At 70.7% G+C, this 57113-nt stretch carries 49 protein-coding genes and 1 riboswitch (2 of these 50 only partly in view); of the genes, 23 read left to right on the top strand and 26 right to left on the bottom strand.

All coding sequences use genetic code 11. The annotated features are described in order from the left end of the window. Both ACFW3L_RS15370 and ACFW3L_RS15375 read right to left on the bottom strand, forming a co-directional pair. Positions 1-362, bottom strand: partial view of an endonuclease V gene (locus ACFW3L_RS15370; protein WP_378740702.1) — the 5' end (the start) only. The gene continues 418 nt to the left of window position 1, outside the view; only the first 362 of its 780 coding nucleotides appear in the window; the start codon lies at positions 360-362; the stop codon falls past the left edge of the window. A gap of 41 nt (positions 363-403) precedes the next feature. Further along, complete coding sequence (locus ACFW3L_RS15375) at positions 404-1207, bottom strand: M23 family metallopeptidase (protein WP_378740705.1); 804 nt, start codon at positions 1205-1207, stop codon at positions 404-406. Positions 1208-1422: 215 nt separating this feature from the next. Between ACFW3L_RS15375 and ACFW3L_RS15380 the strand changes: the two genes are divergently transcribed. The 4 genes from ACFW3L_RS15380 to ACFW3L_RS15395 all read left to right on the top strand — a co-directional run bounded on the left by ACFW3L_RS15380 (position 1423) and on the right by ACFW3L_RS15395 (position 5952). Then, positions 1423-2217 carry an ATP-binding cassette domain-containing protein gene (locus ACFW3L_RS15380; RefSeq protein ID WP_378740707.1) on the top strand — a complete coding sequence of 265 codons (795 nt, stop codon included), beginning with the start codon at positions 1423-1425 and terminating at the stop codon, positions 2215-2217. 43 nt (positions 2218-2260) lie between these two features. Then, entirely contained in the window at positions 2261-4333 is a 2073-nt protein-coding gene (locus ACFW3L_RS15385; RefSeq protein WP_378741035.1) for a YhgE/Pip family protein, read from the top strand. Positions 4334-4883: 550 nt separating this feature from the next. After that, positions 4884-5513 (top strand): TetR/AcrR family transcriptional regulator, encoded by a 630-nt coding sequence (locus ACFW3L_RS15390; protein ID WP_378740709.1) that lies wholly within the window; start codon positions 4884-4886, stop codon positions 5511-5513. A gap of 37 nt (positions 5514-5550) precedes the next feature. After that, complete coding sequence (locus ACFW3L_RS15395) at positions 5551-5952, top strand: DUF3592 domain-containing protein (protein ID WP_378740711.1); 402 nt, start codon at positions 5551-5553, stop codon at positions 5950-5952. A gap of 3 nt (positions 5953-5955) precedes the next feature. On the opposite strand, the gene ACFW3L_RS15400 is transcribed toward ACFW3L_RS15395, so the two are convergent. Continuing rightward, positions 5956-7035 carry an antibiotic resistance protein VanZ gene (locus tag ACFW3L_RS15400; protein ID WP_378740713.1) on the bottom strand — a complete coding sequence of 360 codons (1080 nt, stop codon included), beginning with the start codon at positions 7033-7035 and terminating at the stop codon, positions 5956-5958. Positions 7036-7502: 467 nt separating this feature from the next. On the opposite strand from ACFW3L_RS15400, the gene ACFW3L_RS15405 reads away from it, so the two are divergent. From ACFW3L_RS15405 to ACFW3L_RS15425, 5 genes are all read left to right on the top strand, one after another. Next, positions 7503-10061 carry a nitrate- and nitrite sensing domain-containing protein gene (locus ACFW3L_RS15405; RefSeq protein ID WP_378740716.1) on the top strand — a complete coding sequence of 853 codons (2559 nt, stop codon included), beginning with the start codon at positions 7503-7505 and terminating at the stop codon, positions 10059-10061. A 2-nt stretch (positions 10062-10063) separates the two neighbouring features. After that, the gene (locus tag ACFW3L_RS15410) at positions 10064-10525 is read left to right on the top strand and encodes a roadblock/LC7 domain-containing protein (RefSeq protein WP_378740719.1); all 462 of its coding nucleotides are present in this window, start codon (positions 10064-10066) and stop codon (positions 10523-10525) included. 8 nt (positions 10526-10533) lie between these two features. Then, positions 10534-10974, top strand: coding sequence for a DUF742 domain-containing protein (locus tag ACFW3L_RS15415; RefSeq protein WP_378740722.1), 441 nt, complete (start codon positions 10534-10536; stop codon positions 10972-10974). Further along, entirely contained in the window at positions 10955-11539 is a 585-nt protein-coding gene (locus ACFW3L_RS15420; protein WP_378740725.1) for an ATP/GTP-binding protein, read from the top strand. Before ACFW3L_RS15415 ends, ACFW3L_RS15420 begins: the two co-directional genes overlap by 20 nt. 233 nt (positions 11540-11772) lie before the next feature. Beyond that, positions 11773-12834 (top strand): oxygenase MpaB family protein, encoded by a 1062-nt coding sequence (locus ACFW3L_RS15425; protein ID WP_378740727.1) that lies wholly within the window; start codon positions 11773-11775, stop codon positions 12832-12834. A 42-nt stretch (positions 12835-12876) separates the two neighbouring features. Here ACFW3L_RS15425 and ACFW3L_RS15430 read toward each other — a convergent pair whose 3' ends face one another. Next, positions 12877-13533 carry a TetR/AcrR family transcriptional regulator gene (locus ACFW3L_RS15430; protein ID WP_378740729.1) on the bottom strand — a complete coding sequence of 219 codons (657 nt, stop codon included), beginning with the start codon at positions 13531-13533 and terminating at the stop codon, positions 12877-12879. Positions 13534-13615: 82 nt separating this feature from the next. Between ACFW3L_RS15430 and ACFW3L_RS15435 the strand changes: the two genes are divergently transcribed. Beyond that, positions 13616-15106 (top strand): DHA2 family efflux MFS transporter permease subunit, encoded by a 1491-nt coding sequence (locus ACFW3L_RS15435; RefSeq protein ID WP_378740732.1) that lies wholly within the window; start codon positions 13616-13618, stop codon positions 15104-15106. Here ACFW3L_RS15435 and ACFW3L_RS15440 read toward each other — a convergent pair. Further along, a complete protein-coding gene (locus ACFW3L_RS15440; RefSeq protein WP_378740734.1) occupies positions 15103-16281 on the bottom strand; it encodes a DUF418 domain-containing protein in 1179 nt (392 codons plus the stop codon). The two genes, ACFW3L_RS15435 and ACFW3L_RS15440, sit on opposite strands and share 4 nt — an antisense overlap. A 97-nt stretch (positions 16282-16378) precedes the next feature. On the opposite strand from ACFW3L_RS15440, the gene ACFW3L_RS15445 reads away from it, so the two are divergent. Then, on the top strand, positions 16379-16981 hold the full coding sequence (locus ACFW3L_RS15445; protein ID WP_378740736.1) for a TetR/AcrR family transcriptional regulator: 603 nt from the start codon (positions 16379-16381) through the stop codon (positions 16979-16981). Between the two features lie 27 nt (positions 16982-17008). Here ACFW3L_RS15445 and ACFW3L_RS15450 read toward each other — a convergent pair whose 3' ends face one another. The 4 genes from ACFW3L_RS15450 to ACFW3L_RS15465 form a co-directional block, all read right to left on the bottom strand. After that, positions 17009-17761: an SDR family NAD(P)-dependent oxidoreductase gene (locus tag ACFW3L_RS15450; RefSeq protein WP_378740738.1), complete on the bottom strand. Its 753-nt coding sequence runs from the start codon at positions 17759-17761 to the stop codon at positions 17009-17011. A 45-nt stretch (positions 17762-17806) separates the two neighbouring features. Continuing rightward, positions 17807-19165, bottom strand: a complete 1359-nt coding sequence (locus ACFW3L_RS15455; RefSeq protein WP_378740740.1) for an FAD-binding protein — start codon at positions 19163-19165, stop codon at positions 17807-17809. Next, positions 19162-20070, bottom strand: a complete 909-nt coding sequence (locus ACFW3L_RS15460) for a decaprenyl-phosphate phosphoribosyltransferase (RefSeq protein ID WP_378740742.1) — start codon at positions 20068-20070, stop codon at positions 19162-19164. Before ACFW3L_RS15460 ends, ACFW3L_RS15455 begins: the two co-directional genes overlap by 4 nt. Before the next feature lie 196 nt (positions 20071-20266). Beyond that, positions 20267-21187: a DUF3068 domain-containing protein gene (locus tag ACFW3L_RS15465; protein WP_378740745.1), complete on the bottom strand. Its 921-nt coding sequence runs from the start codon at positions 21185-21187 to the stop codon at positions 20267-20269. Between the two features lie 157 nt (positions 21188-21344). On the opposite strand from ACFW3L_RS15465, the gene ACFW3L_RS15470 reads away from it, so the two are divergent. Continuing rightward, positions 21345-22652: an acyltransferase family protein gene (locus tag ACFW3L_RS15470; RefSeq protein WP_378740747.1), complete on the top strand. Its 1308-nt coding sequence runs from the start codon at positions 21345-21347 to the stop codon at positions 22650-22652. Between the two features lie 6 nt (positions 22653-22658). Here the strand turns inward: ACFW3L_RS15470 and ACFW3L_RS15475 are convergent, their stop codons facing one another. Continuing rightward, entirely contained in the window at positions 22659-24665 is a 2007-nt protein-coding gene (locus tag ACFW3L_RS15475) for a hypothetical protein (RefSeq protein ID WP_378740749.1), read from the bottom strand. 137 nt (positions 24666-24802) lie between these two features. Between ACFW3L_RS15475 and ACFW3L_RS15480 the strand changes: the two genes are divergently transcribed. Both ACFW3L_RS15480 and ACFW3L_RS15485 read left to right on the top strand, forming a co-directional pair. Beyond that, positions 24803-25558 carry a class I SAM-dependent methyltransferase gene (locus ACFW3L_RS15480; protein ID WP_378740751.1) on the top strand — a complete coding sequence of 252 codons (756 nt, stop codon included), beginning with the start codon at positions 24803-24805 and terminating at the stop codon, positions 25556-25558. Beyond that, the gene (locus ACFW3L_RS15485) at positions 25555-26289 is read left to right on the top strand and encodes a class I SAM-dependent methyltransferase (protein ID WP_378740753.1); all 735 of its coding nucleotides are present in this window, start codon (positions 25555-25557) and stop codon (positions 26287-26289) included. The genes ACFW3L_RS15480 and ACFW3L_RS15485 overlap by 4 nt, the downstream gene beginning before the upstream one ends. Here ACFW3L_RS15485 and ACFW3L_RS15490 read toward each other — a convergent pair. Next, positions 26252-26476: a DUF397 domain-containing protein gene (locus tag ACFW3L_RS15490; protein WP_378740755.1), complete on the bottom strand. Its 225-nt coding sequence runs from the start codon at positions 26474-26476 to the stop codon at positions 26252-26254. The two genes, ACFW3L_RS15485 and ACFW3L_RS15490, sit on opposite strands and share 38 nt — an antisense overlap. A gap of 453 nt (positions 26477-26929) precedes the next feature. Here ACFW3L_RS15490 and ACFW3L_RS15495 point away from each other — a divergent pair, with 453 nt between their 5' ends. The 3 genes from ACFW3L_RS15495 to ACFW3L_RS15505 are packed head-to-tail and all read left to right on the top strand — an operon-like array spanning position 26930 to position 29416. Then, positions 26930-27256 carry a hypothetical protein gene (locus ACFW3L_RS15495; RefSeq protein WP_378740757.1) on the top strand — a complete coding sequence of 109 codons (327 nt, stop codon included), beginning with the start codon at positions 26930-26932 and terminating at the stop codon, positions 27254-27256. Between the two features lie 22 nt (positions 27257-27278). After that, the gene (locus ACFW3L_RS15500; RefSeq protein WP_378740760.1) at positions 27279-28928 is read left to right on the top strand and encodes an alpha/beta hydrolase; all 1650 of its coding nucleotides are present in this window, start codon (positions 27279-27281) and stop codon (positions 28926-28928) included. Continuing rightward, positions 28925-29416 carry a hypothetical protein gene (locus ACFW3L_RS15505; protein ID WP_378740762.1) on the top strand — a complete coding sequence of 164 codons (492 nt, stop codon included), beginning with the start codon at positions 28925-28927 and terminating at the stop codon, positions 29414-29416. The genes ACFW3L_RS15500 and ACFW3L_RS15505 overlap by 4 nt, the downstream gene beginning before the upstream one ends. A 6-nt stretch (positions 29417-29422) precedes the next feature. Here ACFW3L_RS15505 and ligD read toward each other — a convergent pair whose 3' ends face one another. Further along, positions 29423-30340 (bottom strand): non-homologous end-joining DNA ligase, encoded by a 918-nt coding sequence (ligD, locus tag ACFW3L_RS15510; RefSeq protein WP_378740764.1) that lies wholly within the window; start codon positions 30338-30340, stop codon positions 29423-29425. 124 nt (positions 30341-30464) lie between these two features. On the opposite strand from ligD, the gene ACFW3L_RS15515 reads away from it, so the two are divergent. Further along, positions 30465-30740, top strand: coding sequence for a hypothetical protein (locus tag ACFW3L_RS15515; protein ID WP_378740766.1), 276 nt, complete (start codon positions 30465-30467; stop codon positions 30738-30740). 67 nt (positions 30741-30807) lie between these two features. Here ACFW3L_RS15515 and ACFW3L_RS15520 read toward each other — a convergent pair whose 3' ends face one another. The 9 genes from ACFW3L_RS15520 to ACFW3L_RS15560 form a co-directional block, all read right to left on the bottom strand. Next, a complete protein-coding gene (locus tag ACFW3L_RS15520) occupies positions 30808-31752 on the bottom strand; it encodes an electron transfer flavoprotein subunit alpha/FixB family protein (RefSeq protein ID WP_378740768.1) in 945 nt (314 codons plus the stop codon). Between the two features lie 33 nt (positions 31753-31785). Beyond that, positions 31786-32565 (bottom strand): electron transfer flavoprotein subunit beta/FixA family protein, encoded by a 780-nt coding sequence (locus tag ACFW3L_RS15525; RefSeq protein WP_378740771.1) that lies wholly within the window; start codon positions 32563-32565, stop codon positions 31786-31788. Positions 32566-32975: 410 nt separating this feature from the next. Continuing rightward, positions 32976-35408 carry a protein kinase gene (locus tag ACFW3L_RS15530; protein WP_378740774.1) on the bottom strand — a complete coding sequence of 811 codons (2433 nt, stop codon included), beginning with the start codon at positions 35406-35408 and terminating at the stop codon, positions 32976-32978. A 438-nt stretch (positions 35409-35846) separates the two neighbouring features. Further along, complete coding sequence (locus ACFW3L_RS15535; protein ID WP_378740776.1) at positions 35847-36638, bottom strand: enoyl-CoA hydratase/isomerase family protein; 792 nt, start codon at positions 36636-36638, stop codon at positions 35847-35849. A gap of 56 nt (positions 36639-36694) precedes the next feature. Then, positions 36695-37459 (bottom strand): energy-coupling factor transporter transmembrane component T family protein, encoded by a 765-nt coding sequence (locus tag ACFW3L_RS15540; RefSeq protein WP_378741037.1) that lies wholly within the window; start codon positions 37457-37459, stop codon positions 36695-36697. 38 nt (positions 37460-37497) lie between these two features. Next, positions 37498-39048, bottom strand: coding sequence for an ABC transporter ATP-binding protein (locus ACFW3L_RS15545; RefSeq protein WP_378740778.1), 1551 nt, complete (start codon positions 39046-39048; stop codon positions 37498-37500). 3 nt (positions 39049-39051) lie between these two features. Beyond that, entirely contained in the window at positions 39052-39690 is a 639-nt protein-coding gene (locus ACFW3L_RS15550) for an ECF transporter S component (protein ID WP_378740780.1), read from the bottom strand. Between the two features lie 82 nt (positions 39691-39772). Beyond that, positions 39773-39880: riboswitch (TPP riboswitch) on the bottom strand. A gap of 134 nt (positions 39881-40014) precedes the next feature. Next, entirely contained in the window at positions 40015-40905 is an 891-nt protein-coding gene (locus ACFW3L_RS15555; protein WP_378740782.1) for a glycoside hydrolase family 19 protein, read from the bottom strand. Positions 40906-41129: 224 nt separating this feature from the next. Beyond that, positions 41130-43376, bottom strand: a complete 2247-nt coding sequence (locus ACFW3L_RS15560; RefSeq protein WP_378740784.1) for a transglycosylase domain-containing protein — start codon at positions 43374-43376, stop codon at positions 41130-41132. A 741-nt stretch (positions 43377-44117) separates the two neighbouring features. Between ACFW3L_RS15560 and ACFW3L_RS15565 the strand changes: the two genes are divergently transcribed. From ACFW3L_RS15565 to ACFW3L_RS15575, 3 genes are all read left to right on the top strand, one after another. Then, positions 44118-46085, top strand: a complete 1968-nt coding sequence (locus tag ACFW3L_RS15565) for a maltotransferase domain-containing protein (protein ID WP_378740786.1) — start codon at positions 44118-44120, stop codon at positions 46083-46085. A 103-nt stretch (positions 46086-46188) separates the two neighbouring features. After that, positions 46189-48105 carry a maltose alpha-D-glucosyltransferase gene (gene treS, locus ACFW3L_RS15570; RefSeq protein ID WP_378740788.1) on the top strand — a complete coding sequence of 639 codons (1917 nt, stop codon included), beginning with the start codon at positions 46189-46191 and terminating at the stop codon, positions 48103-48105. Between the two features lies 1 nt (position 48106). Then, complete coding sequence (locus tag ACFW3L_RS15575; protein WP_378740790.1) at positions 48107-49486, top strand: phosphotransferase; 1380 nt, start codon at positions 48107-48109, stop codon at positions 49484-49486. A gap of 99 nt (positions 49487-49585) precedes the next feature. Here ACFW3L_RS15575 and ACFW3L_RS15580 read toward each other — a convergent pair whose 3' ends face one another. Then, entirely contained in the window at positions 49586-49939 is a 354-nt protein-coding gene (locus ACFW3L_RS15580; protein ID WP_378740792.1) for a hypothetical protein, read from the bottom strand. A gap of 22 nt (positions 49940-49961) precedes the next feature. Between ACFW3L_RS15580 and glgB the strand changes: the two genes are divergently transcribed. Further along, complete coding sequence (glgB, locus tag ACFW3L_RS15585) at positions 49962-52106, top strand: 1,4-alpha-glucan branching protein GlgB (protein ID WP_378741039.1); 2145 nt, start codon at positions 49962-49964, stop codon at positions 52104-52106. Positions 52107-52359: 253 nt separating this feature from the next. Next, positions 52360-53790: an APC family permease gene (locus ACFW3L_RS15590; protein ID WP_378740794.1), complete on the top strand. Its 1431-nt coding sequence runs from the start codon at positions 52360-52362 to the stop codon at positions 53788-53790. Positions 53791-53863: 73 nt separating this feature from the next. On the opposite strand, the gene ACFW3L_RS15595 is transcribed toward ACFW3L_RS15590, so the two are convergent. The 4 genes from ACFW3L_RS15595 to pyrH form a co-directional block, all read right to left on the bottom strand. Continuing rightward, the gene (locus ACFW3L_RS15595; protein WP_378740796.1) at positions 53864-55045 is read right to left on the bottom strand and encodes a pyridoxal phosphate-dependent aminotransferase; all 1182 of its coding nucleotides are present in this window, start codon (positions 55043-55045) and stop codon (positions 53864-53866) included. A gap of 116 nt (positions 55046-55161) precedes the next feature. Then, positions 55162-56115, bottom strand: coding sequence for a phosphatidate cytidylyltransferase (locus ACFW3L_RS15600; RefSeq protein ID WP_378740798.1), 954 nt, complete (start codon positions 56113-56115; stop codon positions 55162-55164). A 3-nt stretch (positions 56116-56118) separates the two neighbouring features. Continuing rightward, complete coding sequence (gene frr / locus ACFW3L_RS15605) at positions 56119-56676, bottom strand: ribosome recycling factor (protein ID WP_352388485.1); 558 nt, start codon at positions 56674-56676, stop codon at positions 56119-56121. A 61-nt stretch (positions 56677-56737) separates the two neighbouring features. Next, positions 56738-57113: the 3' portion of a UMP kinase gene (gene pyrH / locus ACFW3L_RS15610; RefSeq protein ID WP_040694415.1), read on the bottom strand. 368 nt of this gene lie beyond the right edge of the window; 376 of the gene's 744 nt are visible here — the last part of the coding sequence; its start codon lies beyond the right edge, outside the window; its stop codon occupies positions 56738-56740.

Genomic DNA, 57113 nt, shown 5'->3' on the forward strand with positions numbered 1-57113 from the left:
TCGCACACGAACACGTCCGGGGTGACGGACAGCCCCTCGATGGCGCGGAGGACCGGGGGCAGCTCCCGGAACGCGAACAGTCCGGAGATGTAGGGGAAGGACGGGGTGTCCGCGACCAGGGAGGTGTCCACGACCTCCAGGGTGCGGGCGTCCAGGACCACGGCGGCCGCCGCCAGCTCCTTGTCTCCGACGCCGTAACTGACGTCGAGACCGGCCACGTAGCGCACGGAGTCCGGGTCGAGGGGCTCGGTGCGGACCCGGTCGGCCAGCAGGCGCTGTCGGGCCACCGCCTCCTTGGGGTCTCTCGGCCAGTTCTCCGGGTCGTCCAGCGCCTGGGCGGCCCGCCGCGCGACGTCGCTCACGTGTGTTCCTCGGTTCCCTCGTCCGCTCCCCGTCCGGGCTCTCAGGCGCAGTCTAGGGCGGTGAAGGTCTGCCCGGCCGCGGGGACACCGACCCCCTCCCACCGGAAGGGAAGACCCATGGCCCGGCTGAAGTCGGGGTGGTCCATCAGCTGGAAGTGCAGGTGGGGTTCGCTGGAGTTGCCGGAGTTGCCGCACCGGCCGATCCGCTGCCCGGCGGTGACCCGGTCGCCCTCGCGGACCTCGGCCGATCCCTTGCGCAGGTGGGCGTACGCGGCGTACACGCCGTCGCCCAGGTCCAGGACGACGTGGTTGCCGACCACGCGGCGGGCGCCGCCGAGGCCGCGGACGACGCTCTCGGCGAGGAGGTAGAGCAGGCCCGGCCAGGTGTCGCGGCTGCGGTGGTCGCGCTGGCCGTCGCGCACACGCACGACGGTGGCGTCGGCGACGGCCAGGAGCGGTCGGTCGAAGGCGGGGTACCCGTCGTCGGGTCGGCGGGAGAGGGGCCACCAGTAGCTGCGGCCCGGAGGGCGGCCCTCGTCCACATAGACGTCGATCGCGTAGGTCTGCCCGTACTGGTGGGTGCCGTGGCTGGGCACCTTGTCCGCCGGGCTGTTGAGCCCCACCCACGCGCCCGCGACCGGTGGAGCCACCGTGACGGTCGCGGCCTCCCTGTCCTGGTCGGAGAGCTTGCGGGTCCACAGGCGCGGACCGACCAGGAACACCCCCGCCAGCAGGAGCAACGGCAGCAGCGGGTCCTTCGGAAGGTCGAGGGCGACGGCCGCGGCGACGTAGGCGAAGTACACCACCAGCAGGGGCCCGCCGAGGTTCGTGAGGACGCCGCGCATCTGGTCTCCCTGGTTCGATATTCCTACGTAATTACGTATCAACGTACCCCACTCCGCCCCCAGGAAAAGAACCGTCCAATTCCGGACACCCCGTGGAGCGTCGCGTTGTGCCGGAGGCCACAGACCCGAACCCTCGGGAGCACCGCCCCGGAGCAGTACCGTGGAGCCGTGAATTTGCACTGACTGGTCAGTTCAAAAATAGGGAGGTCGCAAGAATGCGTCGGGCCACCGGAGCTCGAGTGCACGCCGAGGGCGTGTCACTCACCACCCGAGAGGGCCCCGTCTACACGGGGGTCGACCTCACCGCCCGGCCGGGAACGCTCACCGTCTTCCAGGCCGATTCCGGAGGCGGGCGCAGCGCACTGCTGCTCACCCTGTCCGGCCGGATGCGGCCCACCGGGGGCAGCCTGCACGTCGACGGGTACGCGCTGCCCAAGCAGGCACGGAGGGTACGCCGGATCAGCTCGCTCGGGCTGATGGACGACGTCAACGCCCTCGACGACCGTCTGCGGGTGAGCGAGCACCTCTCCGAGGCCCGCCTGCTGCGTATGCGCCCCGCCGCGCGGTCCGTGACCGACCAGGCGATGGAGGCGGCGGACCTGGCCGACCTGGACCGCCGGACCATGATCAAGGAACTCTCCATGCTGGAGCGGCGCCGTCTCGGCGTCGCCCTCGCGCTGGTCTACGAACCGCGTCTGCTCGTGGTGGACAACGTGGACGGCGGGCTCAGCCGCGAACACCAGGCCGACATGTGGCGGACCCTGCGGAACCTCACCGACGAGGGACTGACCGTCATCGCGACCTGCGCCGACGCCCAGGAGTTCGACTCCGTGGCCGGGCCCGACACCCAGGGCCCCCTCCGGATCAGGCAGGGCGACACGAACACCGGAGGGGAACCGGCCGAGGAAGTGATCGGGATCGACGAACTGCTCCACGAGGGAGACGAGACGGAACCGCCGCCCGAGGACGGGCCCGCCCGGAAGGGAGGCGGACACCGTGGGCTCGCGTGACAGAAGGAGGGGAAGCGCCGGGGACGCGCCGGTCTACCGGTTCATGTCCGTCCCCCGGCTGGGGCTGCTCACCATGCGGTCCTTCCTGCGGTCGCCGCTCCCGACCGCCGCGCTCGCCGCGCTCATGCTCATCCCCCTGCTGTACTCCGGCATGTACCTGTGGTCGTTCTGGGACCCCTTCGACCGGATGGAGAACCTCCCGGTCGCCCTGGTGAACGAGGACGTGGGCGCCGAGGTCGATGACGAGGAGGTCAACGCGGGTGACGAACTCGCGGACACCCTCCTCGACCGGGGCGACCTCGACTGGCGCCTGGTCGACGCCGACGACGCCGCCCAGGGCCTGGACGACGGCACGTACTACGTCACCCTGACCATCCCCACCTACTTCAGCGAGGCCCTCACCTCGCCCTCCCGGGACCGCGAGGACCCGGTCCCCGCGCTGTTGATCGCCAACTACAACGACTCCAACAGCTACGTCGTACGCCAGCTCGCGGGCAGCGCCTTCAACGAGATCCGCTCGGCCGCGGCCTCCTCGGCCATCAGCGACTACCTCGACCAGATCTTCCTGGGCTTCAACGAGATCCACGGCAAGACCGAGGAGGCGGCCGACGGCGCCGGGCAGATCGCCACCGGAGCCGGGGACGCCGAGAGCGGGTCCGGCGAGCTCTCCGAGGGCATCGACGGCGCCCACGAGGGCGCGGGCACTCTCAGCGGCGGCATCGGGGAACTCCACGAGGGCTCCAAGTCCCTCGCCTCCGGTGCGAACTCCGCGTCCACACAGGTCTCCGACCAGGTCGACAAGCTCGACGACCTGGCCGACGAGTGGCTGCCGCAGCTTGAGGAGGACATCCCCGACATCCAGAAGCGCGCGGGTGAGGCCGCCAAGGTCTCCGCCGGAGTGTCCGAGGCCCTGGAGGACCTGCCTCAGGAGATCGACGTCACCGCCCTGAACGAGGTCGACGGACGTCTGTCCACCTACCTCCGGGACCACCCGGAGCTGGAGCAGGAGCAGCCCGACCTGCACGCGCTGCTGACCGACCTCCAGGGGGCCATGGACACCGCCCTGTCGGTGGCCGGTTACGTCAACGACAACCGCGAGGACATCAACGCGACCGCCGCCGAGGCCGCCGCGCTCAGTGAGAAGGCCGCGACCCTCTCCGAGGACCTGCCCACCATGGTCGAGGACGCCAAGGACGCGCGGGCCAGGGCCGACGAGCTCGCCGAGGGTCTGGAGGCCCTGGCCGAGGGGTCCCGTACGCTCCGCGACGGCCTCTCCGAGGCCTCCTCGGGAGCCGGCGAGCTGGACAGCGGACTGGGCGAGCTCAGCGGCGGCGCCGGAGACCTCCACGAGGGGCTGGGCGACCTGGCCTCGGGCACGGACGAGCTCGCGGAGGGGCTGTCCGACGGCGCGGGCGAGATCCCCACCTACTCCGACGACGGCCGGGTCAGCGCCGCCGACATGATGAGCGAGCCGGTCCGGCTGGACAGCGAGGTGGACAACGAGGCACCCAACTACGGCACCGGGTTCGCGCCGTTCTTCGTGCCCCTGTCCCTGTGGGTGGGCGCCATGGTGGTGTTCATGGTGCTGCCCGCGCTGTCCACGCGGGCCCTGGCCTCCTCGGCACCGTCCTGGCGGGTGGCGCTGTCCGGTCGCGTCGTGCCGCTGCTGCTCGGCTGGGCGCAGGTGGCGGTCATGATGACCGTCCTGCACCTGGGGCTGGGGTTGCAGTCGCAGAACTGGGCGCTGATGCTCGCCTTCCTGGCGCTCACCTCGGCCGCCTTCACCACGACGGTCCAGTACCTGAACGTGAGGTTCAACGCGGCGGGCCGGGTGGTGGCCCTCGCGCTGCTGGTCCTCCAGCTGACGTCGGCGGGCGGCACCTACCCGATCGAGACGAGCCCGACGTTCTTCCAGGCGATCGGCCCGTACCTGCCCCTGCACTGGGGGGTGACCGCCATGCGGCACCTGATCGGCGGCGGCGACATGATGCTGGTCGCCCAGGCGTTCGGTGTGATGGGCCTGTGGCTGGTGGTTCCCCTCCTGCTCACCTGGAGGGCGGTCGACAGCAAGCGGGTGTGGACGATGTCCACGCTCTATCCCGCCCTGAAGATCTGACGCCCGGGCCCGACCAAGTGGCCACCTGCGAAGCTTGACCACAAGGGGGTGCTTGTTCGGGCGCCGGGGGCTCGGGAGGAGCCGGGCCGCCAGCCACAGCCATGAGTCCCGCCCGCACACCTCCACCACAGGGGGGGTGCTCGTTCGGGCGCCGCCAGGGTTCTGCAAGACGAGTCAAGCCGCCAGCGAGGAACGAGCCAGGCGTAGACGAGGATGAAGAATCCCTGGCTCCTTGGGCGCCCGAACACGGGCCGAAGCGAAGCGGAGGCCCCAAGCAAACACGTCTGAACCCCAACCACAACCAAGAGCCCCACCCACACACCCCCACCACAAGGGGGTGCCCCGTTCGGGCGCCGCCAGGGTTCTGCAAGACGAGTCAAGCCGCCAGCGAGGAACGAGCCAGGCACAGACGAGGATGCTGTGCTTGCCTCAACCCGAATCCCTGGCTCCTTGGGCGCCCGAACACGGGCCGAAGCGAAGCGGAGGCCCCAAGCAAGTACAACCGAACACCGGCCGAAGCGAGGCGGAGGCCCCAATAGATAGGAATCCGATGAACACCGCAGACAGGCCCCGCGGCGGGCGCCGTGAGGCGACCCGGCAGAAGCTGTTCGAGGCGGCGGTCACGCTGATCTCCGAGCAGGGGTACGGGGCCACCACGGTGGACGAGATCGCGGAGCGGGCCGGTGTCGCGAAGGGCACCGTCTACTACAACTTCGGGGGCAAGGACGAGCTGTACGCGGCCCTGATGGAGTGGGGCGTCACCCGGCTGGCCGAGACCCTCCGGAGCTCGGTCCCCGACCCGGTTGAGCAGCTCGAACCCCGGGAGGCGCTGGCCACGGTGCTGCGTGCGGGCGTGGTCTTCATCAGCACCCACGAGGCGATGGCTCGGCTGCTGATGGCGGAGGCCTGGCGTACGAACCGGGCCTGGTACGCGACCGTCCGGCAGATCCGCACCGAGGCGATCGGGGTCATCACCGAGCAGCTGGACGCCATGGTGGAACGCGGCCTGGCCCGACCGGACCTGGACACGCCCCTCGCGGGGTCGGCGCTGTTCGGCATGGTGGTGACGGTGGCCCTCGACTGGCGTACGCTCCAGCCGGAGCGTCCCGTCGAGGAGATCCACACCACCCTGGCGCATCTGGCCGACGGACTCATCGGCTCCCCCGCCTCCCCGCGCTGACACCCGAAGAAGAACTCCGGAGAGGAATCCCCCAGCCATGGCCGATCTGTATCCTCTGCTGCCCGTGATCGTCGGTGCCGTCCTGTTGTGGATGGTCACCCGCGACACCCGTACCGAGCTGCTGCTGGTGCGCAACGGCGTGCGTGCCAAGGGGAGGGTGATCGGCTACCACGAGACGTCGGTGGCCTCCCGGATGATCGTGCAGTTCCAGACCGAGGACGGCAGGGAGGTCCACGCCGAGCACGAGAACACCGGGTGGATGGCCTCCCGTGCCGGGGAGATCGTGACCGTGTCCTACGACCCGGACGTCCCCGAGCGGGCCCGGATCGTCTCGGCGCCGTGGTTGAGCCACTGGGTGCGCGCGATGTTCGGGGGGCTCGGTCTGGTGCTGGTGCTCACCGGCGGCTTCCTGGGCTATCTGCACTGGTGGGAGCAGTAGTCCTCACACCGGGACGGGGGCGTCCTCCCGTGGTGGGGCGTAGCGGACGAGGCGTCGCGGCAGGTCGCCGTTGAGGCTGGACCGGGTGCGGACCCGCACGCGGCAGACGAGGTCGGCCAGGCCCGCGCCGTCCGGGCGGACCACGGCGGTGCTGGCGTGCAGCGCGAGGACCGCGAGGGAGAACCAGGGCAGGCCGAGGGCGACCAGCACGGTGACCGGCGTGTACAGCAGCCCGGTGCGGGCCAGGACCCGCAGCCGTGAAGCCGGGCGGGGTCGGTGCCACTCGGTGAGGGCCAGCCGGACCGCGGCCGCGCCCGGGGTGCACCGGTCGCGGCGGAGCAGGGGCAGGACCAGGCCGAGGAGAGCGGCCAGGCCCAGGAGGGTCGCGGTGAGGAGCTGCTCCCGCGTGCCGGGACCGAACGTCCCGTAGGCGGCGGCCAGGGCGACGACCGTGGCCGAGCCGAACCACCACAGCCCCAGGTCGACGAGGGTTCCGAGCATCCGCCGACCGAGGTCGGGTGCGACCCGGTCGGGGACGGCGGAGGGCCAGGAGCGGTGCGGCCCGTACGGCCACACCGTCGGCACCCAGCGGGCGAGCAGCCAGCCCAGGAGGGTCCCGGCGACGCCGACCCCCGCGGCCTCGAACGCGACCGCGTCGTAGGCGCAGGGGTACAGGCCGAGCACCCCGGTGGCGCGGACCACCACCACGGCGAGGGCCAGCGCGGCGCCGAGGGCGACGGTGGTGAGCACCCCCCGGCGGAACCGGGAGCGGGCCAGCAGGCCGACCGGGAGGAAGACGCCCAGGACCAGGGCGGCGTCGCGCACGGTCAGGGACGGCGCGGGCGCGGGTTCGACGGCGCACAGTCCGTCGGCGGAGGCGGGCAGGGGCCAGACGGCGTAGGCGGCCAGACCCAGCCCGGCGAGGAGGGCGGCGAGGGTGAGTCGTCCGGGCCAGCCCACCAGGCGCCCGTACCTCTGGTGCTGTCCACGCAGGTAGAGGGCGGATGCGGTGACCATCAACAGCGGTATGGCGGCGACCGCCACATCGATGGCGGCCTGACCTCCGCCGAACGGTTGGCCCATGGCGTGTGCGTTCCCCTTGCTCGTGACCCGGTGCGCCAGGCTAGTACGGGCCGCGCGTGTGTGGGGAGGGAACCGTGAGATCACTCGGCGGGTGTCCCTCTCCGGGCCCGGGCTCACGCCTCCCCGTCACCGCCGAAACCCCCTGTGACGTTGGTCCCACGGCGGGCGCGCGGCTCCCCACGTGGTGGTTCGCAGACGTCATACCTGGCCTTGTGTGAACAATTCACTACTTCATGGCAGACTGCCTGCACCACCCGGATAATCCGCCGTTTCTCGGGCGAGATACGATCCCCAACGCCGAAAACCCCCGCATGTGGTGACTCTCCGGCGAGCCCCGACCCCCTGGAGGGACGAGCGCGGACCACACGTCGGGAGGTCCGCGCGCGCCGGCCCGCAGGAAGCGGCCAGGCGACCGCTCGGCTCCGACAGTGCCTGAGAAGACTTTGACGCGGATCGACAGGAGAACCGTGCAGGCAGTACCGAAGAAACGTGGGCGGACCATCGCCGCCCGTATTCGCGCCATGGTCATGATCCCCACCACCGCGCTGTTCGCACTGTGGTTGATCCTCACCATCGTCCTCGGCGGCGACGCCGTCTACCAGCTGATCCGGTCGAAGGCCACCGACGACCTCGTCACCCCCGCCGCCGTCGGCCTCGTCTCCGCCATGTCCGAGCGCTCCGCCACCATCGCCTACATCGAGGACCCCGACGACGCCGAGCTGGCGCAGCGGCTGGAGCAGAGCCGCCAGGCCACCGACGAGTCCCTGGGCGTCGTCCTGGACGACCTCATGGGCTTCGCGGACCTCGCACCCGGCGAGGGCGGCATGCACATCGAGATGCTGTACGACATGTTCCAGGAGATCGGCGGCGTCCGTACGTCGGTCGACGAGGGTGACGCCACCCGCGCCGACGTCCTGGACTTCTACAACGAGCTCATCCTGCACGGAGCCGACAGCTTCGACAGCCAGGGCCGTGAGGGCAACGAGGGGAACGCGGTCAGCCCCGGTTTCACTGCCATCTACCTCTTCCGCACCGTGGACATGGGCGCCCGGGCCGACGCCCAGCTCGCCCGCGCCTTCGCCACCGGTGAGCTCACCGTCGAGGACCAGCGCGAGTTCACCAGGATGATGGGTGCCTTCGAGGCGCTCCTGGACGCCAACGCCCCCTATCTCGAGGGCGACGGCCTCCTGGAGCGGTACGAGGCGGTCCGGGAGAGCCCCGAGTACGCCACCCTCACCGAGCTCTCCGACCGGATCACGGACCGGCAGGTGGAGAGCACCACGGTCACCGACCCCGTCACCCTGCTCCCGGAGACGGTCGACGACCTCTCCATGCCGGTCTCCCAGGCCGAGTGGGACGCGGCGTACGAGCACGTCCTCACCGAGCTCACCGACCTGGGCGCGCAGGAGTCGCTGTACGCCGCCGAGGTGACCCGCGACGACGCGCACGGCGCCGTGATCCTCGCCGTCAGCGGCAGCCTCGGCGTCGCGGCCGTCCTCCTCATCGCCTTCACCCTGGCCCGCCGGTCCTCCCAGAACCTCACCTCGCGTCTGCTCACCCTGCGCGAGGAGTCCCAGGACCTGGCCGAGCACAAGCTGCCCGAGATCATGGACCGCCTGCACCGGGGCGAGCGGGTGGACGCCGCGACCTCCCTGCCCGAGCTGCGGACCGAGGAGGACGAGATCGGTGACGTGGCCAAGGCGTTCAACTCCGCCCAGCGGGCCGCCGTCGAGGAGGCCGTCCAGCAGACGGAGCTGCGCCACGGCGTCAACCGCGTCTTCCTCAACATCGCCCACCGCAGCCAGACGCTGGTGCACCGCCAGCTCCGTCTCCTGGACAAGATGGAGCGCGAGCAGGAGGACCCGGACCAGCTCGCCCAGCTGTTCAAGCTGGACCACCTGGCCACCCGTTCCCGCCGCAACGCCGAGAACCTGCTGATCCTCGGCGGCGAGGCCCCGGGCCGTACCTGGCACCGGCCGATGCCGCTGATCGACGTCCTGCGCGGTGCCATCTCCGAGTCCGGCGACTACACGCGGGTCAAGCGTGAGCGCATCGCCCGGGTGAACCTCAACGGCCCCGCCGTCGCGGACGTCATCCACCTGGTCGCGGAGCTGGTGGACAACGCGGCCATGTTCTCGCCTCCGCACACCCAGGTGCGCCTCAGCAGTGACGACGTTCCCAACGGTGTGACGATCGAGATCGAGGACCGAGGTCTGGGCATGACGGAGGCCGAGTTCACCTCGACCAACGCCCTGCTGGCCGACCCGCCCGAGTTCGACGTCATGCGACTCAACCAGAAGATGCGCCTCGGCCTCTTCGTGGTCTCGCACCTGGCGCACCGCCACGGGATCAAGGTGCACCTGCGCCCGTCGCCCTACGGTGGCGTCCAGGCGATCGTGCTGCTCCCACAGGACCTGATCTCCGGTGACCGCACGCCGCTTCCCGCTGCGGAGGAGCCCGGCGACATCTGGGAGGTGCGCGAGATCGTCGACCGCACGCCGGAGGTCGCCCTGGAGGCGAGCCGGTCCGCGCGGCCCGGCAAGCCCGTGCTGACCTCGGTCTCCACGTCCCCGGACACGCGGGAGCCGGAGGCGTCCTCCGACGTCCCCGAGTCCTCGGAGAGCGACCTGCTCAGCGCACCGGTCACGGAGGACGAGTCCCGTCCCGTCCTGCCCACCCGCCAGACCCGGATCAGCGCGGTTCCGGACGCCGCCAAGGCGTCCCCCGCGAAGGAGCCCACCGCTCCCGAGACCCCCGAGCCCACAGAGGAGCCCGAGACCGTCGAGGCCGGCGGCGGCCGTCCCGCGCTGCCCAAGCGGCGCCCCCAGGAGAACCTGGCGCCGCAGCTGGCGACGGACGCCGCCGAGTCCGGAACCTTCGGCCGGTCCGCCTCCGCCGAGTCCCCCCGGGAAGGCACCGAACGGCTGGCGCGCCTGCGTCGCAACATGTCCGCGTTCCAGCAGGGAACCGACCGTGGACGACGCGAGAGCAAGCAGAACACCAACGACACCGACAAGGACGCGTAACCGTGACGAGTACCGAAAGCGCTGAGCGCGGCAGCGGAAGCGCCGCGGGCAAGAAGGACATCGACTGGCTCCTGGACGAGTTGCTCGACCGCGCCGTGGGTTCGCGCCACGCGATCGTCCTCTCCGCTGACGGCCTGCTGATCGGCCGCTCGCAGGAACTGGTCAAGGAGGACGCCGAGCACCTGTCCGCGGTCGCCTCCGCGTTCCAGAGCCTGGCTCGCGGAACCGGACGCCACTTCGGCGGCGGCGAGGTCCTCCAGACCGTCGTGGAGATGGAGAGCGCCTACCTCTTCGTCACCGGCGCGGGTCGCGGCGCCTGCCTGGCCGTCCTGGCCGAGGAGAGCGCGGACGTCGGTCTCATCGCCTACGAGATGAACGTCCTGGTCGAGCAGGTGGGCCGCTACCTCGACTCCGCTCCCCGTCACGAGGGCGCGGCCGAGGCGTCCGGGGAAGCCACGCGATAGGGGTTCGTATGCAAGCACACGACGAGTTCGATCCTGGTGAGTCCCCGCACGGTCTGCCGCAACGCGACGCCGTCGGAGGGTTCGACGCGGACACTCCCGAGGGCGAGGAGGCGGGGCCGCTGGTCCGGCCGTACGTGATCGCGCAGGGACGCGACCACGCCGACGCCGTCCAGCTGGACATGATCAGTGTGGTGATCGCGGCCAAGAGGGCCGAGGTCGACGAGATGGCCCTCGAACCGGAGCAGCTCCGCATCCTGGAGCTGTGCCGCCGTCCCCTGTCGGTGGCCGAGGTGTCGGCGCACCTGGACATCCCCGTGGCCGTCGTCAAGGTCCTGCTCAGTGACCTGCTCAACCGCGGGCTTGCCCTGGCCCGCGCCCCCTACACAGCTAAGAGCCCGGTGAGCCGGGACGTACTCCAGGCGGTTCTCGATGGCATCCAGAGACTCTGACCCGGGCCCCGAGGCCCCCGTCCCCTCGGCACTCAAGATCCTGGTCGCCGGGGGCTTCGGCGCCGGGAAGACCACCCTGGTCGGCGCGGTCAGTGAGATCGCTCCCCTGAGCACCGAGGAGGTGATGACCGAGGCCAGTTACGGCATCGACGACCTCTCCGGTGTGGAGTCCAAGACCACCACCACGGTGGCGCTGGACTTCGGCCGCATCACCATCAGCCCCTCTCTGGTGCTGTACCTGTTCGGCACACCGGGCCAGGAACGCTTCTGGTTCATGTGGGTGGAGCTGTCCGAGGGCGCCCTGGGCGCGGTCGTGATCGCGGACACCCGCCGTCTGGAGACCTGTTTCGCCGCGGTGGACTTCTTCGAGCAGCGCGGAGTCCCGTTCGTGGTCGCCGTGAACTGCTTCGACGGGGCGCACCAGTACGAGGCGGACGAGGTGCGTGAGGCACTGAGCCTGAACCCGGACATCCCGGTGACGCTCTGCGACGCGCGTGAGCGCGAGTCCGCGAAGCAGGTGCTGCTGACACTCATGAACCGGGTGTCGGAGCAGGTCGCGGCCTGATCGGTCCCGGTCACGGCCGCCACGGCCGGTCCGACGAGGGGCGGGTGGAGGGGGTGCGACACACCCCCTCCACCCGCCCCTCTCCGCGTGTCGCGCGGCGCGGTGAATCCCCCTTCCCTTGTACACGTGTAGGTTCCAGGTAAAGTGCGGGGCGGCGCGGCGCCCTCGACGGCGGGCGTTCGGAGGAGACCGGGACACACGTCCCGGGCGGTCCAGGACGAAGGTGGAGTTCCATGCAGCGTTTCCATTGGCGAGACGAGATCCGCGGCCTGGACGCGGAGGCCGACTGCGAGCGGATCGTCCGGATCCTGGGGACCCTGGAGTTCCCCTGGGACCTGGAACAGGCCCTGGGGCTGGCCCTGTACCGGACCTACGCGGTCCCGTCCATCGGTGAGCTGCTCGGAGGCACCCGCGAGTTCACCGAGCGCACCCAGCACCGCTACGACGACACGGCGCTCATCCTCAACGACATCATGGAGCACGGCTTCGGCCCCGGTCGCGGGCGGGACGCGCTGCGCCGGATGAACCAGATGCACCGGTCGTACGACATCACCAACGACGACTACCGGTACGTGCTGAGCACCTTCGTGGTCATGCCTGTGCGCTGGCTGAACGACTACGGGTACGGCTGGCGCCGCCTGAGCGACCACGAGATCGCGGCGAGCACGAACTACTACCGCAAGCTCGGCAAGCACATGGGAATCAAGGACATCCCCGAGACCTACGCCGAGTTCCGCGAGCTGATGGACTCCTACGAGGAGGAGCACTTCGCCTTCACCGAGGGCGGCCGCGCGGTCTCGGACGCCACGCTCGGTCTGATGGTGGACTTCTACCCGGCCTGGCAGCGTCCGCTGGTGCGCCCCTTCACCAAGGCCCTGCTGGACCCGCCGCTGATCAAGGCCTTCGACTACCCGGAGCCCTCGGCGTTCTGGCGCAGGGGCGGCGACCTCGCCCTGCGGCTGCGCGCGAGGGTCGTGCGGCGGATGAAGCCGCGCCAGGAGCCCCGCTGGGCCCGGATGAGCCCCAACATCCGCAGCTACCCCGACGGCTACGAGCCGGACCGCATCGGTACCTTCCCGAAGGGCTGCCCGGTCCCCCACGACATGCTGACCCGGGACGTGGCCGCGACCGGCGCGAAGGTCCCCGCCCCAGGCCAGTCCGTCGCGCCGGCTCCGCGCACGGCCGAGGACTCCGGTTCCGTCACGCCCGAGGACTCCGCTTCCGTCACGGCCGAGGCCACGTCCTCCGCGACACCCGAGCCCACGAGCGCGGTGTCCGAGGCCTCCGAGCGCTGATCCCCGCCGGGCCGGTGGGGTGCGGGGTCTCGGCTCCCGTCCCTACCGGCCCCGGCCGGGACCGTGGATGCGCAGGAAGGCGTCCACCCCGGAGCGGACCGTCGCGATCCGTTCCCCGTCCGTCAGCGGCAACGCGCCGAAGAACGACCGGCTGTTGGCGGGGCCGCGCACCAGGGCCAGGTAGTGCCCGGCGGCGGCCTCCTCTCCTCCCTCGGTGATCTCCAGCAGACCCCGGTCGGCCAGGCCGCGCAGGTGCGCGGCCAGGGCCCCCACCACCCGCTCCGAGCCGCTGTCGGACCAGGCGCGCGCCGCCTCGGGAAAGTGGGTGGCCTCCCCGATCAGCAGTCGCACCAGCGCCGTGTGGTCGGCCCTGCGCCCCAGCGGTGACAGCCACTCGTCCTCGAACCCCACCAGCGCCGTCCGTGCGTCGGTGGCCGACGCCAGGTGGCGTGCGGTGGCCTCGGCGTGGTCGGCGGCCAGGGTGGCGCTGCTCTGGGTGACGATCGTGAGGAACAGCCGCTGCTTGTCCTCGAAGTGGTTGTAGATGGTGCGCTTGGACACGCCCGCGTCGGCGGCGATGGCGTCGACGCTGGCCCGCGCGTAGCCCTCCCTGAGGAAGACGCGCAGCGCGGCCTCCGTGATGGCCTCGCGTTTGACCGCCGACCGGCGCTCCCGCCCGTCCCCGCACGTGTCGGTCATCTCTCGCCCTCTGTCCTCGTGTCCGCGCCTGCCGGGGAGAACCCTGTTTCCCCGCGAAACTGCACCGTGTAGTTTACCTACCATGGCGAAGCACGACCCCCGTTCCTCCTCTGCTGTGTCCGCCGGCCCCGCACGGTCCCCCTCGCACCCCGAGCTCCCCTCCGACGGCGCCCCGGTGTCGCATCGGCTCGACCGGCCACTGGTGAAGCTGGCCGCCGTCCTGTTGGTCGGTTCGATGGCCGCCCTGTTGGACACGACGATCGTCAACGTGGCGGTGGACCACCTCTCCCGCGCGCTGGACGCCCCGGTCTCCACCGCGCAGTGGGTGGCCAGCGCCTACCTGTTCTCCACCGCCGCCGTGATCCCGGTGACCGGCTGGGCGATCGACCGCTACGGCCAACGGGCCACGTGGATCACCGCTCTCGTGCTCTTCGGGGTCGGGTCGCTGCTGTGCTCCGTCGCCTGGTCCATCGAGAGTCTGATCGTCTTCCGGGTGTTCACCGGTCTGGGCAGCGGCATGGTCCTGCCGCTCGTCATGACGATCCTCGTGCAGGCCGCCGGGCCCCAGCGCCTCGGCCGCGCGATCGGGCTGATCAGCGTGCCCATCCAGCTGGCGCCCGCGCTCGGCCCGGTGCTGGGCGGGATCGTGCTGGACACGCTGGGGTGGCGGTGGATCTTCGTGATCTCCGTTCCGTTCATCCTGCTCGCGATCGCCCTCGCCGTGCGCGGGGTGCCCAGGGGGAACCCCCGCGCCACCGAACGGCTGGACGTGGTGGGGCTGCTCCTGCTCTCCCCCGGCATCGCGACCCTGCTGTACGGGCTGTCCGTGCTGGGGAGCTCGGCGCTGGCCCCGTTGTTCGTCGGCGCGGGGCTGGTGCTCATCGTCGGCTTCGTGGTGCACGCCCTGCGTGAGCGTCCGGGCGGCCCGCCGCCCGTGATCGACCTCCGCCTGTTCCGGAACCTGCTGTTCCGGCTGGGCGCGCTGCTCATGTTCGTGTTCGGGATCTGCGTGTGGGCGGGCATGTTCCTGCTGCCGCTCTTCTTCCAGCAGGTGCAGGGCACCTCCGCGATGACCGCCGGTCTGCTCATGGCGCCGATGGCCGCCGGGGTGGCCCTGGTGAACCTGTTCATGGGACCGGTCACGGACAGCGTCGGGCCGCGCTACCTGGTGGTGGGCGGGCTGTTCGTGGGTGCGGCCGCCACCGCGCCGTTCGTCCTCGCCGGGCCGGACACCTCCCCCGCCCTGTTGGCCGCCGCGATGTTCGTCCGGGGGCTGGGTCTGGGGGCGGCGATGGTGCCGATGCTGGCCACCGCGTACCGGGGCCTGCCCTCGGACCGGGTGCCCCGGGCGAGCAGCGCCCTGAACGTCACCCAGCGGCTGGGCGCCGCCGTCGGCACCGCCGCCCTGGCGCTGTTGCTGGCGTCCCTGCTCGCCGACACCGTGCGGCCCGAGACCGCCTTCCAGGCCACCTTCGGGTGGATGACCGGCCTGACCGCCGCCGCGATGGTGCCCGCGATGTTCCTTCCCAGCACCCGCCCCGACCTCAGCGGCGGACCCCGCTCCGGCGCCTAGGAGCCGTGTTCCTGGCCGACCTTCGGTGCAGCCCCCGGAGCGGGACCGTAGGTCACCCGTCGCACCAGGGTCTCGAACGGCCCCCGTCGTCCGGCTCGGCGCATCCGGTCGGACAGGACGACGGTGGCCAGCCAGACCCCGGTGGCCAGCAGGGCGGTCGACGTCACGGTGAGGGTGCCGGACAGGTCGAGGAGGAACGGGGTGAACACCACGGCCCACACCGGTGACTGTGCGAGGTAGCAGGTCATGGAGCGCTGGCCCGCCGAGGCCAGGGCGGTCACCACCGGGCCCGGGTCCGGTCGGCGCTCGATCCGCAGCGCCACCAGCGCGATGAGCGCCGCGTAGCCGAACCCGCCCGCGATCCCGCTCGCCCCGTGGAGGGCTCCCAGAACCGCCTGGTCCGACTCCGGGGGCACCGGGACCACGCCCGCGACGGCCAGCGCCAGCGGCTGCGCGCCCAGGACGGCGACCACCGGGCCCACCACGGCCGTGGCGACGAGGAGCCACCGGTGCCGCCCCTCCCGCTCCAGCATCCGGCGCCGCCCGGCCCACAGGCCGACCAGGAAGGGTGCCGCGAAGCCGATCGGCCCGAGCAGCGACACCAGTGCCACCGCCGCCGCGCGATCGGTGAGCATGACGACCGGGTCGGGCGGCAGGAGCACCGGGTCCGGCCCTTCGGTGCCGAACACACCGGCGTCCGGCAGTGACGTGAGCAGCAGGAACAGGGCGGCCACGGCCAGGAGCCAGCGGTCGCGCCAGAACACTGCGAAGGAGCCGACCAGCAGCAGGACGCCGTACATCGCGAGGATGTCCCCCGCGTAGAACAGGAAACCGTCCACCACACCGACGACGACCAGGACGGCCGCCCGCCGCCACAGCAGCCTGCGGGCGGCGGGCCGGTCGCCGGTCGTGGCGCGGCCGACCAGGAGGGCGACGCCGTACCCGAAGAGCAGGCCGAACATCGGGAAGGCGCGCCCGTCCACGAAGGTCGCGATCGCCCAGGAGACCGCGCGGTCCACGGAGTCGCCGTCGAGCGGGAACCCGCCGAGGTGGGCGTCCCCGCGCAGGAAGTAGTGGGAGTTGGCCAGCGCGATGCACAGCAGCATCACGCCCCGGGCCAGGTCCGGTCCGAGCGCCCGCCCCCGGGCCGCCACCGGCCCTCGTGAACTGTCCATGCGGTCAGCGTACGGCATTAATAGAGTAGGCACTACAACAATAAGGCGCTTAACTGTGCCAGGGACCAGACGCCCCCGACGAACGGAGAAGTCGCTCATGCGGACGGTCAATCCCGAGAAGCACGCGGCGCGCCGGGCCGCGATCCTCGGTGCGGCGGCCGAGGTGTTCGCCGAACGGGGGTACGACGGCGCCACCACGGCGGCGGTCTGCACACGGGCCGGCGTGGGTTCGGGCACCCTGTTCCACTACTTCCCGGACAAGCGCACCATGTTCCTGGCGATCGTCACGGACGACCTCGACACGGTCACGACGGGTCTGGAACGGATCGACCGCACCGACCCCGCGCGGGCGCTGGACGGGGTCCTCGACCTCCTCACGGCGGACCTGGGCGACCCGATCGCCCCCGGCCTGGCCGCGGCCATGATCCAGCTGGCCCAGCGCGACGCGGAGTTCGGCGCCACGGTCGTGGCCAAGGACGAGAGCACCCGGGCCACCCTCGCGGAGATCCTCGCGGCGGGACGGGAGTCGGGTGTCTTCGAGTCCGCCGTCGACCCCCGACGCGCGGCGCGCTGGATCGTCGCGCTGACCGACGCCGGGTACATGATCAGTGACGACGAGGAGTTCGACCCGGCCGAGGACGGCGCGGAGCTGCGCCGGATCGTCGCGGCCTACCTGGGACGCCGGGCCGGAACCGACTGACCGCCCCGGTCCGCGCTCCGCCGCCCGCTAACGGCTGAGGCGGCGCCAGAGGGGGCGGGGCACCAGCCGCAGGCCGGTGAACAGCGGCCGGAGCACGCGCGGAGCCCACACCGTGGCGGCGCTTCCGCGCAGGCCCCGCGACACCGACTCCGCCACCTGGGCCGGTGTGGCAGGGAAGGGCGCCGGGTCCACGTGCCGCGACATCCGGGTGGCCACGTAGCCCGGCCGCACCACCAGGACCCGGGCACCGGAACCGTGCAGGGCGTCGGCCAGCCCCTGGGCGAAACCGTCGAGCCCCGCCTTGGCGGAGCCGTACACGAAGTTGGCCCGACGCACCCGGACCCCGGCCACCGACGAGAGCACCACGAGGGTCCCGTGGCCCTGCTCGCGCAGCCGGGCGGCGACGGCCAGGCCCACGCTGACGTGCCCGGTGTAGTTCACCGCGCCCGCACGGGCGGCGGAGAGCGGGTCCGCCTCGTACGCCGACTGGTCGCCCAGCACCCCGAAGGCGTCCACCACCACGTCCAGGTCCCCCACCAGCTCCACGGCGGCGGCCACCGTGCCGACGTGGGTGTCGGGGGCCTCGGCGTCGAACTCCAGGGAGTGCGCGGTGGCGCCCAGCGAACCGAACACCTCCGGTGGCTCGGCCACCCCGCCACGGGCGGCCAGCACCACCTCGCTGGCCCCTTCGCGGACCAGCCGTTCCACGACGGCGAGGCCGATCTCGCTGCGGCCGCCGAGCAGCAGGACGGTACGTACGCTTCCCAGCGAGTCACGCATGGGCGGGTCCTTCCGGGGACGGTTGGCGCTTCGGGCGCTGAGTGGTCAGACGAGTCGCAGGCGGCGGGCCAGGTCCGAGACGAGCACGCCGTCCGGATCCACGCGGGCGCGGGTGGCCCGCCACGCGGGGAGGTCGGGGTACATGGCGTGCACGGTGTCCGGCCGGGCCCGGCTGTCCTTGGCCAGGTACACGCGCCCGCCCGCCGCGAGGACGCGCTCGTCGAACCCGTCCAGCAGGCGCGCGAGTCCGGGGAGTTCGGCGGGCAGGTCCAGGGCCAGGGTCCAGCCGGGACGGGGGAACGAGAGCGGCCCGGGGGTGGGTGCGCCCATCCGTTTGAGGACGGCCAGGAACGACGGCGCGCCCGCACGGGACAGGCCCTCCGCCACGGCGCGCAGGGTGTCCTCCTCCCCGAAGGGCACGACGAACTGGTACTGCACGAACCCGCGCGGCCCGTACATCCGGTTCCAGCCCTCCACCGCGTCCAGGGGGTGGAAGAACCCGCCGAGCGGTTGGGCCCGGCCCCGCTCCCGCAGGGGCGCGGCGCGGTGGTAGGCGGCGTTGAAGGCGCCCACCGTCCACCGGTTGAGGAGCCTCGGCGGCGCCCAGGGCGGTGCCGCCAGCGGGGTCCCGGTCCGGTGCCGGAGGGGGTCGCGGCGCTGCGGCGCGGGCAGGTCGGCGCGGAGGGCGTGGTGGGCGCGGGTCAGCACGCCGCGCCCGAGGGAACCGCCCCGGGCCAGGAGGTCCACCCAGCACACCGTGTACCGGTAGGCGTGGTCGGAGCGCGCCATGAGGTCCAGGGTGGAGTCGAGGTCCGGGGTGCGGTCGGTGTCCACCCGGGCGTAGGCGGTCTCCACCCGGTGCACGACGAGGGTCGCCTCGGTGATCACCCCGGTCAGGCCCATCCCCCCGACGGTGGCCCAGAACAGGTCCGGGTCCGGGCCGTCGGGACCGAGGCGGTGCGCCTCCCCCGTGGGGGTGAGAAGGGTCAGGGAGCGCACGTGCGCACCCAGGGAGGAGTCCGCGTGGTGGTTCTTGCCGTGCACGTCGGCCGCGATCGCCCCGCCGAGGGTGACGTGCCGGGTCCCGGGTGTGACGGGGACGAAGTACCCGCGGCCCAGCAGGTGCGCGATGATCCGCCCCATGCTGGTCCCGGCGGGCGCGGTGAGCTCCCGCCGCTCCGTGTCCAGGTGCGGCGGTCCGGTGAGTTCGGAGCAGTCCAGCACGGTCCCGCCCGCGGCCTGTGCGGCGTCCCCGTAGGACCGGCCCAGCCCCCGGGCGAGGGCGCCGCGCGGCCCGGCCCCGGCGAGCATCCGGGCGGCCTGTGCGGCGGTGCGGGGGCGCACCACGTGCGCGGCGGTGGGGGCGGTGCGGCCCCAGCCGGTGAGGAGGGTCGGGCGGCTCACAGGTAGATCCCCAGTCCGACCAGGAGGGCGAGGGTGACGAGGGCGAGCTGGAGCGGACGGTCCCGCAGCGCGATCTCCTCGGGTTCCTCGCCCGCCCCCCGGTCCACGAGAAGGTTGTAGCGCAGCACGAACATGATGAACGGAACGATACTGACCGCGTGGAACACGGACTGTGGTCCGCCGCCCTGTTCCAGGGCCCAGAGGCAGTAGGTGACGATCATGGCACCGGAGGCCATGACGCGCATGTGGGACAGGTAGGCGGGCGTGTAGCCGAGCAGCGCCGTGCGCGTGGGGTGCGCGGTGCTCCCCTCCTCGGTACCGGGGATCGGCGTGTCCCCCTCGCGGGCCGTGACGCGCAGTTCCGCCTCGCGCTTGCCGACCACCACCAGCAGCGCGGCGAGCGCCACCACGATGACGAACCACGAGGTCAACGGCACTCCGACCACGATCCCGCCCGCCATGGCGCGCAGCATGTGGCAGGAGGCGACCGCGACCAGGTCGCAGACGACGACGTCCTTGAGCCAGAGGGTGTAGGCCAGGGTGAGCAGGACGTATCCGACGAGTACCAGGGTGAGGTGCGCGTTCCCCAGGGCCAGTGAGGCCAGCGGCGCCACGGTCACGAACAGCGCGCCGACGGTCAACGCGAGCGGGGCCGGGAGGTCTCCGGAGGCGACCGGCCGGTACCGCTTGCGGGGGTGCTCGCGGTCGCGCGCCGCGTCCCGGACGTCGTTGAGCAGGTAGGTGCCGCTGGCGGCCAGGCAGAAGAGGGCGAAGGCGACCCCGCAGAGCAGCAGGGTACGCGGGTCACCGAGCGCTCCGGCGGCGGCCGGCGCGGCGAACACCAGCAGGTTCTTCAGCCACTGGCGGGGGCGGCAGGCCCGGACGAGGGCGGCGGTGCGGTGCATGCGCGCCCCCTCCTGGTGATCGCGAAGAGTGTGGCGGCCGGACCGCCCGCGGGGGGGGAGGGGCGGTCCGGCCGGTGGTGCCTGCGGTGCGGCCACGAGCGCGGCCGTCACGGTGCGGGACCGTGGGCGCCGGGGTCAGGCGGCGCGGGGTCGGCTTGCCGGGGGGTGTCGGGGGTGAGCGTTCCCGTGGGGGGTGTCAGCCGTGGTTCTCGGTGCGGCGGCCGGTGACCAGCAGGACGACCGCGATGCCGACGAACCCGGCGCCGAGCACCAGCGCGCCGAGGGGCAGCGTGGTGTGCAGCAGCGGCAGGACGGTGCGGGCCTGCTCGGAGTTCTCGATCGCGGCGGCGCGGGTGGCGTCGTCGAACCGGAGCTCACCGCTGAGCAGGGTGAGGACCTCCTCGCCGTCGACGACGACGGTGCGGTGGTGCTCCTCGCTCATGTCGATGGGGGAACCGCTGACCGGCTCGATCCAGTAGGTCCGGACGATGGAGAAGGTCTCGTCGCCGACCACGTCGCCGTCGCCCTCCAGCCCGGCGACCGAACGCGGGAGCTCGCGCTCGTCGATGACGGTCGGCTCGACGGTCTGGACGAACTTGTAGGCCTCGACGCCGTCGACCTCCTCGACGCCCTCGAACTCCATGGGAACGACTTCCTGGACGGTGGTCTCGAAGAAGTCGTGGTCACGCTGCTCGGTGAAGAAGGGGAACTTCCACCCCTGCCCGGACTGCTGGACGGCCTCGTCGTTGATCATGGCGTCGCAGCAGTCGACAAGCTCACCGGTGACGCGGTCGTGCCCGGCGCGGCGGTTCGTGGAGCTGATGCCGAAGTCGGTCTCGGCGTCCTTGATCCACGTGAACTGGTCCCACACCACCACGTCGTCGGTGCTGGAGGCCACGTCGGCCCGGATGGTCGAGTGCGCCTCCACGTCGGCGTCCTCGACGAGCTCGACGTCCTCGATGTTGAAGTAGGTGATCTCTCCGACGTTGACGGTGGGGTTGTAGTAGTCCAGTGGAGTCTTCATCAGGGAACTGGACATCCACGTGCGCATCATGGGTGCCAAGGCGAGACAGAAGACCCCCAGCGCGATGAGAACAACCGCAACGGTACGGCGCATGTGCCCTCCTGGGCGGATGAGAGTCAAGAGCTGGAACTAGGTTCAGTTCCGGGTAGAGTACTGCCCAGTAGTGAACGACGTCACCTGGGCGTGTCTGAATTTTTATAACACGTTCTAGTAGAACGCGTTTCGGCTCCCTCCCGTTCTGGAAGGCCCCATGGCGCCCATCTCCTCCGCGCCCGAGGACCCCACCTCCGGCAGCGCCCGAACCACCACCGCCGACCCCGCGCTCCTGCTGCCGCAGGTGAGCGGCCGGCACCACGCCCTCGACGGGGTCCGCGGGCTGGCCTGCCTCATGGTGCTGGTGGTCCACGTGTCGACGGAGACCGGTGACGCCCTGGCCCCCGGGCCCGTCGGAGCACTCCTCAGCGCCTCGGCCATGGCGGTGCCGCTGTTCTTCGCCCTGTCCGGCGTGCTGCTGTACCGCCCCTGGGCCCGGGCCGCGCTGGACGGCACACGAGGGCCGAACACCCGCGCCTACCTGTGGCGACGCGTCATGCGCGTCTTCCCCGCCTACTGGGTGGTGGCGGCCGTGGCCCTCGTGCTGTACGCGGGCGACCACCTGACCTCGGTCCGGCACTGGGCCGAGGTGCTCACCCTCACCTTCCCCTTCAACACCAGCCCGCACTGGGCCGGTCCGGGCCCCGAGGGGCTCGGCCAGATGTGGAGCCTGTCGGTCGAGGTGGCCTTCTACCTCACCCTCCCGCTCTTCGCGGTCTTCCTCGGCCTGTGGGCCCGGGGCGGGGCGACCGTGGACGCGCGCGGGCGCAGGATCATCGGCGGACTGGTCGTGATCACGGTGCTGTCGTACCTGGCGCTGGTCCCGCAGTACTTCCCGGAGCCCCGCGAGCTCATGCACGCCTGGCTGCCGCGCTGCATGGGCATGTTCGCGGTCGGGATGGCGCTGGCGACCCTCTCCGAGTGGGCCTGGCGGGAGAGCGGCCCGGACGGCCCGGTCCGCCGGTTCTGCCGGACCGTCGGCACCTCACCCGGGCTGTGCTGGGCGGTCGCCGCCACGTTCTACGTCCTGGAGGCCACGCCCGCCGCCGGGGGCCGGTTCTTCGAGCCCGGCAACCTGTGGGTGTCGGTCATCGAGTCGACCACCAGCATCGGTTTCGCGTTCTTCGTCATCGCGCCGGTGGCTCTCGCCCCGCCCGCGCCCGAGGGCCCGCGCCGACGGCTGCGCGCGCTCGCCACGTGGACCGACGGGGCCTGGCTCGACGGGTTGATGCGTCACCCCGTCATGGTGTTCTTCGCGCCGATCAGCTACGGGGTGTTCCTGTGGCAGTTCGTCGTGCTGTACCTGTGGCGCGACTTCACCGGGCAGGACATCTTCACCGGGTCGTTCTGGCTGGACATCGTCCCGGTACTGATCGGCAGCGTGCTGTTGGGCAAGCTCACCTACCACTTGGTCGAGGAACCCAGTCGCCGCTGGTCACGGCGGTTCTTCACCACGAGGCGCTGAGGGCGCTCAGCCCGCGTCCTCGGCCGCGTCCTCGGCGCCCTCCTCGGCCTCCGCGTCCTCCTCCGCCACCTGGCTCGCCGGGAACAGCTGACCCAGTGAGGCCCAGGTGACGCAGGTCCTCCCGGCGTCGGTGAACAGCGTGAACGTGGTGTCCCGCTCGCTCACGGGCACGTACCAGAACCCGCCGTCGGGGGCGGCGGGAAGCTCGGTCTCCACCTCCTCCTCACCGACGACCACCACGAGGTCGGCGTCCTCCTGGGAGGTGTAGCCGATGGTCGCCACCTGCTCGATCCCGCCGACCTCCCAGACGCTCCAGGACATGAGGCCGTCCCAGCTCGCCATGCACTCCTCGTCCTCCGAAGGGCGGAAGGCGTTGGCGCGCGCGGTCGGCGCGGCCTCCACCAGGTTCCCCTCGTCGTCGAAGACGTGGGCGCTGTCGGACTCCTCGGGCGCGTACATCCGGGCGGCCACCTCACGGTCGGCCAACGGGGAGAGCACGTAGGAGCTGAGCCTGCGCGGTCCGTTCCACTCCAGGACGATGTCGTCGGGGACCGCCCGGCTGTACAGGCCCGCGTCCCGGGGCACGTCCTCCAGGGAGGCCCGGACGTTGGCCAGGTACTCGCGCTGGCGGTCGCCGCTCAGCGTCCCGGCGTAGGTGTACGTGGAGTAGGAGGCGGAACCCGCGTAGACGAGCGTGACCACGACCGCCGCCACCCAGACGGTTCGCGAGGGCCCGGTCAGCTGGATCGGGCGCCGTCTCCGGCCCACCCACTCGCGGGCGCGCTCCTCCTTCGTCGCGAGGAAGGCCAGGGCCAGCACGAGAGCGAACACCAGGGCCGCGTCCGCCACGTAGCGCGGATCCGATCCCACCTCCCCGTAGACGCCGCCCCGGGCGATGGCGGTGGGGACGGCGTCCACGAACACCAGGTACCCCGCCAGGATCGCCCAGGCCCGCCAGGACGTGCGCCGCACCCACAGGCTCACGAGCACGATCACCGCGAACACCGCCCACGCGCCGACCAGCACCGGACCGAGCGGGTCCACCAGGCCGCCCGCCGGGGTGACCGGCCCCCACTCGAAGGGCCCGCCCAGGGCGCCGGTCGGGAAGACCTCGCCCAGCATCCGCCGCACCAGCTGCGCCACCACCTCGGACTCGGGCACCGACGCGCCCTCGCCGCTCGTGGAGGCCCGCTGCCGTGCCAGGTACAGGACGAGGTAGGCCGCGCTGATCCCCGCCATCGCGCACCAGTGGCCGCGGTGGCGCCGGAAGGCCTGGCGCACGCCCTCCACGAGGTTGCCGGGGTACAGGAAGGCCACCGCCACCACGAACACCAGCGACGGCAGGAAGAGCGCCTTGACCGAGAACAGCATCCCGAACACCACGGCGCCCACGGCCCACCAGGAGAACAGGAGGTTGCCGGTGCGCAGGTAGCGCACGGTCCACAGCAGCGCCAGCACGATCGCCAGCTGGAAGGGCACCGCGTTGAGCGCCGCCGACCACCAGCCCAGCACGGGGACGGTCAACGGGGCCAGCGCGTACACCGTCAGCGGGACCAGCAGCGCCCACCGGCGACCGAAGAGCTCCCAGGACAGGCGGAGGAAGGCCAGGACCGCCACCGCCTGGAGGAGGAGCATGGTGCCCGCCGCCGACGCCCAGTGGAAGGGACCGAAGGCGGTCTGCACGTACACCAGGAACAGGGCCCCCGGCATGAAGTGGCCCTTGTGCAGCTCCAGCAGGTACTCCGGCGACAGGTCCTGCGCGTGCGCGGCGGCGAAGAAGAGGAAGTCGTCCTCCACGAAGTACGACTCGCCGAGGACGTACACCCTGAGGGCCAGGGAGAACAGGACCACCACCAGCCCGACCTGGAGGATCCGGTCGCGCCACAGCCCCCGCAGCGCGGCCAGGCTCTCGCCCAGCACGTCGCCGTAGGTGGGGTCCTCGTCGGGCCCCACCTCCGCCCTGCGTACGCTGGTGGCCGCCCCGCCGCGCTCCGTGGGGGAATCAGGCGCCATGGGTACTCTCCCCGCCCTAGGTTGGCCATCCCGGAAAATGGGTGCCAGAATACAACACGTTCCACTTTCTTTCCTGACCGTTGTCGCAGGTCCTGATGGACCGCGAGCCCAGAACAGGAACAAGCTCCAGTTCCTGGGTGGTCACCAGTGCCGTGGAGGTGATGCCGGTGGGGCTCGAACAGGTCCGCCGTGACTGGACCCGGCTGGGTTCCACTGAGCCGCTGTGGGCGGTCTGCGTCGACCCGGACAAGCGCGACGGCGGGTGGAACGACGACGAGTTCCTCGCCTCGGGCCGCGCGGAGATCGACCCGGCCATCAGCCGCCTCGACGAACTCGGGCTGGCGCCCGAACGCGGCCGGGTCCTCGACTTCGGCTGCGGCGCCGGGCGGCTCTCCAACGCCCTGGCCGCCCACTTCGGTCAGGTCGTCGGCGTGGACATCTCGGCGCCCATGCTCGACGAGGCCCGTCGCCTGGACCGCTCCGGAGGCCGGATCGAGTTCGTCCTCAACGAGCGGCCCGACCTCTCCCGGTTCGAGGACGACTCCTTCGACCTGGTCTACACCGACCTCGTCCTCCAGCACCTGCCCACCGACCTGGCCGAGGGCTACCTCCGGGAGTTCGCCCGCGTGGTGCGGCCGGGCGGGGCCCTGGTGGTCGGCGTGCCCGAGTCCGAGCGGCGCACCTTCAAGGGCCTGGTGTTCCGGTACGTGCCCTGGCCCCTGGTGGCCCTGGCACAACGGGTGATCCTGCGCTACCCGGCGCCCATGAGGATGCACACCCTGAGCACCGAGCGGATCTCCCAGCTCCTCCCCCACCGGATCGCCGCCTCCGACGAGTACTGGGGCGGGGACCACTGGCGCCACCTGCGCCACTACGTCGAGGTCGGAGCATGACCGCGCCGTTCCGCGCCACCCTGGCCCGCTCCGTCCGGCTGTTCTCCGCGTTCCGCAGGGAACAGACCGATCCGGCGTTCTTCTACGGGATGCTCGCCCGCGACACCGTCGACCAGCTGCGCTCGTACACGCCACTCGACGGCAGGCTGGTCGTCGACGTCGGCGGCGGGCCGGGCTACTTCGCCGACGCCCTGCGCGCCGAGGGCGCCCGCTGCCTGTGCGTGGACTCGGACGCGCACGAGATGACGCTGCACGGGCGCGAGGCCGACGCCAACGCCGTGCAGGGCAGCGCGCTCGACCTGCCGCTGCGCACGAGGACCGTGGACGTGTGCTTCTCCTCCAACGTGCTGGAGCACGTGCCCGACCGGACGCGGATGGCGGACGAGATGGTGCGGGTCACCCGCCCGGGCGGGCTGGTGTACCTGTCGTACACGCTCTGGCTGTCGCCCTGGGGCGGCCACGAGACCTCGCCCTGGCACTACCTGGGCGGTTCCTACGCGGCCGAGCGGTTCACACGCAGGAACGGGCGACGGCCCAAGAACGACTTCGGGCGCACCATGTACGCGGCGCACGCCAAGGAGATGATCCGCTGGGTCCGGGGCCGCACCGACGTGGACGTCGTGGACCTGCGTCCGCGCTACCTGCCCACGTGGACGAAACCGATCGTCCACGTGCCGTTGCTGCGGGAGATCGTCACCTGGAACCTGCTGATCGTCCTGCGCAGGCGCTGATCGGTCTTCTCGCGGCGCCCAGCAGGGCCGCCCACTCCGCGTGCGGGAAGGCCAGCGACCCGAGCCCGCGGTTCTGGGTGTCGCGGACCAGGGCACGGGTGCGCTGGTCCGCGACCTCGACGCACTCCTTCGCGGTGGTGCTGTACGAGGACTTACGGAAGACGGGATCGTCAACGGCAAGGCGCATGAACGGGCCTTTCGCTGGGGGAAGGTACGCGGACTCAGGCGCATCCTGCCCGTGATCACCCTCCGAAATCAGAGGCGAACGTCCTGAGTGCCCGACCAGGCAAGGCCATCACACCCCAAAGCAGGTCAGACCCCAAAAAGGCCCCAGAACCCCCACCCCGAAACCCCTCACCCAGGGTGACCAACTACGCCCAATGAAGCCCCGACTCGCGCATCAGACAGGCTTCGTTCGCAGGGCTGCCGTCCCCACACGAGCCTTCACTGAGAATCAGTGACGGTTCCAACCCATAGTGGCCACACCCGGCCACCAGTGAGCCTTTACCCACCACGCCTTCTCATCCTTCCTGGAAGGCGCGGGAACGGGGTTTCGTCGAGGCTGTGCCCACCATTCGTCGAACTCCAAGAACCTCTGTAGTGTCTGCATGCATCCCCAACTCACCCAACGGAGTGCTGCATGCCCGGCGAAGTCGGAGTGAACCCCGTCACGGCGATGAACGAAGCAGAACAGGCGGAGGAACTGGCCATCAGAACAACTGCTGCGGCGCCACAGTTGGAGACCATCACTGACGAACTCAAGCCAGCGGTCTCCTCATATGTCGTCTCCGGCTTGTTCAGTTTCGAAATGAAGACGTTCGAGAACATGAGTCAGCTCGCACAGAATTCCGTCAACCTGGCCCAAGACGTCCAGGGAGCAGATCTGGGGATCGCAGTGACCGACCATGAGAGCTCTGAGGAGTTCCACGAAGGCGCCGAACTCCTCGACATCCCCATCAATTTCTGATCTCCGAACGGACATCACTCCCATGACCACAGACTCCGACTCGGGGATCGGTCTACCCGGCGACATCGACGCCGATGTCGAGGCGATCAGAACCGGAGCGGACGAGTTGGAGCAACTCCGCCTGACTCTGACTGGGCAAACCGAAGAGACCGACACCCAGTTCCGCAGTGCCGCGGGGGAGTTCACCGATCTACTCGCCTGGGACATCGGTGCCGCGGCCGCTGACGAACTCATCCTGTGGGAGGACACCGTCCAGGCCTTGGCCTACGGTGCCGCCACGCTGAGACAGTGGGCACAGGACGTCGAGAAGTATCGCAGTGAGCGTGCCTCCATCGAACGCAGATACGACGAAGCCAGAGCCATGACACCGGCGCACAAGACCGTGCCCATGGGTACGACGAATCAGCTTCGGGAGGAGCATCAGGGGCACTGGAACACACTGATGGAGCAAGCTGTCGAAGCCCGCGAATCCCTCTCGAACGGGCCATCAGCGGATGCCTTGGCCCGCATGGCCAGTTCGGGGTTCCTGACCGGCACTCAGCTCTCCTACTTCGGTGACAGCTACCCGGGCATGCTCCCCGACGGACTGCCTGATCAGGCGGATGATCCCGCCACGGTGAACACTTGGTGGAACTCCATGACCGAGGAGGAGCAGGAGGAGATGTTGGCGGCACACCCCGAACTCCTCCGAAGCCTTGACGGGATCCCCTCAGCAGTCCGCGACCAGCTCAATCGAGACCACTTGGACGACGAGATCGAGCGCATGGAGGAGGAGATCGCGGCCCTTGAACAGGAGAACGAGGATCGGCCGAGCAGCCCCGGCGCTCGCATCTCAACCGGCGCCACGAATTTCGAGATCGAAGAACTGAATGAGGACCTCGGCGTTCTTCGGGAGCTCAAGTCCGGGCTGCAAGCTCCCCCCGAGGGCTCCCTGTACCACGAGGAGAAGTTCCTCCTCGCCCTCGACACTGAGGGCCAAGGGCGTGCCATCGTCGCTCACGGTAATCCAGACACCGCCGACAACGTGGCCACCCATGTCCCCGGGACCACTGCGACCTGGCAGAAGATCGATGAACAGATGCCGCGTGGCGAACAACTCGCCCAGAACGCCTCTGACGTAGACGACGACGCCGATACCTCAGCGATCACCTGGATCGGGTACGACGCTCCGCAGAGCCTGGGCGCCGCTTCGTCGCACCACGCCACCAACGCCGCCGAGGAACTCAGCGGCTTCCAAGAGGGGCTGCGTGCCACCCACCAGAAAGGCTCACCCTCGCACAACACCGTCATCGGCCACAGTTACGGCAGCACCGTCATAGGCCACACCGCCCAGAGCGAGCACGGCCTGGACGCCGACAACTATGTATTCGTTGGCAGCCCAGGAGTCGGGGCCAGTCACTCCGATAAACTCGGCATACCCAGCGAGAACATCTATGCCACCCAGGCTGAGAATGACCGTATCGACAGGGCCACAGGCAAGAGTCACGACATCGATCCGACCTCGGAGGAGTTCGGAGCGACCGTCTTCGACGCGAAATCCGGGACCAAGGGGGAATCATTCCCCTTTGGGAAGGCGCACAGCGAGTACTTCAAGGAAGGAAACCACTCAGTCGTCAATATGGGGTACATCATCGCCGGGGTCGAACCTCCCGAAGGATGGAGTGCTCGGTGAACACAAGGAACCACATTCTTCTCCCTATCGCGGCACTTACCATGGCACTCGCCTCGTGCGCGACCGAAGCTGACAGGACAGGTGACACCATCGACCGCCATCAAGCCGAGGAGAGGGTCGAGGAACACCTCCAGAACTCGACCGGGGCCTTCGCGGAGGACATCACGCTGGAAAACGCGGGAGCGGTCAACACCCCGCCCTGCGACGACGCCAGATCCGGTGTGCCCGAAGGTCTCGTGCAAGTATCCAAGGGTTACAGGCTCCGTGACCTGCCCCATGAGGACAACGGGGAGAACGTCAGGGTCCTCATAGAGCACTGGGAAAGCAACGGGTACGCCGTCCGGGAGGACGCTCGGGGGGAGACGAACTTCGTCTCAGTCGAACACGAGGATGACGGCTTCGTGCTCTCGCTACGGGAGAGCGTCCAGGGCACCGTCACCCTGCGGGCCGCCTCTCCGTGCATCTGGCCCGAGGGCACACCCGACTGACCGGTGTCATCCCCTCTGACCTGTGCGGGGGCCGGGCACCATACCGCCCTCACCTCGGTCCAGCCGGGCCAGCGCCCGGCGCGGCGACCGCGCGTGCCTGCGTATCCCGGCGAAGGGGCACTCCTCGCGCTCCATCTCGATGGTGAGGTCCCGCGACGTACTGAGCCGGTCCAGTTCCTCCCAGGTCACCGGGGCCGCCACCGGGGCTCCCGGCTTGGGTCGGACCGAGTAGGGCACCACGGCGAGCTGACCGGTCCCGTTGCGCAGGTAGTCCACGAACATCCGTCCGTGCCGGGCCGCCTTGCGCACCCGGGTGGTCCACTCGTCGGGCGCCCGGGCCGCCACCCGGTCCGCGACCGCCTTGGCCAGCTTCCGGACCTCCATGTCGTCCACCTCGGGGCGCAGCGGGGAGTGGACGTGCAGCCCCCGGGAACCGGTGGTCATGACATAGGCGGCCAGACCGAGCTCGGACAGCACCTCGCGCACGTTCCACGCGGCGTCGCGGCAGGAGTCGAAGGACTCCTCCGAGCCGTCCAGGGGGTCGAGGTCGATGACCATCCGGTCGGGAACCCCCAGCCGGGGGGTGCGCGAGGACCACGAGTGCAGGGTGATGGCGTCCTGGTCCGCGCACCACACGAGGGTGGCCGCCTCGTGGCACTCCATCATCCTCCCGGACGCGGTCCAGAGGGTGCGGATCCACTTGGGGTGGGCCGGGTGCTGCACCAGGAAGCCCGGGGACTCGATCCCCTCGACGTACCGCTCCAGCGCCACGGGACGGCCCTTGACCAACGGAAGCATGAGCGGCGCGATCCGCGCGTAGTAGTCGGCCAGGTCGGCCTTGGTCGCCCCGCCGGGCCCGAAGAGCGACTTGTCGGAGTGGCGGACCTCCACCTTGCGTCGTCCCGCGCGCACCGTCGTTCGCATGAACGCTCCTCAGGGTCGTCGTGCGCGGGATCTACCCGAACACTTCCCCTGAAAACCACACCAAACCTTTCATATAGCGCAAACCACCTGGCACTTCTCCCCTCGGGGCGCCGACGGTGACGGGGTGAATCCGCCGAGTGCGGACCATCCCGCTCCCTGGAACCCCTGCCCCCCTGAGGAGTGCCGTATCAGACACGTTCGACCGGCCCTGGGGGCACTGCTCCGCTCCCTGGGGACGTCCGGCGAACTCCCCACGAGGACCCACGAGCTGGCCGCCCTCTACCGGCAGGAGCTGAGGAACGCCGCCGACGCCCGGGGCGGCCCGGTCCTGGTGGGCGGTCGCGACCCGGAGTTGAGGCTCCTCATCGGGGCGCTCCTCGACCAGTGTCTCGCGGACTGACTGGGAAAGCCGACGCCCGGCCGGAGTCTCCTCCGGCCGGGCGTCGGCTCGAATCAGCGAAGCGCGGTTACTTGCGCTTGTTGATCTCCTCGGTCAGCTGCGGGGCGACCGTGTGCAGGTCACCCACGACACCGAAGTCGGCGAGCTCGAAGATCGGCGCCTCGGGGTCCTTGTTGACCGCGACGATGTTCTTCGAGGTCTGCATGCCCGCCCGGTGCTGGATCGCGCCGGAGATGCCCAGGGCGACGTACAGGTTCGGGCTGACCGTCTTACCGGTCTGACCGACCTGGAACTGGTTCGGGTACCAGCCGGAGTCGACGACGGCGCGCGAGGCACCGACGGCGGCACCGAGGGAGTCGGCCAGGTTCTCCACGACACTGAAGTCGTCCGAACCCACACCGCGACCACCGGAGACCACGATGGCGGCCTCGGTGAGCTCGGGGCGCGCGCCCTTCTCCTGGGCGACGCGCTCGACCACCCTGGCGGTCTTGGCGGCGTCGGAGATCTCGACCGCCACGGCCTCCTCGGCGGCGGCGCCGGCGGCGGCCTCCGGCACGACGGAGTTCGGGCGGACCGCGACGACCGGGACACCGGTGGTGACGCGGGCGTGCGTGACGGTGGCGCCACCGAAGACGCTGTGCTCGGTGACGACCTCCGCGTTGACGTCCACGACGTCGGTGAGCACGCCCGAGCCCAGCTTCACGGCGGTGCGACCGGCGATCTCCTTGTTCTCGGCGGTGGCCGAGACGAGGATGGCGGCGGCGCCCTTCTCCTGCGCGAGCTTGGCGAGCAGCTCGGCCTTGGGCGCGACGACGTAGTCGTTCACCTCGGCCGGAGCCACGTAGACCTTCTCGGCGCCGAACTCGGCCAGCGCGGCCCGGCCCGACTCCACACCGTCTCCGACCCACACCGCGGCGGGCTCGCCGATGCGGCGCGCAGCGGTCAGCAGCTCGGTGGTGACCTTCTTGACCTGTCCGTCGACGTGGTCGACGAGGACGAGGACCTCAGCCATAATCCTTGAACCTTCCTGAGTCTCTCGCCTGACCTACACGAACTTCTTCTCGGCGAGGAAGTCGGCGGCCTTGGTACCGCCGTCGCCCTCGTCCTTGACGATCGTGCCCGCGGCGCGCGGCGGCGCGGCGGCGAAGTCGACGGTCTCGGTGGTGGCGTTGGCCAGACCGACCCTGCCGGTGTCGATGCCCGCGTCGGCCGCGGACTTCTTGTCGACCGGCTTCTTCTTCGCCTGCATGATCAGCTTGAAGGACGGGTAGCGGGGCTCGTTGATCTTCTCCACGACGGAGACGACCGCCGGGAGCTGAGCCTCGACGACGTCGTAGCCGTAGTCGGTCTGACGCTGGATCCTGATCGCGCCGCCGTCGACGTCGACCTTGCCCGCCAGCGTGAGCTGGGGCAGGCCGAGGTACTCGGCGAGCGCGGCACCGACGACACCGGTGCGGGCGTCGGTGGACTCCGAGCCGAGGACGACGAGGTCGAACTCAAGGGTGCCCAGGGCCTGCGCGAGCGCGTAGGCGGTCTGGATCGCGTCGGAGCCGTGCAGCGCCTCGTCGTTGACGAAGACGGCCTTGTCGGCACCCATGGACAGGGCCTTGCGGATCGAGTCCGTGGCCTGGTCCGGGCCCATCGTCAGGATGGTGACCTCGCCACCGTGCTTCTCCTTGAGGAGGAGCGCCTCTTCGATGGCGTACTCGTCGAGCTCGTTGATGACGCCGTCGGACGCTGCGCGGTCCAGCGTCCTGTCATCGGCGTTGAGCTTCCGTTCGGTCGCCGTGTCCGGGACCTGCTTGACCAAAACGACAATATTCATGGCCGGTGGCCGACCTCCCTGCACTCCCATATCCGCCGTCAGGCGGGTGGGCGCTGGCGCGCCCCGATACTGCCAACAATGCCGAATGCCGTTCGGTCATCCGACGGCGGGTCCGGTGTACACGTCTACATCCGACCCGCGTGTGCTCATAGCAGAGATGTTACTCGCTAGTAGCTTGAAGGCCAACCCGCGCCCCCACAATCGACTTAGGAAACCCTAACCAGAGCCCGGACGACAGCCGCCGTCGGGCCCACCGGACGGCGGTCACCAGTGCCGACCCCGGCGGGGCGCGGAACCCCCACACCCACCTTAGTGACCGGTTCCGCGCCGTTGACGGGCACACCGCCGCCGAACGACGGACGCTCCCCCTCCCGGCGGGGAGAAGGAGCGTCCTCGGTGTGCTTCCTCGTCTAGCTGAACCAGTCGGAGGGACCGGTGAGCGGCCCGGTGGTCCAGATCGGGGCCGAGCTCAGCCCGACGGAGAGGATGAACATGGTGATGAGCACGATGGCCACCACCACGCCCACGTAGACGTACAGGTTGCTGAACCGGGCCCGCTCGACCAGCCAGACCGCCTGGTGACGAGCCTCACGCCCGCTGGGCATGATGTAGCTCAGCAGGATCATGACGAAGACCGCGAAGGCGCCCGTGTAGTTGGCGCCCTCCCCCGGCACGTCCATGATCCTCGCGTAGACCATCCCGACGAGGATGCCGCCCAGCAGGTAGATCAGGCCGAACCCGACCGTGCGCAGCGCCATGCGCCCGAACGCCCACGGGAAGCTCAGCGCCACCACCATGCTGTCGGAGCTGCGCGGCCCGCGCGTCTGGAGGCGTCGGGCGTGCTCGGACTTGACCACGTCCAGCGCTCCCAGGCCCGCGATGACCACGATGCCCAGGATGATGCCGATCCACGGGAACCACAGCGCCACACCCGCCAGCGCGACCATGACCGGGATGAGCACCAGCGGGTGCATCCGCCAGGACTCGTCGTAGTACTCGTCGTCCTCGTGCTCGTCGTACTCGTCGCCCTGGCCGTCGCCCCGGAAGTAGTCCCCGAACCGGTCGCCGCGACCGCGACGGAAGCGCCCGAGCAGGCCGCCGCGCTCCTCGAACTCCCCCTCCTCGAACTCCTGCGTGCTGTTGGCCCGGCCCTGCTGGCCGACCGGCGTCAGGATGTCCTGGAAGGCGTTCGGGTCCAGCGGGGAGTTGAAGAACTGGGTCTGCGGGGCCCCGTCCGAGTCGACCCGCCGGGGGGCCTCGTGGGGGGAGACCTCCCCCTGCTGTCCCATCATCATGGTCCCGGCGGGGTCGTCCCCGCGCGCCAGCTGCCCCGGCTCGAAGCGCTGGGTGCCGTGCACGTCGTCCCTGCGGCCCAGTTCACCCGGGTCGAAGCGCTGGGTGCCCTGCATGTCGTTCTGGCCGGGCCGGATGCGCTCCGTCCCCTGCGGGTCGTGGAGGTCGTCGGAGGAGCCCGGGGTGATCCGCTCGGTACCGGCCAGGTGGGACGAGAGGTCGTCGGTGGCCTCGTCCGGTTCACCCCAGGCCGTCGCGGCGCGGCCGCCGCTGAGGTCGTCCGTGGCCTCCGCGTCGGAGCCCCAGCCGGCGGAACGCGCGCCGTTCAGGTCGTTGGTGGCCTCGTCGTCCGCGCCCCAGCCCGACCCCGGGGCGGGCCGACCGCCGCTGAGGTCGTCCGTGGCGTCCTCGTCGGCGGTCCAGCCACCCGACCGCGCGTGGCTGGTCTGCGGCGCCGAGGGGCTGGCCCAGGCGCTGGCGGTGTTGGTGGGGTTGCCGCCGCTCGTGTGCGCGGGCCCCCAGCCGTCGGTGGCCCGGCCCGCGACGTACCCGGCGGCACCGCCGAGCGCCGCGCCCGCGGCACCGGCCGCCGCCGCTCCGCCGAACCCCCCGCCGCCGTGGCCGCCCGAGGCGGCCGGGTTCTGGGTGGGAGCGGGGGCGTGCACGGTGTGTCCGCCGGTCTGTCCGGCGTGCGGCATGCCGCCGGTCGGCTCGGTCCAGGGCAGGTCGAGGTTGAGGCGCCCCGTCTCGGCCACCAGTTCGGCGGCGGTGGGACGCGCCGACATGTCCCGGGAGACCGCGCGGTTGACGAGCGGGCGCAGCGCCTCGTGCATCCCGTCCATGTCGATCTCGCCGTTGAGGATGCGGAAGAAGATGACCTCGAACGAACCGGCACCGTAGGGCGGACGGCCGGTCGAGGCGAAGGCGACGGTGCCGCCCCAGGCGTGCACGTCGGTGGCGGGGCCCAGGTCGGTGCCCTCGATGACCTCCGGGGACAGGTAGCTGGGCGTGCCGACGAACGTGCCGGTCTGGGTCAGCTTGGCACCGTCCACGGCGTGCGCGATGCCGAAGTCGATCACGATCGGCTCGCCGTTGGAGATGATCACGTTGCCGGGCTTGAGGTCGCGGTGGATCACGTCCACCGCGTGGATGTCCTTGATCGCCCGGGCCATGCCGGTGACGAAGCGGGTCAGAGCGCGGCCGCGCAGGGGGCCGTGGTCGGTGACGGTGGCGTCCAGGGTGGGCCCGGGGATGTACTCGGTGACGACCCAGGGCAGCTCGGCCTGGGTGTCCGCGTCGATGACCTCGGCCACGTTGGGGCTCTGCACACGGCGCATCGTCTCGACCTCGCGGGCGAGCCGGGCGCGTGCGATGTGGTCACCGGCGACCTCGGGCTTGAGGACCTTCACCGCGACGAACTGGTCGGTCCGGGGGTCCTCGGCCTGGTACACCACGCCCATCCCGCCGGCGCCGATGCGGCGGCGGATGACGTAGTGGCCGATGCGCTCCGGCAGCTCTTCACCCGTGGGGAAACCTGCCGACATTGCCATCGAGAACTCATCCCCTCAAAAGACCACATACCACCACGTCCAGCATATCGGCCGGGGGGATGGGTCACCATTGGCTTGTGTGGCCCCTCCGAGGGGCCCTGCGGTCTGTTCGGTCCCGCCGGAGGGTGTGGGCGCCACATGCGCCACCGCGGACTCCGGGCGAACCGTCCGTCCTCGGACGACCATTGACGAGTATGACGGAAAAACCACGCGTGCGGTTCCCCGCGCCCCCACCCGGCTGGCCGGTTCCGGACGTCTTCCCAGGGTCCCGCGTCGCCAGTCGACGCGACGAGGGTTCGAAGTGACGACAAGGTGATGCGAACCGGGCGCGTGTCCGAGCCGGGACGCCGGGACGGACGCCCCGACACTACCCGCCTCGGACCGCACGGACGCCCCCAGGCCACCGGGGTGGCCTGGGGTGCCGGTCACAGCCGGGGCTCAGCGGCCGACGAAGGTGGCCTTGCCGGGCCCCTCCTCGACGAAGCTCCGCATCCCGGCCTTCTGGTCCTCGGTGGAGAACAGACCCGAGAAGTGCAGCCGCTCGATCTCCAGACCGGTGTCCAGGTCGGTCTCCAGCCCCCGGTCGATCGTCTCCTTCGCGGCGGCCAGCGCCACGGCGGGACCGTCCACGTACTTCGCGACCAGTGCGACCGCGGCCGTGTAGACCTCCTCGTCGGGCACGACCCGGTCCACGAGGCCGATCTCCCGCGCCTCCTCGGCCCGCACGTGACGACCGCTGAACACCAGGTCCTTGGCGCGGGCGGGACCGATCAGGCGCGGCAGGCGCTGGGTGCCGCCCGCGCCCGGGATGACGCCCAGCTGGATCTCGGGCTGGCCGAGCCTGGCCTTGGCGCCCGCCACCCGGAAGTCGGCGCACAGCGCCAGCTCGCAGCCGCCGCCCAGCGCGTATCCGCTGATCGCCGCGACCACGGGCTTGGGAATGCGGGCCACCGCCGTCAGGGCGTTCTGGAGGGCACGCGAGTACTCCAGCATCTCCGCGTGGGTGAGGTCGGCCATCTCCTTGATGTCGGCTCCGGCCACGAACGCCCGCTCGCCGCCGTAGAGCACCACCGCGCGCACGGAGGGGTCCGCGGAGACGGTGGCGGCCGCCTCCGCGATCTCCCGGGTGACCGTGCCGTTCAACGCGTTCAGCGCCTTGGGACGGTCGATCCGGATGACGGCCACACCGGGGTTCTCCGGATCGGCCTCGACGCGCACGAACTCGCTCACGTTCTCCACCTTCTTCGCTTCGACGTCAGTGTCCGCTGCTTACCTAACCACCCGGGTCAGCGGAAGAGCAGCACCAGGGTCCCCAGGCGGGCCGACACGGCGTAGGCGGTCACCAGCAGCAGTGCGGTACCCACCAGCAGGAGGGTGTCGGCCGCCCGCCAGCGGCTGTACCGCGCGTGGGTGCGGGGCCCGGTGCCGAAGGCCCGCGCGTCCATCGCGGTGGCCAGCAGCGTCCCGGTCCGGATGGACCGCACCAGCAGTGCGAACAGCCGACCGAAGAACAGCGAGACGATCCGCAGGGGGTTGCTCCCGGCCTCCAGCCCCCGTGCCCGGCGGGCCAGGGTGATGGTCCGCCACTGGTCGGCGAGCAGCGGGATGAGTCGCAGCGCCGCGAGCACGCCCATGGCGGGGCGCTCCGGCACGCGAAGCCGCTGCACGAGGCCGTCGGACATCTCCGTGGGGTCACTGCTGATCGCGGCGAGCAGCCCGGGCAGCGCGATCGCCAACAGGCGCACCGCCGCGCCCACGGCGCCCTCCAGACCGTGCTCGCCGTACAGGTAGTTGACCGCGCCGCTGCTGAGCCCCATGAGCAGGAAGGGCCCGCCCAGGACCAGCAGGGTGCGCCGGTCCACCCCGCTGAACGGCACCGTGACCAGTACCGCGAGCAGGACGAGTCCGCCGGTGACGGCGTCCACCGCCGGGATCAGCCCGATGCCGATCAGCAGCGCGGCCAGCAGCTTGGCGGCCGGGTTCAGGCCGGTCAGCCAGTACCGGGCGCCGCCGCCCTCGGGCACATCCAAGGTGAGGGTGTCCCCGCCCATGGCGCGGGGCACGTCCGGGCCGTTCGTGTGCCGGGAACTCACGCCTCCCCCTCTCGTGACGTCGCGGACCGGGCCGCCCCGACGGGTGCCGCGCGTCCCTCCGCGACCCGTACTTCCACGTCCGTCAGGCGGCGCAGCAGGAGTTCGTCGTGGGTGGCCATGACCACGGCCCGTCCCTCGGAGCGCAGGGCGCCGAGGAGCTCCACCAGCTCCGTCCAGGTACGGGTGTCCTGGCCGAAGGTGGGCTCGTCCAGCACCAGCAGGTCCGGGGCGTGCGAGGGGCCGGAGCTGAGCGCGGTCGCCACCGAGAGGCGCCGCTTCTCGCCGCCGGAGAGCGTGTACGGGTGCACCCCGGCCAGCCGGGCCAGTCGCAACCGCTCCATCAGCTCGCCCACCCAGGCGTCGGTCTCGGCCGCGCCCATCCCCGCGCGCAGCGGCGCGAAGCGGAGTTCGTCGCGGACCGTGGCGGTGACGAACTGGTCCTCCGCGTGCTGGAACACCGTGCCCACGTGGCGGGCGAGGCGGCGTGCGGGCCAGCGCACGAGCGGGCGCCGGTCGGTTCCGGCCAGCGGACCGCGCGGCAGCACCTCGCCCCGGTGCGGACGCGAGAGCCCGGCCAGCATGGTGAGGAGCGTGGACTTGCCCGCGCCGTTGGGGCCGGTGAGTGCGGTGGCGGTTCCGGCGGACAGCATGACGTTCACGTCGTCGAGCACCGTCCGCCGGGGGGCGGCGCGCACGCCCACCTGGAAGGGGGTGCGGGCGCTGACGCCGACGGTCTCCACCAGGGGCACGCCGCCGGGAGCGGGCGTGAGCTCGGGGACGGGTTCGTTCCCGGGGATCCACACGCCCTGGTCGGCCAGCGAACGGCCGTGTTCCGCGAACACCCGCGCCGGGGCGCCGTCCGCGATCACTCCCCCGCCGGGTTCGACCACCACGACCCGGTCCACCAGGTCGACGACGTCGGCCACCCGGTGCTCGACCAGCACGAGGGTGGCCTCGGTCTCCGCGAGCAGGCGGGAGAGCAGGTCGCGCACGAGCACGGCCCCGGCCGGGTCGAGGTTGGCGGTGGGTTCGTCCAGGAGCAGCAGACGCGGCCGCATGGCCAGCGCACCGGCGATGACCAGGCGCTGCTTCTCACCTCCGGAGAGGGCGCCCGTGGAGTGCCGGAGGCCGTAGGGGAAGCCGACCTCCGTCAGGGAGCGCTCGACCCGGGGCCAGATGTCCTCGGGGTCCACCCCCAGGTTCTCCAACCCGAAGGCGACGTCGTCCCCGGCCCGGGCCATCACGAGCTGGGTCTCGGGGTCCTGGCTGACCAGTCCGACCCCGCCGCGGCCCCGGTCGGCGGGGGCGCCGTCCACCAGCAGCGAGCCCTCGTGCTCCCCGCTGATGGCGCCGTCCTCGCCGGTGAGCCCGGCCAGGGAGTGCAGCAGGGTGGACTTCCCCGCGCCCGAGGCCCCGAGCAGCAGGACCCGCTCCCCCGGTTCGACGGTCAGGTCCACTCCGCGCAGGGCGTGGGTGTCACGGCCGGAGTGCTTCCATCCCCAGCCGGAGAGTTCGACGCGAGCCCCGCGCGCGTTCGGTCGTGTCACGGGTCAGCCCCTGGCCGAGGGGAAGGGGGCCAGCGCGCCGGACCTGGCCAGCGCCGTGGTGAGCAGGCGCGCGCCCACGCCCGCGATGACGGCCGCGCTGAGGACCACGATCACGCCGTAGGTGAGCTGGTACTCAAGGGGCCAGGTGACGTTGTAGGCGATGTTGTCGCGGATGGCCGGGGAGAGCCCGGCCACGGCGGCCGCGAGCACGGCCACGCCCATGTTCCAGCGCCGGTAGGCGAAGGCGAGGAAGACCAGTTCGGGCAGCAACCCCTGGAGGGTGCCGTCGACGACGACCATGACCCCCCACTGGGTGCCCAGCACGGCCGAGACGGAGGCCGCGGCGATCGAGGTGAGCAGGGCCGCGCCGGGCTTGCGGATGATGAGCCCGCCGAGCACGCCGGAGATCAGCCACATGCCGTAGACGACGGCCTGCCCGGGCGGGAACGCCACGAACAGCGGTGTGGTGACCGACCAGACGATGTTCCACAGCCAGAAGACGACGCCGACCGCGACGCCGATCACGGCGGCCACGACGATGTCGACGGTGCGCCAGCTCCGGGCCTTGGCGAGGATCTCCTGGACGCGGCCCACGGGCTCCGCGGTGGTTCCGGTGCCGGTCCCGCGGTTCTCGGTACTCATGCTGGTTGATGTCCCTTCGTCGGGGTGACGAGGGCCCATGTGGCCAAGAGCGCCGGTCGGGCGCGCGCTGGCGCACGCACGACGGCGGTTTCCTACGACTTCCTTCGCTGGCATGACCCAGATCAGGTGTGTAAGGGTCTGCGGCCGGGTGCCGCACTCTCAGCGCTCACGCGCTCCCCTGTCGGATTGCCTCCATTATGGGGCAAACAGGATGCGCGGTGAAGACCTTCCCTCGGGACACGCAGGAGCGGGGATGCGCCCGGCGGTGCTCGCCGGTCGCACCCCCGCTCGGGTGCCGCCACGGGTGCGTCGACGCACCCGGGGTCAGCAGCTCAGGTTCGACCCCGTGGTGGTGCCGAGGATCTGGGCGAACTGCGTGAAGGTGTTGATGCGGCTCTGCACCTGTCCCGGGTTGCCGCCGTTGCACTCGATGGACCCGTTGATGGAACGGATCGACTCACCGAAGCCGTGGCCGTCAACGATGGCGGTGTGCCCCGACATCGTCCCGGCACCGCTCTGGGTGTTCCAGAACCAGAGTCCGGTCCGCCAGGCGATCGCGGCGTCCTGCTCGACGAGGTAGGGGTTGTTCAGCAGGTCGATGCCGAGGGCGTCCCCGGCGGCCTTGTAGTTGTAGTTCCAGCTCAGCTGGATCGGGCCCTTGCCGTAGTAGGCGTCCTGACCGGCCGGGCAGCCGAAGGGCTGGCTCGGGTCGCAGTAGTGCGGGTAGTTGTCCTCGTTGATCTCCTTGATGTACACCAGCCCGCCGGTCTCGTGGCTGACGTTGGCCAGGAAGGCGGCGGCCTCGCGCCGCTGCACCTCGACGCTTCCGGTGTTGGTGAAGCCCGGGTAGGAGCTCAGGGCGTCGGTGAGGCCGGAGTAGGTGTAGAAGGGGTTCCGGTTCGGGAACATCTGGTTGAACTGGGCCTCGCTGACGACGAAGTCGCTGGGACCGGGCTGTTCGCCGCCCCCGTCGTTTCCGCAGGGGCCCTGGTCGGCCCAGACGTCCGAGGTTCCGGGACGCTCGTTCTGCGTCCACCACTTGGCGGTGTAGTTGCGGCCTTCGAAGGAGACCTGGCCGCCGCCGGTGTAGACGGCGGAGGAGCTCCAGGCCGTCGCGCAGGCGGTGGCCGCCGTCGCGACGGTCGCGGGGAGGGCAACGAGCACAGCCGCGATGGCGCCGAGCACCGCGAGCTGACTCAGGAGACGTCGGATCACGTGATCACACTCCTAGGGTGCGGCGCTGCGTCCGACCGCGCGCCGCAGGGGGGTGACGTCACCTAAGCAAGAGTGGTCTAGACCTGTCAAGGTCCAGACCACGGAAGGTGAGAACCGGGTGACGGTCCGGATCGGAACGGCGGCCCGCCTCCCGGCCCGGCGGCCGGTCCGCCTCGCGACGGTCTCCCGTGGTCACCGGACCGGGGGGCTGCTTCCGAAGGCGTCTAGGTGCCCCCGTCGTCTCCCGTGCCGCCTTCGCCGGTCCCGCCTCCGCCGGTGCCGTCCGCGAGATCCTCCGCGTCCTCGGCGTCCGTGTCGCTCCCGCCCTCGTCGTCATCGTCGTCGTCACCGCCCCGCTGCTCGGGAGGCTCGGTCTTCGGGTCGCCGAAGGCGCCCGGCGACCCCGCGAACGCGTCCGAGGGCAGGTGCTTGGTGGCGCCGCGCATGCTCTCCTGCCAGATCGGGCCGGGCAGGGTGCCCCCGTAGACGATCTCGAAGTGCTGCCCGCCGATCGTCACGCCCTGGAGCGGGTTCTCCTCACCGCCGCGCACGTCGCCCACGACCACGGCCGAGGAGAGGTTCGGCGTGTACCCGGCGAACCAGGCGTAGGCGGCCCCGTCGGTGGTCCCGGTCTTGCCCGCGGCCGGACGCCCCAGGTCCAGCCCGTTGGCCGTACCCCCGTCGAAGGTCTGCTGGAGCAGGTGGTTGACGCCGTCGGCGGCGTCCTGCTTGACCGTGCGCTCGCACTCCGAGGTCGTCTTGAGCTCCTCGCCGGTGCCCTCCTCGGTCACCATGCGCACCGGGCGCGGCTCGCAGTACTCGCCCCTCGCGGCGAAGGTCGCGTAGGAGGAGGCGACGGTCAGCGGGGACACCTCCTGGTCCCCGAGCGTGAAGGAGCTCCACACCCCGAGGTCGCCGCCGTCCGCGCGGTGCACCCCGGCCTTCTCCGCCATCTCCGAGGTCTCGCACAGGCCGACGCGCTTCTGGAGCTGGGCGAAGTAGGTGTTCACCGACCCCTTGGTCGCGCTGATCATGTTGTGGCTGCCGTCGTCGCTCTCCCCGGCGTTGCGGATGCTCCACGAGGACATCCTGGTGCCCTCACAGTCGGACATCCCGCTCAGGGACAGGTTCTTGGGCGAGGAGAAGCTGGTCCCGTACCCCAGGCCCTTCTCCAGGGCCGCCGCCAGCGTGTACGTCTTGAAGGTGGACCCGGCCTGGTACCCCAGGGAGCCCCCGTCCTCCTGGTCCACGGCGAGGTTGAGGGAGGTCGTCCCGACCTGTTCGTCGTCGAAGCCGTACCGCAGGTTCTGCACGAGGGCGCGCACACGGCCGGAGCCGGGCTCGACCATGGCCTGGGCGGCGAACTTCGTGGAGTCCTCGTGCGGGACCCGCTTGTCGACGGCGTCCTGGGCGGCGTCCTGAGCGGCGGTGTCGAGTGTGGTCCGCACGATCAGCCCGCCCTGGGTGATGCGCTGCTCACGCTTCTCGACGGTGTCCCCGATCAGGTCGGAGGCACGCAGCCAGCGCATCGTGTAGTCGCAGAAGAACGGGTAGTCGCTCTCCGAGCAGCTGCCGCCGCGCGGACTGGGGTCGATCCCCAGGCCCTTCTTCTTGTGGGTCTCGGCCTCGTCCGCGCCGAGGACGTCGGTGGCCACCATCCGGTCCAGCACGAGGTCGCGGCGTTCGAGCGCCTCGTCGGGGTTGTTGAGCGGGTCGTAGAAGGAGGGTGCGCGCACCAGACCGGCCAGCATGGCGGCCTGCCCGGCGTCGAGGTCGGCGGCGGGGACGGAGAAGTACCGCTGCGCGGCGACCTCGATCCCGTGCGCGCCCGCGCCGAAGTAGGACAGGTTCAGGTACCCCTCCAGGATCTCGTCCTTGGTGAGGCGTTCCTCGACGTCGATGGCGTAGCGCAGTTCGGTGAGCTTGCGGCCCAGGTTCTGTGCGCTGGCGCCGTCGACCTCCTCCTCGGTGTCGGCGGTCTCGATGAGGAGGTTCTTGACGTACTGCTGGGTGATGGTCGAACCGCCCTGGGTGTCGCCCTGGGCCGTACGCGCGGCGGCGCGGATCACACCGCGCAGGTCCAGGCCCTTGTGCTCGTAGAAACGGTCGTCCTCGATCGCCATGAGGGCCGTTCCCACCCACGGGCTGATGTCGTCGAGGTCCACCACGCGGCGTTCGCGTTCGGAGACCTCCGCGAAGGGCGTCCCGTCGTCGGCGGTGAGCAGGACCGTGGAGGACAGGCTGGGCACGTCCAGGTCGGCGGGCAGGGACATGAACCCGGCGGCCGCGTCCCTCGCGACCAGGCCGACCCCGCCGACCCAGGGCATGACCAGGGCCGCTGACAGCAACCCGGCGACGGCCCCGAGCCCGGAGAGCCTGAGCAGGGCCTCACGCCGGTCCTGCGGCTGGTCGTGCTTCAGGAACCCCCGGATCGCCTCCAGGAACGGACCTCCCTGGTTCGACTCCGCCACGTCGCCCCCCTACGGCCGTGTGCTGTCCGCTCGCCGCGCGACACGAACACTGCGACGCCCACACTCGCAGGCGCTACGCAAAGGGAGGTCCGTCAAATCAGGCGTGTTAGCGAAAACCTTCATCAATCCACGGCAAAGCTGACAGATCGTTCATGTCGCACGGATTCCGATAGAACATCCGAAACCAGCACTCTCTTTACTCGACATCAAGACGATTCGACGCCGAACTCCCGGAGTTCAGAGACGGGCCGTCCGGATATGGGGCGAATGATTCCCGTGAGACTCGTCGGGCACACGTGAATGTCCGGAATGCAGCCCCGCCACCCTTCCCTGCATTTGAACAGCCCTACCCATCACGACCCCTCCGCCAACATGTGACCTGAATTTTCCGAATTTTCATGACGGGGAATACGAAAACAACCACAGAGGCGCCTGAATCGCTTGTTGCCGTATGCCCGCGATGCGAGGTTCGCCGAGGTGAATCGCGGCAAATACCAGGTCTTGGCGCCCTCGCCTAGTGTGGCGAGGATCACATTAATACTGCGGCCTCGACACTCTGCCAAACCCCACTAGAGGGCCGACGATAGACAGCGGAGGGCACCGAAGCCGCAATCCGGACAGTTTCCGAACCGAGTCTTCGTTAACTCCGTCTTTCCTTGGATTAACTCCCGGTTATTTCTGCGCGGACCCTTGTACGCGCCATCCCATAACGCCCGAACCACGACAATTACGGTGTAGCCAGTGATCGGACGACTGCCCATCCTCGACATCTCTCCAGACAACGACCTGGGGCCGGTGAAAGCCGTTCCCGGCGAGCGCTTCACCGTGTCCGCCACCGTGATCCGTGAGGGGCACGACTCCCTCTCCGCAGGCGTGGTCGTCCACTCCCCCCGGGGCCGCCGCGAGGCGCTGGTCCCCATGCGCGAGCGGGCCCCCGGCACCGACCGGTACGAGGCCGAGATCAGCCTCCCCGGAGAGGGCGACTGGTCCTTCTCGGTCGAGTCGTGGAGCAACCCCTTCGCCACCTGGCTCCACGTCGCGCGTGTGAAGCTCCCCCTGGACACCGACACCGCACTGGTCCTGGAGGAGGGCGCCCGCCTCCTGGCCCGGGCCGGTCGGCGCACCCCCCGCACCCCCGCCCTGACCCGAGCCGCAAGGACGCTGCGCGACCCCGCCCGGACCCCGATGGAGCGTTTCGGCGCCGCCGTCACCGACGAGGTCCTCACGGAGATGGAGCGCAACCCCCTGCGCGAACTGGTCACCCGTTCCCGGCGCACCAAGGTCGTCGTCCACCGCGAACGCGCCCTCTTCGGCTCCTGGTACGAGTTCTTCCCCCGCTCGGAGGGCGCTCAGGTCGACGCCGCGCCCGGCCAGGAGGTCTCCGGCACCTTCGCCACCGCCGCCAAGCGCCTGCCCGCCATCGCGGACATGGGCTTCGACGTCGTCTACCTTCCGCCGATCCACCCCGTCGGGGACGCCCACCGCAAGGGCCGCAACAACACCCTCCAGGCCGGACCGGGCGACCCCGGCTCGGTGTGGGCGATCGGCTCCGCCGACGGCGGCCACGACGCCGTCCACCCGGACCTGGGCACCCTGGCCGACTTCGACGCCTTCGTGGCCGAGGCCCGGGAGCACGACCTGGAGATCGCCCTCGACCTGGCCCTCCAGTGCTCCCCCGACCACCCCTGGGTGGCCGAGCACCCGGAGTGGTTCAGCCGACGCGCGGACGGGTCCATCGCCTACGCCGAGAACCCGCCGAAGAAGTACCAGGACATCTACCCGCTCTGCTTCGACCACGACTTCCAGGGCCTCTACGAGGAGTGCCTGCGGGTGGTCCGGCACTGGATCGACCACGGCGTGCGGATCTTCCGCGTCGACAACCCGCACACCAAGCCGGTCGCCTTCTGGGAGCGGCTGCTGGCCGACGTCGCCCGGCGCGACCCGGACGTGCTCTTCCTCGCGGAGGCCTTCACCCGCCCCGCGATGATGCGCACCCTGGCCAAGGTCGGCTTCCACCAGTCGTACACGTACTTCACCTGGCGCAACGGCAAGGACGAGCTCACCGACTACCTCACCGAGCTCAGCCAGGAGACGGCGCACTACCTGCGCCCCAACCTCTTCACCAACACCCCGGACATCCTCAACGCCTACCTCCAGGAGGGCGGCCGCCCCGCCTTCGAGGCGCGCGCGGTGCTCGCCGCGCTCCTCTCGCCCACCTGGGGGATCTACTCGGGCTTCGAGCTGTGCGAGAACACCCCCGCCGCGCCCGGCAGCGAGGAGTACCTGGACTCGGAGAAGTTCCAGTACCGGCCGCGCGACTGGGCCGCCGCCGACAGCTCCGGGGACACCATCGCCCCGCTGATCACCCGGCTGAACGCGCTGCGCCGCGCCCATCCCGCGCTACGCGAGCTGCGCAACCTGCGCTTCCACCACGTGGACCGCCCCGAACTGGTGTGTTTCTCCAAGCACCGGCCCGGCGCCCCCGGTGAGCCCGACGACGTCGTGATCGCCGTCGTCAACCTCGACCCGCACCACGCCCGTGAGGCGACGGTGCACCTGGACCTGCCGTCGATCGGCCGCACGTGGGAGGAGGACCTCAGGGTGACCGACGAACTGACCGGCCGCACGTACACCTGGCGAGCGGACAACTACGTCCGGCTCGACCCGGGGACCGGGCCAGCGCACGTGTTCACCGTCCACGGCAGATGACGGGCCCTGGCGAGGCGGGCGGGCACCCGGACCGGATGCCGCCCCCTCCATCGCGCGAAACGCCTGTTGATCCGACGTCGAACATTCTTGGTGGGAGCAGTAGATGAGCAACGACGAGTCCGGACCCGTCGCCCACGAGCACGCCGAACACGGTCCGCTCGCCCCGGCCACCGGGGCCGCCACCGGCCCGCTCATGTCCACGGGCGGCACCAGTGATCCCCACTGGTTCAAGCACGCCGTCTTCTACGAGGTGCTCGCACGCGGGTTCTTCGACTCCAACGGAGACGGCACCGGTGACCTCTCCGGGCTCGTGCGGAAGCTGGACTACCTCCAGTGGCTGGGCATCGACTGCATGTGGCTGCTGCCGATGTACGAGTCCCCGCTGCGGGACGGCGGATACGACATCTCGGACTACTTCAAGATCCTCCCCGAGTTCGGCACCACCGCCGACTTCGTGGAGCTCCTGGACGAGGCGCACCGTCGCGGCATCCGGGTCATCACCGACCTGGTCATGAACCACACCAGCGACCAGCACCCCTGGTTCCGGGCGTCACGGGAGGACCCGGAGGGCCCCTACGGCGACTTCTACGTGTGGTCGGACACCGACGAGCCCTACGACGAGGCCCGGATCATCTTCGTCGACACCGAGACCTCCAACTGGACCTACGACGAGGTCCGGGGCCAGTACTACTGGCACCGCTTCTTCTCGCACCAGCCCGACCTCAACTTCGAGAACCCGGCGGTCCAGGAGGCGATCCTGGAGGTCCTGCGTTACTGGCTGGACCTGGGCATCGACGGGTTCCGTCTGGACGCCGTTCCGTACCTGTACGAGCGCGAGGGCACCAACTGCGAGAACCTCAAGGAGACCCACGAGTTCCTCAAGCGGGTGCGCGCCGAGGTGGACCGCCTGTACCCGGACCGCGTGCTGTTGAGCGAGGCCAACCAGTGGCCGTCGGAGGTCGTCGACTACTTCGGTGACTTCGAGTCCGGCGGCGACGAGTGCCACATGAACTTCCACTTCCCGCTGATGCCGCGCATGTTCATGGCGGTGCGTCAGGAGCAGCGGTTCCCGATCTCGGAGATCCTCGCCCAGACCCCGGAGATCCCCCGCAACTGCCAGTGGGCGATCTTCCTGCGCAACCACGACGAGCTGACCCTGGAGATGGTCACCGACGAGGAGCGCGACTACATGTACTCCGAGTACGCCAAGGAACCCCGCATGCGCGCGAACGTGGGGATCCGTCGGCGGCTCGCGCCCCTGCTCGACAACGACCGCAACCAGATCCAGCTCTTCACCGCGCTGCTGCTCTCCCTGCCCGGGTCGCCGGTCCTGTACTACGGCGACGAGATCGGGATGGGCGACAACATCTGGCTGGGCGACCGGGACGCCGTTCGCACTCCCATGCAGTGGAACTCCGACCTCAACGCCGGGTTCTCCCGGAGCGACCCCGCGCGCCTGTACCTCCCGATGATCATGGACCCGGTCTACGGCTACCAGGCGGTCAACGTGGAGTCCCAGCGCGTGAACCCGGGGTCGCTGCTGAACTGGACGCGCCGGATGATCCAGATCCGCAAGCGCCACCCCGTGTTCGGCACCGGGGAGTTCACGGAACTGAACGCCACCAACCCCAGCGTGCTGGCGTTCATCCGGGAGCACGGCGACGACCGCATGCTGTGCGTGAACAACCTGTCCCGGCACCCGCAGCCCGTGGAGCTCGACCTGTCCCGCTACGCCGGGGTGAGCCCCGTCGAGTGCGTGGGCGGGGTGAGCTTCCCGGAGATCGGCGAGCTGCCGTACCTGCTCACCCTCCCCGGCCACGGCTTCTACTGGTTCCAGCTTCCGGCCGAGCACGCCGCCGAAACCGATGCCGGTGGCCACGAGGGCGCCCCCACCTACGGGCTGCCCTCGGCGGGGGTCAGCGCGCGGGACGCCTTCGACACCGGCCACCGAGCCGCGTCCACCGCCGCGTCCGGCGCGCGGCCCGGGGACGGTGGCGGGAAGGGACACGGGCCCTACTGAGATGTCGCAGCTAGAAGAACTCCTGGCGGTGTGGCTTCCCCGGCAACGATGGTTCTCCGGTAAGGGGATCCCGATCCAGCGGGTCCGGATCGAGAGCAGGTACACCCTGGTCTCGGCCGGTCCCGGCGGACCCGACCTGAACGTCCTCGTCGTGCAGGCGGGCCAGCGCGGCCTCAGCTCCCGCTACCAGGTGCTGCTCGGCTCGCGCCCGCCCCGGTCGCTGCCGCCCGACCTGGCCCGCGCCGCCATCGGCGTGTGCCAGGTCTCGGGCAGCCGCCCACGGGTGGTGTACGACGCCGCGTACGACCCGCAGCTCACGGCGCTGCTACTGGAGCGGTTCACCCGTGGCGGGGACGCGGAGCGACGCGGCCGGGTGCGGTTCCGTACCCTGCCGGGCACCACGGTGGAGGCCATCGGCCCGGGGCGGCTGCTCACCGGGGAACAGTCCAACACCTCCCTGGTGTACGGGCGGGACTACGTCCTCAAGACCTTCCGCAGACTCTGGCCGGGCCGCAACCCGGACCTGGAACTCAACATGGCGCTGTCCGGTTCCCCGTACGTGGCGCGCCCGTGCGGGTGGATCGAGGCGGACCTGTCCGGTCACTCGACCCCGACCACGCTCGCCCTGCTCCAGACCTTCGTCCCGGACGCCACGGACGGGTGGGTGATGGCCACGGCCAACGTCCGCACGCTGCTGGACGGCACGGAGGCCGACTTCGGCGACGAGTCCGCCCGGCTGGGACGGACGACGGCGGCGGTGCACAGTTCCCTGGCCTCGGCGCTGCCGACCGACGTGCTGTCACCGAGCGCGGCGGGCGAGTTGGCCGACGCCATGGTGGAGCGCCTGGCCATGGCCAGCGCGGAGGTCCCCGAGCTGGCGGAGCACGCTCCCCGGGTGATGGAGGCCTACGCGGACTTCGCCGGGTTGGACGAACCGCTGCCGATCCAGCGCGTGCACGGCGACTATCACCTGGGGCAGGTCATCCGGCCCGCTTCGGGGTGGGTCCTGCTCGACTTCGAGGGTGAGCCGACCGTGCCGGTGCGCGAGCGGCAGCGGCTGTCCAGTCCTCTGCGGGACGTGGCCGGGATGCTGCGCTCCTTCGACTACGCGGCCGGATTCCTGCTGGTCGAACAGGACGACGACCCCGATCTCGCGTGGGCCGCGCGTGACTGGGCGCGGCGCAACAGGGAGGCCTTCTGCCGGGGCTACGCCGAGGGGGGCGGCGCCGACCCGGAGAAGCACCTCACCGTGTTGCGGGCCTTCGAGTTCGACAAGGCCGTCTACGAGGTCCTGTACGAGGCCCGGAACCGGCCGAACTGGCTCCGGGTGCCGCTGGAGTCCATCGCCGCCGCGGCCGGGGCGCCACGGGTGCCCGGCTGACCACCGGGGCGGCGGCCGTGCGAGCACGGCCGCCGCCCTTCCGCTTTCCCGATCGAACCATCGATTCACCGCCTCCCGCCATCCGACCATCACGAGTCATCACGGAGTCGAATTGTCACCGCGTACGACCAGGAAACCCGCGACAGCCGACGAGCAGCCGGTGGAGACGCCGGAGAAGTCCGCCTCCCCGAGCACGGGGGCGAAGGGCACGGCGTCCAGGAGCACGAAGGCGAAGGCGTCGGCCGCGAAGAAGGAGACGGCGGCGCGGAGCACGAAGGCGAAGCCCGCGGAGAAGAAGGTTCCGGCGGCCCGGAAGGGATCGGCCTCGGGGGGCACCGAGAAGAAGACCACCGCGAAGGGCGCGGCCGGAAGGGGCACGACGGCGAAGGGTGCGGCCGGGAAGGGCTCGGCGGCGAAGGGTGTGAAGAAGCCCGCGGCCGGGCGAACCCGCACACCCGCCGCGCTCTCCGCCGAACTGGCCGCCGAACTCGACCGGGTCGTGGACGGCTGGCACCACGACCCGCACTCCGTTCTCGGCCTGCACGGCCGTGACCTGCGGGTCCTGCGTCCCGGAGCGGTCGAGGTGGACGCCGTCCTGCCCGACGGCTCCAGGGTCGGGCTCACGCACCGCCACCGAGGGGTCTTCTCCGCCCGGCTCCCCGCCCGCACCGCCGACTACCGGATCGCCGTGCGCTACGAGGAGGGCGGCCCCGAACGGGTGGAGGCCGACGCCTACCGGGTGGGCCCCACCCTGGGCGAGCTCGACCTGCACCTGATCGGTGAGGGCCGCCACGAGGAGCTGTGGCGGGCGCTCGGCGCGCACACGACCACCGTCGAGAGCCCGATGGGCGAGGTCCCGGGCACGCGCTTCGCCGTCTGGGCTCCGGACGCGCGCGGCGTGCGGGTGATCGGGGACGTCAACTACTGGGACGGGACCGCGCACCCCATGCGCAGCCTGGGCGCCAACGGCGTGTGGGAGCTGTTCGTGCCGGGGATGGGCGACGGCGACCTGTACAAGTTCCAGGTCCTGGGCGCCGACGGGCACTGGCGGGACAAGGCCGATCCCATGGCGCGCCGCACCCAGGTGCCCCCGGCGACGGCGTCGGTGGTCACCACCTCCGAGCACGTGTGGACCGACGAGCAGTGGATGGCCGAGCGCAAGGGCGTGGAGCCGCACCGCGCCCCGATGAGCGTGTACGAGGTACACCTGGGCTCCTGGCGGCCGGGGCTGGACTACCGGGAGCTGGCCGAGCAGCTGGTGGAGTACGTCGTCGACCTCGGCTTCACCCACGTGGAGTTCCTGCCGGTGGCGGGGCACCCCTTCGACGGGTCGTGGGGCTACCAGGTCACGTCGTACTACGCGCCGACGCCGCGTTTCGGGAGCCCCGACGAGTTCCGGCACCTGGTGGACTCGCTGCACCGGGCCGGGGTCGGGGTGTTCCTGGACTGGGTGCCCGCGCACTTCCCCAAGGACGAGTGGGCGCTGGCCCGGTTCGACGGCTCGGCCCTCTACGAGCACCCGGACCCCCGGCGCGGCGAGCACCCCGACTGGGGGACGCTGATCTTCAACTACGGGCGGACCGAGGTGCGCAACTTCCTCGTCGCCAACGCCCTGTACTGGCTGGAGGAGTTCCACGTCGACGGCCTCCGGGTGGACGCGGTGGCGTCGATGATCTACCTCGACTACTCCAGGGACTCCGGACAGTGGGAGCCGAACGCGTTCGGCGGCCGGGAGAACCTGGAGGCGATCGACTTCCTCAAGGAGCTCAACAGCACGGTCTACCGGCGCAACCCGAACGTGGCGATGATCGCGGAGGAGTCCACGGCCTACACCGGCGTGACGCGGCCGGTGGACCAGGGCGGGCTCGGGTTCGGGCTGAAGTGGAACATGGGCTGGATGCACGACTCACTGGAGTACGTGAAGAAGGAGCCGATCCACCGGAAGTACCACCACGACGACATCACCTTCTCGATGGTCTACGCCTACAGCGAGAACTACGTGCTCCCGCTGTCGCACGACGAGGTGGTGCACGGCAAGCAGGCGCTGTTCAACAAGCCGCCCGGCGACGAGTGGCAGCGGGCCGCGACGCTGCGGGCGCTGCTCGCGTTCATGTGGTCCCACCCGGGCAAGCAGCTGCTGTTCATGGGCGGCGAGATCGCCCAGGGAGACGAGTGGTCCCACGAGGAGGGGGTGCCGTGGTGGCTGCTCCAGTTCGAGCACCACGCGGGGGCGCAGAAGCTGGTCAGGGCGCTCAACCACGCCTACCGGCCGCGCCCGGCGCTGTGGTCCCTGGACACGGACCCGGCGGGCTTCCGCTGGCTGGACGGCGGTGACCACGAGGGCAACACGCTGAGCTACCTGCGCCACGGCGAGGACGGCTCCGTGCTGGCGTGCGCGGTGAACTTCTCGCCGGTGCCCCGCACGAACTGGCGCGTGGGCCTGCCCTCCGAGGGCCGCTGGACGTCGGTGCTCAACTCCGACGAGCCGCGCTTCGGGGGTTCGGGCCACGAGGCGCCCACGTCCGTCGAGGCCCAGCCCCAGGAGTGGCACGGTCAGCCCTTCTCCGCCGAGATCACCCTGCCTCCGCTGGGCGCGGTCTGGTTCGAGCCCCAGCGCTGACCCGACCGTAGGGCCACGTGCCCCGGGGAGTTGTCCACAGGCAGCGCCCCGGGGCTTTCGTGTGCCCCGGATTCCGGTTCTACTGGAAGTCCTGCCCCGCCCGACACAGGTCCCGTCAACCCACCACCAGCCAGTCTGTACAACCCCGCCGAGCCACCTGGCCAGCACGGCACTTCCCGTGGGGACCGCCACGTGTTCTCTTGTCCCCCACACATGTGTCCCCCGACACAGGCACGACCGTTGGGAGCCCCCCATGTCCAACACGAGTCCGGGTTTCGTCAGGGTCCTGGGCAGGACCGACGTCCTCGCCCTGGCCTTCGGCGCGATGATCGGCTTCGGCTGGATCGTCCTCACCGGCGACTTCGTCGACGCGGCGGGCAGCGGCGGCGCCGCCCTGGCCTTCGTCATCGGCGGCGTGGTGATGGCCTTCGTCGGCCTCACCTACGCCGAGCTGGTCTCCGCCATGCCGCACGCGGGCGGTGAGCACCACTACGCCATGCGCGCGATCGGTCCCAAGGGCGCCTTCGTCGCCTCCTGGGCCATGGTCCTGGGATACGTCTCGGTGGTCGCCTTCGAGGCGGTCGCCGTCCCCCAGACCCTCGTCTACCTCTTCCCGGACATCGAGGTCGGCCACCTGTGGACGATCGCCGGGTACGACGTCCACGCCAGCCTCGTCGCCATCGGGGTGCTGAGCGCCGTGGCCATGACGGCCCTCAACTACGTCGGGATCCGACCGGCCAGCGTCTTCCAGGGCGTCACCGTCCTGTTCCTGCTCGCGGCGGGCGCGGCGATGCTCACCGGCGCCTTCGTGGGCGGCTCCACCGCGAACATGGAACCCCTCTTCACCGGCGGGGTGTCCGGGATGTTCGTGGTGCTGGTCGCTGTCCCGTTCCTGTTCGTGGGCTTCGACGTCATCCCCCAGTCCGCCTCGGAGATCAGGCTGCCCCACCGCCTGGTCGGCTCGCTCCTGGTGGTCTCGGTCTTCTGCGCCACCGCCTGGTACGTGATGGTGATGCTGACCGCCGGCGCCGGGATGCCCGCCGCCGACCTCCTGGGCTCCGAGCTCGCCTCGGCCGACTCCATGGCCGCCATGTGGAACAGCGCCGCCATGGGCAACCTCCTGGTCCTGGGCGGCGTGGCCGGGCTGCTCACCAGCTGGAACGCCTTCCTGATCGGGGGCAGCCGCCTCATCTACGCCATGGCCCGGTCGCGGATGCTCCCCTCCTGGTTCGGGGAGCTGCACCCGCGCTTCCGCACCCCCGCCAACGCGGTGCTGTTCATCGGAGCGCTCTCGGTCCTGGCCCCGCTCTTCGGCCGCCCGATGCTCGTGTGGCTGGTCAACGCCGGCGGGCTGAACATCGTCATCGCCTACCTGACGGTGGTGCTGTGCTTCCTGGTGCTGCGCCGCCGCGAACCGGAGATGGAGCGCCCGTTCCGGGTCCGCGCGGGGACCCCCGTGGGCGTCACCGCCTTCGTGCTGGCCTTCGGCCTCTTCCTGCTCTACCTGCCCGGCATGCCCGCCGCCCTGGGCTGGCCCCACGAGTGGGTCATGGTCCTGGCCTGGTGGATCGGCGGCGCCGTCCTCATGTGGCGCCTCCCCCGAGTCGCTCCCGGCCCGGACGCCGAGGAACGCCTCATCGAGATCATGGACGCCCGGGACGGAAGGAGATCCCCCGCCCTCTGAACCGCCCGGCCCGGGACCTCCCCGCGCCCTCCGGCCCCGTCGACGCGGACCGGAGGGGCCGCGCCCGTCGGGCTCAGTTCACCCAGCCGTGCCAGGAGGCCAGGCGCCGGACCGCCTCGTCCAGCACCTCGTCCTTCTTGCAGAAGGCGAAGCGCAGCAGGTGCCGCCCCTCGTCCTGCCGGTCGTAGAACACCTTGGCGGGGACCGCCGCCACCCCCGCCTGACGGGGCAGTGCCCGGGCGACGTCCACGCCGTCCGCGTACCCGAGCGGGCGGATGTCCGTCATCAGGAAGTAGGTGCCCTCACAGACGTTCACCTCGAACCCGGCCCGGGTCAGGCCCTCCGCGAGCCGGTCCCGCTTGCCCTGGAGCGCGAGCCGCTGCCGTTCGATCCACTCCCCCTCGTTGTCGAGGGCGTCGGCGATGGCCAGCTGGAGCGCGCCGTTGGCGGAGAAGGTGAGGAACTGGTTGACCGTGCGCACGGCGCGGACGAGGGGTTCGGGGCCGGTGACCCAGCCGGTCTTCCACGCGGTGACGGCGAACGTCTTGCCCACCGAGGAGATGGACAGGGTCCGCTCGCGCATGCCCGGCAGCGTGGCCAACGGCACGTGTCGACGGTCGTCGAAGGTGAGGAACTCGTACACCTCGTCGGTGACCGCGATGAGGTCGTTCTCACGGCAGACCGCGGCGATCTCCTCCAGCTCGGCGGGCGTGAACACCGTGCCGGTGGGGTTGTGCGGGCTGTTGACCATGATCAGCCTGGTGCGCGGGGTCACCGCCGCGCGGAGCTCGGCGGGATCGAACGTGAAACGGCCGCTCAGCGACTCGCGGCGCAGCGTCACCGGGCGCCGCACCCCTCCGGCGAGGGAGATCGTCGCGGCGTAGGAGTCGTACATCGGCTCGAAGACGATCACCTCGTCCCCGGCCTCCACAAGCGCCAGCATCGAGGCGGCGATCCCGGCCGTCGCGCCGACCGTCACGTACACCTCGGCCTCGGGGTCGAACTCCAGGCCGTAGTGACGGGCACGGTAGCGGCTCACGGCGTCGCGCAGCTCCGGGCGGCCCGGCCCCGGCGGGTACTGGTTCACCCCCGCCAAGATGTTGCGGGAGGCGCCCTCCAGGAGGGAGCGCGGTCCGTCGGTGTCGGGGAAACCCTGTCCGAGGTTCACGGACTCGGTCTCCACGGCCAGGCGCGTCATCTCGGCGAAGATCGTCTCACCGTACTGGCGCATGCGTTCGATCAGAGGTTCATCCACCCGTCGAGCGTATCCACCCGGCACCCCTTCGTCGCCCCCGGGCACGACGAAGGCCCCCGATCTCGTCGCGCCCGGTCCGTCACTGGGTGCCACGAGGTCGGGGGCCCACCCGTTCGCTACGGGAGGAGGAGGCTCAGCACGATCCAGACCACCGGACCCGCGATGAGCAGCGAGTCGATGCGGTCCATCAGACCGCCGTGGCCCGGCATGAACCGGCCCATGTCCTTGACACCGAGGTCGCGCTTGAAGAGCGACTCGATGAGGTCACCGACCGTGGCCGCCAGGACCACGGCCAGGCCCAGGACCACACCGACCCACCAGGGGCCGCCCAGCAGGAGGGTCACGCACAGCGCGCCCGCCACCGCGCAGCCCACCACGGAGCCGCCGAAACCCTCCCAGGTCTTGTTCGGGCTGATGACCGGCGCCATCTTGTGCCGCCCCAGCAGGATCCCGGCGAAGTACCCGCCGATGTCGCTGGAGATCGTCACGAGGATGAACACCACGAGCCGGTACTGGCCGTCCTCGGGATGCGCGATGAGCAGCATCCACGTGGCCAGCATGAACGGCAGGTACACCAGGACGAACAGGTTCGCCGACGCGTCGGCGACGAACCCCTCGGCCCCGCCCCTCAACCGCCAGGCCAGGCAGGCGATCGCCGTGAGGGCGGCGATGCCCGCCAACCAGTCCGCGCCACCGAAGTAGGCTCCGGCCTGCATGGCCACCCCGCCCACGGCCAACGGGACCACGGCCAGGGTCATGCCCTTGCCGCCGAAGGCCCGGTTGAGCTCGCGCAGGCCGATCAGCACCCCCAGCGAGGTGATGATCGTGAACAGCTGCGGCCACGGGAAGACCGAGAAGAACACGAGCGCGCCCAGGGCGCACCCGCTGGCGATGGCCACCGGGAGGTTGCGACCGGTCCTGACCGGTTCACCCCCCGGCTTGTGCAGCACGAAGCGCTGCCCGGCGGCCGTGTCCGAGGCGGGGTCGTCCGCCCCGGACGGGGGAATGTCGTCGGGTCTGTGCTCCGGTGAGTGGTCATCGCCTCCGGAACCCTTGGAAGGTGTGCTCACCGGCTAAACCTCGAGAAGATCAGATTCCTTGTGCTTCAACAGCTCGTCGATGGCGGCGACGTACTTCTGGGAGAGCTCGTCCAGCTCGGCCTGGGCGCGGTGCGCCTCGTCCTCACCGAGGTCGCCGGCCTTGACGGCCTTCTCGAAGCTGTCCTTGGCACGACGGCGCACGTTGCGGATCGAGACCTTGCTGTCCTCGGCCTTGGTGCGCGCGACCTTCACGTACTCCTTGCGGCGCTCCTCGGACAGGTCCGGGAACACCACGCGGATGACCTGACCGTCGTCCGAGGGGTTGACGCCGAGGTCGCTGTTGCGGATCGCGTTGATGATCTCGGTCCGCGCGTTCACGTCGAACGGGGAGATGACGACCATCCGCGGCTCGGGCACCGAGAAGGACGCCAGCTGGTTGATCGGCGTGCGGGCACCGTAGTAGTCGACGGTGATCTTGTTGAAGGTGGCCGGGGTGGGACGGCCGGTCCGGATCGTGGAGAAGTCCTCCTTCGCCACGGCCACGGCCTTCTCCATCTTCTCCTCGGCCTCAAGGAGGGTTTCTTCGGTCATTGTGGACGCTCCCGGGTTCTCGGCTGGGTGTTCGTGGCTTGTGTTCGCGGCCGACCGTCCGCTAGGCGGAGACGGGGCCGACGATGGTGCCGATCTTCTCACCGCGGACGGCGCGCAGGATGTTGCCCTGGCTCATGAGGTCGAAAACGACGATGGGCAGCCCGTTGTCCATGCACAGGCTGACGGCCGTGGCGTCCATGACCTTGAGGCCGCGGGTGAGGACCTCGTTGTAGTTGAGCTTGTCGAACTTGACCGCGTCCGGGTTGCGCTGCGGGTCGGAGTCGTAGACCCCGTCGACCTGGGTGCCCTTGAGGACCGCCTGGGCGCCGATCTCCAGCGCGCGCTGGGCGGCGGTGGTGTCGGTGGAGAAGAACGGCGCGCCGAGACCGGCACCGAAGATGACCACGCGGCCCTTCTCCAGGTGGCGGATGGCGCGG

Source organism: Nocardiopsis sp. NPDC058789, assembly GCF_042745575.1.
GTDB lineage: Bacteria > Actinomycetota > Actinomycetes > Streptosporangiales > Streptosporangiaceae > Nocardiopsis > Nocardiopsis eucommiae.

Excerpts from the sequence above, each read along its gene's own strand:
- ACFW3L_RS15375 (WP_378740705.1), bottom strand. The coding sequence starts at position 1,207 with ATGCGCGGCGTCCTCACGAACCTCGGCGGGCCCCTGCTGGTGGTGTAC.
- ACFW3L_RS15380 (WP_378740707.1), top strand. The coding sequence starts at position 1,423 with ATGCGTCGGGCCACCGGAGCTCGAGTGCACGCCGAGGGCGTGTCACTC.
- ACFW3L_RS15385 (WP_378741035.1), top strand. The coding sequence starts at position 2,261 with ATGTCCGTCCCCCGGCTGGGGCTGCTCACCATGCGGTCCTTCCTGCGG.
- ACFW3L_RS15390 (WP_378740709.1), top strand. The coding sequence starts at position 4,884 with ATGAACACCGCAGACAGGCCCCGCGGCGGGCGCCGTGAGGCGACCCGG.
- ACFW3L_RS15395 (WP_378740711.1), top strand. The coding sequence starts at position 5,551 with ATGGCCGATCTGTATCCTCTGCTGCCCGTGATCGTCGGTGCCGTCCTG.
- ACFW3L_RS15400 (WP_378740713.1), bottom strand. The coding sequence starts at position 7,035 with ATGGGCCAACCGTTCGGCGGAGGTCAGGCCGCCATCGATGTGGCGGTC.
- ACFW3L_RS15415 (WP_378740722.1), top strand. The coding sequence starts at position 10,534 with ATGCAAGCACACGACGAGTTCGATCCTGGTGAGTCCCCGCACGGTCTG.
- ACFW3L_RS15420 (WP_378740725.1), top strand. The coding sequence starts at position 10,955 with ATGGCATCCAGAGACTCTGACCCGGGCCCCGAGGCCCCCGTCCCCTCG.
- ACFW3L_RS15425 (WP_378740727.1), top strand. The coding sequence starts at position 11,773 with ATGCAGCGTTTCCATTGGCGAGACGAGATCCGCGGCCTGGACGCGGAG.
- ACFW3L_RS15430 (WP_378740729.1), bottom strand. The coding sequence starts at position 13,533 with ATGACCGACACGTGCGGGGACGGGCGGGAGCGCCGGTCGGCGGTCAAA.
- ACFW3L_RS15435 (WP_378740732.1), top strand. The coding sequence starts at position 13,616 with ATGGCGAAGCACGACCCCCGTTCCTCCTCTGCTGTGTCCGCCGGCCCC.
- ACFW3L_RS15440 (WP_378740734.1), bottom strand. The coding sequence starts at position 16,281 with ATGGACAGTTCACGAGGGCCGGTGGCGGCCCGGGGGCGGGCGCTCGGA.
- ACFW3L_RS15445 (WP_378740736.1), top strand. The coding sequence starts at position 16,379 with ATGCGGACGGTCAATCCCGAGAAGCACGCGGCGCGCCGGGCCGCGATC.
- ACFW3L_RS15450 (WP_378740738.1), bottom strand. The coding sequence starts at position 17,761 with ATGCGTGACTCGCTGGGAAGCGTACGTACCGTCCTGCTGCTCGGCGGC.
- ACFW3L_RS15460 (WP_378740742.1), bottom strand. The coding sequence starts at position 20,070 with ATGCACCGCACCGCCGCCCTCGTCCGGGCCTGCCGCCCCCGCCAGTGG.
- ACFW3L_RS15465 (WP_378740745.1), bottom strand. The coding sequence starts at position 21,187 with ATGCGCCGTACCGTTGCGGTTGTTCTCATCGCGCTGGGGGTCTTCTGT.
- ACFW3L_RS15470 (WP_378740747.1), top strand. The coding sequence starts at position 21,345 with ATGGCGCCCATCTCCTCCGCGCCCGAGGACCCCACCTCCGGCAGCGCC.
- ACFW3L_RS15475 (WP_378740749.1), bottom strand. The coding sequence starts at position 24,665 with ATGGCGCCTGATTCCCCCACGGAGCGCGGCGGGGCGGCCACCAGCGTA.
- ACFW3L_RS15485 (WP_378740753.1), top strand. The coding sequence starts at position 25,555 with ATGACCGCGCCGTTCCGCGCCACCCTGGCCCGCTCCGTCCGGCTGTTC.
- ACFW3L_RS15490 (WP_378740755.1), bottom strand. The coding sequence starts at position 26,476 with ATGCGCCTTGCCGTTGACGATCCCGTCTTCCGTAAGTCCTCGTACAGC.
- ACFW3L_RS15495 (WP_378740757.1), top strand. The coding sequence starts at position 26,930 with ATGCCCGGCGAAGTCGGAGTGAACCCCGTCACGGCGATGAACGAAGCA.
- ACFW3L_RS15500 (WP_378740760.1), top strand. The coding sequence starts at position 27,279 with ATGACCACAGACTCCGACTCGGGGATCGGTCTACCCGGCGACATCGAC.
- ligD (WP_378740764.1), bottom strand. The coding sequence starts at position 30,340 with ATGCGAACGACGGTGCGCGCGGGACGACGCAAGGTGGAGGTCCGCCAC.
- ACFW3L_RS15520 (WP_378740768.1), bottom strand. The coding sequence starts at position 31,752 with ATGGCTGAGGTCCTCGTCCTCGTCGACCACGTCGACGGACAGGTCAAG.
- ACFW3L_RS15525 (WP_378740771.1), bottom strand. The coding sequence starts at position 32,565 with ATGAATATTGTCGTTTTGGTCAAGCAGGTCCCGGACACGGCGACCGAA.
- ACFW3L_RS15530 (WP_378740774.1), bottom strand. The coding sequence starts at position 35,408 with ATGGCAATGTCGGCAGGTTTCCCCACGGGTGAAGAGCTGCCGGAGCGC.
- ACFW3L_RS15540 (WP_378741037.1), bottom strand. The coding sequence starts at position 37,459 with ATGGGCGGGGACACCCTCACCTTGGATGTGCCCGAGGGCGGCGGCGCC.
- ACFW3L_RS15550 (WP_378740780.1), bottom strand. The coding sequence starts at position 39,690 with ATGAGTACCGAGAACCGCGGGACCGGCACCGGAACCACCGCGGAGCCC.
- treS (WP_378740788.1), top strand. The coding sequence starts at position 46,189 with ATGAGCAACGACGAGTCCGGACCCGTCGCCCACGAGCACGCCGAACAC.
- ACFW3L_RS15575 (WP_378740790.1), top strand. The coding sequence starts at position 48,107 with ATGTCGCAGCTAGAAGAACTCCTGGCGGTGTGGCTTCCCCGGCAACGA.
- ACFW3L_RS15590 (WP_378740794.1), top strand. The coding sequence starts at position 52,360 with ATGTCCAACACGAGTCCGGGTTTCGTCAGGGTCCTGGGCAGGACCGAC.
- frr (WP_352388485.1), bottom strand. The coding sequence starts at position 56,676 with ATGACCGAAGAAACCCTCCTTGAGGCCGAGGAGAAGATGGAGAAGGCC.